This window comes from Pseudoduganella sp. GW821-FHT05F09 (genome assembly GCF_059419605.1).
Genome location: NZ_JBWKSD010000010.1, coordinates 174,803 through 231,015 on the forward strand (window position 1 = coordinate 174,803; position 56,213 = coordinate 231,015).

The following is a 56,213-nucleotide window of genomic DNA, read 5'->3' on the forward strand; positions in this document are numbered from 1 at the left end:
GTGGCTGTAGCTCAGCTGGATAGAGTACTTGGCTACGAACCAAGGGGTCGTGGGTTCGATTCCTGCCAGCCGCACCAGTTTTACCGTAGTACAGATGTGAGAAGCATAGCAATACCAAGCGGCTGTAGCTCAGCTGGATAGAGTACTTGGCTACGAACCAAGGGGTCGTGGGTTCGATTCCTGCCAGCCGCACCAGTTTTACCGTAGTACAGATGTGAGAAGCATAGCAATACCAAGCGGCTGTAGCTCAGCTGGATAGAGTACTTGGCTACGAACCAAGGGGTCGTGGGTTCGATTCCTGCCAGCCGCACCAGAATACGAGGGCCAGATCGGAAGATCTGGCCCTTTTCGTTTTGGGCTCCTGTTATGATTTGCTGGAATAGCAATCCCGGGAGCCTGCATGACCATCATCACCTGCATCGAAGACCTGCGCGTGCTGGCGCAAAAGCGCGTGCCGCGCATGTTTTACGACTACGCCGACGCCGGTTCGTGGACCGAGTCCACCTACCGCGCCAATTCGAGCGACTTCGCCGCCATCAAATTCCGGCAGCGCGTGGCTGTCAATCTTGAAAACCGCACCCTGGCCAGCAGCATGGCGGGGCAGGCCGTGTCCATGCCGGTGGCGCTGGCGCCGACCGGGCTGACCGGCATGCAGCACGCCGACGGCGAAATCCTGGCCGCGCGCGCGGCCGAAGCGTTCGGCGTACCGTTCACCTTGTCCACCATGAGCATCTGTTCCATCGAGGACGTGGCGGCGCACACCACCAAGCCGTTCTGGTTCCAGCTCTACGTGATGAAGGACCGCGAGTTCATCAACCGCCTGATCGACCGAGCCAAGGCGGCGCGCTGCTCGGCGCTGGTGCTGACGCTGGACTTGCAGGTGCTGGGACAGCGCCACAAGGACATCCGCAACGGCCTGTCCGCGCCGCCCAAACCCACCCTGGCCAATCTCATCAACCTGGCCACCAAGCCGCGCTGGTGCATGGGCATGCTGGGCACGAAGCGGCGCAGCTTCGGCAATATCGTCGGCCACGCCACGTCGGTGTCGGACATGTCCTCGCTGTCGTCGTGGACCAGCCAGCAGTTCGACCTCAGCCTGTCGTGGAAAGACGTGGAGTGGATCAAGCAGCGCTGGGGCGGCAAGCTCATCATCAAGGGAATCATGGACGCGGAGGACGCGCGCCATTGCGTGGAGGCGGGGGCGGATGCGCTCATCGTGTCCAACCACGGCGGCCGCCAGCTGGACGGCGCCGATTCCTCCATCGGCGCGCTGCCTGCGATAGTGGAGGCGGTCGGCAAGGAGATCGAAGTGCATATGGACGGCGGCATCCGCTCCGGGCAGGACGTGATCAAGGCGCTGGCGCTGGGCGCGAAGGGCGTGTATATCGGGCGGCCTTTCCTTTACGGGCTGGGCGCCATGGGCGAGCAGGGCGTGACGCGCTGCCTGGAAATCATCCGCAACGAGCTGGACCTGACGATGGCCTTCTGCGGCTTGCGCGACGTGGCGCAGGTGGGTAAGAACATCCTGCTGCCGGGCAGCTTTCCGGGACGGCCTTAACGATGCCTGCCGAACGACGGCGTCTAGCGCCGCACGTTGCGCGCGCCTTTGCACGCCAGCCCGTACTGGGTGGCGGTGCAGTCGAGCTGGACGCACTTGGCCGCGTGATAGCCGGCGGCGCGACATAGCCTGAGCGTTTCCGCCAGCGGGGCGGTGCGGCCGGGTTTGCCGCTGCCGGACCTGGCTTTGGCCTGCGTCGGCGCTGCCGCTGCAGCCCTGGGTGGTGGCGCCGATGTGCGCTTGCGTATCGTCTCGGGCGCCGCTGCGATGGCTGGCGCCGCTTCCTGGTTGTCGGCCTGCGGCGGCGGGAGGTCCGCAACGCGCGGCGGGAGGTCCGCTTCCGGCGGCGGCTGTGTTGCGTGCGCGGCGGGGGCGGGAAGGGGGCGGCGCGCAGGAATGGGCGCCTTGGCCAGCACGGACAGCGACTGGTCCACTTTGCTCTCCTTGTACAGCCAGAGTCCGGCGCCGCTCACGGCGAGCGTGGCCAGCAAAATAGCCGTGCCTGCCGCAGCGCGGCGTCCCCAGCGGCCGAACCAGGCGGGCGCATCCTCCGGCGGCGCATAAGCAGGCGCGGCCGCTGCGCTCCAGCTGGGGGCGGCGTCGCTTGGCCACGGATCGGATAGTGGCGGGGCCGTCGTCCATACCTCGGTGTCCGGCGGAGTGGTCGCCTGCGCCGGTCGCGGCGGTGCAGGCGGAAGGCTATCGCCTATGTCTTCCAACAGCTGGGCTTTCATTCCTCAAACCTGCCAATCTGATATCGATCAAAGATACTAGCGGATCTGCGCCGGCGGTGGTGCGCGCTTGCGGCGGTGTGTTAGTGTGCTGAAATATTCTTATAAGAAGGAGCAAAACCATGTGGAAGCAAAGCTTGGCGGTACTGTGCGGATTGCTGGCCTTCTCCTCCTTGCCGGCCGCAGCGCAGAGCGATCCCGAACTGGCCAAATCGCTGGGCGGCAACGAGATGGGGATGAAAAAATATGTGCTGGTCATCCTGAAAACCGGCCCCAATAAAATGCCGGCCGGCGCCGAGCGCGACAATATGTTCAAAGGCCATTTCGCCAATATGCAGCGGCTCGCCGACGAGAAGAAGCTGGCGCTGGCCGGCCCGCTGGATGGCGTCGACGGCTGGCGCGGCGTGTTCGTGATCGCCACCGACAATATCGACGAGGCGAAGAAAATCGTCGCCACCGACCCCGTCATCATCAATGGCGAAATGGTGGGCGAATTCCACGCCTTCTTTGCCTCCGCCGGCCTGATGGCGGTGGGCGACATACACAAGAAGATATCCAAGCAAAAATAAGCGCTTAGGTGCTGGCCGCCGCGCGGAGCTTGCTTGACAAGAAGAAGGGCATGTCGGATGCTGAAATGCCTACGACCGCGCGCGATCTGGAGAAACGCATGTACTCCGCCGAGACCGAACTGGCCCTGATACGCGCCACCATGGCGACGAAGCAGGACATTGCCGAGTTGCGCGGCGAAATGAACGCGCGTTTTGCCAGCATCGAGGCCCAACTGCCGCACTTCGCCACCAAGGCTGAATTGAAAGACGAAATCGACAAGCTGCGGACCTGGATGATAGGCGTCGCGATCGGCCTGTTCTTCTCACAAGCCGGCATGAGCATCACCTTGTTTTTCCTGCTGAAAGAAGCAATTCTCCGCCATTAGCCAAGCTTTGATGCTGCGCAAACAGGTTTGCAGTATTCGGGCGCATAGTAGCTGGAGCTTGCTTGACAAGGAGGAGCCCATGTCCGATGCTGAAATTCCAGATGAACGCGCGCGCGACTTGGAGAAACGCATGTATTCTGCCGAAACAGAGCTGGCCCTGATACGCGCCACCATGGCGACCAAGCAGGATGTGGCCGAGTTGAATGCGCGGCTGACTGCGATCGAGGTGCAGTTGCCTTATCTGGCCACCAAAGCTGACCTCAAATACGAAATCGACAAGCTGCGGACATGGATGATAGGCGTGGCCATCGGCCTGTTTTTCTCGCAGGCCGGCATGAGCATCACGCTGTTCTTCCTGCTGAAGCAAAGCTTGGGCTGAACCCTATCCCACCACGTTGACCGGCTTGCCCGCCGCGTAGGCTTCGATATTGTCGATCAGCTGGTCGGCCAGGATCTGCATGGCTTGCGTGCTGGCCCAGGCGATGTGCGGGGTGAGGATGAAGTTGGGCAGATGCAGATGGAGCAGCACATTGTCTTCCGGCGGCGGCTCCTTCACCAGCACGTCGAAACCGGCGCCGGCGATCACGCCGGTGGTCAGCGCCTCGGCCAGGGCGGCCTCGTCCACCAGCCCGCCGCGCGCGGTGTTGATCAGCAGGGCTGAGCGCTTCATGCGCGCCAGTTCGGCCGCCCCGATGAGGTTGCGGGTCTGGTCGTTCAGCGGCGCGTGCAGGCTGAGCACGTCCGACGTCTCCAGCAGCTCGTCCCACGACACATTCCGCACGCCGTCCTCTTCCACCGGCGTGCGCTTGTGCACGATGATTTCCATGCCGAAGGCCCGCCCCAGCCTGGCCACCGCCTGGCCCAGCGCGCCATAGCCCAGCAGGCCGAGCTTGCTTCCCGCCAGGTCGGCGATGGGGTGGTCGAACAGGCAGAATTTGTCGGACTTTTGCCATTTTCCGGCCAGCACGTCGGCGCGGTAGGCCAGCAGGTTGCGACGCAGCGCCAGAATCATGGCGAAGGTGTGCTCCGGCAGCGTGGCGTAGGCGTAGTTGCGGATGTTGGCGACCACGATGCCGCGCTCCTTGCAGGCGGCCAGGTCGATGATGTCGGTGCCGGTGGCGGCCACGGCGATCATCTTCAGCTCCGGCAGCTGCGCCAGCGTGTCGGCGCGCAGCGGCACCTTGTTGGTGATGGCGATGGTGGCGCCGGCCAGGCGCGCCGCCGCGTCGGCAGCAGCCGTGGCGGCATACTCGGTCCAGCTGTGGCTGAATACCGGCCGGCGCACATTGGCGATCAGGCTTTCACGGTCGAGGAAAACGATATTGTGCGGATTGTTCATCAGGCGGCCTGCTGGCTGGATAAAAGGGTGGGCGTGGTGCGGATGCGCATGCCGGGATGGGCGGCGAAGTGCTCGGCCACCCATTCGACGAACACGCGCACCTTGGCCGACAGGTGGCGGTTCTGCGGATAGACTACATGAATCGGGATCGGGTCGGTAATCCACTCGTCCAGCACCTGGACCAGGGTGCCCTGGCGCAGGTGTTCCTCCAGCGCGAAATCGGTCATCTGCACGATGCCCAGCCCGGCCACGCCGGCCGCCACGTAGGCGTTGCTGTCGTTGAGGGCGATGACGCCCGGCAGCGGCATCTGGATGCGTTCGCCGTTCAGCGTGAAGTCCCAGTCGTAGATCTTGCCGGTCTTGGCGGAAAAATAATTGACGCAGCGGTGGCGCTCCAGCTCGCGCGGGTGGCGCGGCACGCCGTAGCGCGCCAGGTAGGAGGGGGCGGCGCAGGTAACAAAGCTGAGCACGCCGATCCGGCGCGCGATCAGCGCCGAGTCGCCCAGCAGGCCGCCGCGCACGGCGCAGTCCACGCCTTCTTCAATCAGGTCCACCGGGCGGTCGCTGCAGCCCAGTTCCAGCGTGATGTCCGGATAGCGCTCGAAAAAGTCGGGCAGGGCGGGGATCAGGATTTCGCTGGCCAGGCCGGTGGGAGCGTCCACCCGCAGCCGGCCGCTGGGGCTGAGCTTGGTGCGCGACAGCGACTCTTCGGCCTCGCGCACGTCCGACAGGATGCGCAGGCAGCGCTCATAATAAGCGGCCCCGTCGGCGGTGACGCTGATCTGGCGCGTGGTGCGGTGCAGCAGCTTGACCGCCAGCGCCGTTTCCAGGCCTTGCACCAGCGTGGACACGCTGGCCTTGGGCAATTGCATGTTCTCGGCTGCGCGCGTAAAGCCGCCGGCGTCCACCACCTGCACGAACACTTCCATTGCTAGCAGTTTGTTCATCTATTTCCTTATTGTTCGGGATTCTGAACAATCAATTCGACTTCATCGTATTTATCGGATTGTAGATCAAGTTTATAGTTCATGCATGCGGAAATGTTACGCACAGCTACCAGGAGTTTTACCATGAAACATCGGGATGGAATCTTTGCAACGATCGCTTTGACGCTGAGTTCGTTCGCCTTGGCCGGAATGATGTACACCGACGCCTACTCGGCAGCGACCGGTACGGAAGTCCGTGGCGTCAACGCCTTGACCCACGAGGTCATCGGCGGTGGCATGGTAGCCTCCGCAGACAGCGTGGACGGCACTGCTTCTGCGGCGGTGCAGCAATGATGGAGCAGGGCCCAGTGGCGTTGAAGACGCGCGATATCCAAGTGACCGGCGCGCACGGCCCGCTGGCGGCGCGCTTGTATAGCGGCGCCTGGTCGGGCGCCGGCAAGCGCGATACGCTGATCGTCTTCTTCCCCGGCGGCGGTTTCGTCAGCGGCGACCTGGAAGAGGCCGACGAGTTCCTGCGCGGCTTGGTGAGCTGCGACACCGGCTACCTCGTGCTGGCCAGTAATTACACCCTCGCCACCACCAGCCCTTTCCCGGCTGCGGTGGAGGACGCCCACGCGGTATTGCTGTGGGCAAAAAAGAATAAAACCAAGCTGGGCTGGAATGGCAAGCGCCTGGTGGTGGCCGGCATCGAAGCCGGCGCCAACCTGGCCGCCGTCAGCACGCTGATGTCGCGCGACCGCGGCGGCCCTGCGCTGTCCGGCCAGATCCTCATTATGCCCATGCTGGACCCGGGCCTGTCGAGCAGCTCCATGCGGGAGCTGCCGACATGCACCGACAAGGCCAAGGCGGCCGACGTGTGCGCCGCCGGCTACCGCGGCTACCTGCCCAACGCGGCGGACCGCACCCATCCCTATGCCTCGCCGCTGCAGTCGAGCCGGCTGAAGAATCTGCCGCCCGCGCTGATCCTGTCGGGCGAAGACGACCCATTACGCGATGAAGCTGAACAATACGGCAGCAAACTGATCTCCTGCGGGATCAAGACCACGGTGCGGCGCCTGCCTGCCGCCCCCGTTTCCGACGTCGAAGCGCGCAATGAATGCGCGTGCAAGGTGTTTGCGCTGAGCGAGATTGCCGGCTTTATCGCCGGACTGGACGGTGCGGAGTCCTGATCATGAATAACTAAACAAATAAGTTTACATATTAGCTGCCTGCCAGTATATTTGTAAACCAGAGACATTCCATGCAGTAACAATTTTTCCGTGCCTCGTGCGCGGTAGGGTCGTCTTGTCCCTACGTTTTTGCAGTGGCGAGCGGTATCGCCGCATCTATTAAAATTTTTCATACAAAAAGGGGTAAATATGAAAACCGAGAAAAACATCACTGCCATGCTGCGTCCGCTGGCCGCCGCACTGGTCGTAGCCGGGCTGGCAGCGGTCAGCCTTGCTGGATGCGATACCGCCAATGGCAAGACCGCCGAAGCCCCAGCGGCCGGCGGCCCGCCGATCTCCGCCGCCGCCGTGGTGGAAAAAAGCGTGACCGAAACCCAGGAATTCTCCGGCCGCCTGGAAGCCATCGAGCGCGTGGAGATCCGTTCGCGCGTCAGCGGCTTCATCACCGCCGTCAACTTCAAGCCGGGCAGCCTGGTGAAAAAGGGCGACGTGCTGTTCCAGATCGACGCCCGTCCATACCAGGCTGAACTGAGCCGCGCCGAAGCCGCCGCCAACTCGGCTCGCGCCAAGGCCGACCTGGCCAAGCTGGAACTGGCCCGCGCCGAGAAGCTGCTGGCCGACAAAGCCATCGCGCAGCGCGAATACGACGAGAAATCCTCCAGCCTGAAAGAGCTGGACGCCAACGCCCGCGCGGCCTCCGCGCAAGCCGAAGCGGCCCGCCTGAACGTGGCTTACACCCAGGTGGTGTCGCCGATTAACGGCCGCGCCTCGAAAGCGGAAATCACGCTGGGCAACCTGGTGGACGCGTCCGCCGTGCTGACCTCCGTGGTGTCGCTCGACAAGATCTACGCCAGCTTCGACGGCGACGAGGACACCTATCTGCGCGTGGGCTCGTCCGCCGCCAAGGGCCAGCCTGTGACCGTGAAAGTGGGCCTGGCCAACGAGACCGGCTTCCCGCACGAAGGCAAGCTGGAATTCGTGGACAACCAGCTCGACCCGCGCAGCGGCTCGGTGCGCATGCGCGCCACCTTCGCCAACGCCGACAACGTGCTGGTGCCCGGCCTGTTCGCCCGCGTGCAGCTGGAAGGCGCCGGCAGCGGCAAGCCTGCGCTGCTGATCAACGACCGCGCCGTGGGCACGGACCAGAACCGCAAGTTCGTGTTCGTGGTCGGCGCCGACAGCAAGGCCGAATACCGTCCCGTCACGCTGGGTCCGCAAATCGACGGCCTGCGCGTGGTGCGCGACGGCCTGAAGCCGGGCGAGAAGATCGTGGTCAACGGCCTGCAGCGCGTGCGCCCGGGCTCCCCGGTGACGGCGGAAATCGTGAAGATGGACTTCGATCCGCTCGCGCCGGCGCCCGCCAAGCCAGAAGCTAAAAAAGACGAAAAAGTCGCTGCCGCCAGCACCAAGGCCGGCACTGCTCAGAAGTAATAAGAAGGAATAATCCATGAACTTTTCACGCTTCTTTGTCGATAAACCGATCTTCGCGGCGGTTCTATCGATCATCATTTTTGTCGGTGGACTGATCTCCATCTTCAAGCTGCCCATCTCCGAGTATCCGGACGTGGTGCCGCCGTCCGTGGTGGTGCGCGCGCAGTACCCCGGCGCCAACCCCAAGATCATTGCCGAAACCGTGGCCGCGCCGCTGGAAGAGCAGATCAACGGCGTTGAGAACATGCTCTACATGACGTCGCAGAACACCTCGGACGGCGCGCTGGCGCTGACCGTGACGTTCAAGATCGGCACCAATGTCGAGCAGGCCGAAACCCAGGTGCAGAACCGCGTGCAGCGCGCGCTGCCGCGCCTGCCGGAAGAGGTGCGCCAGATCGGTGTGACCACCGTGAAGTCCTCGCCCAACCTGACCATGGTGGTGCACTTGCAGTCGCCGGACGGCCGTTACGACGACCTGTACCTGCGCAACTACGCCGTGCTGAACGTGAAGGACCAGCTGGCCCGCATCCAGGGCATGGGCGAAGTCCAGCTGTTCGGCTCGGGCGACTACGCCATGCGCGTCTGGCTCGATCCGCAGAAAGTGGCGGCGCGCAACCTGACCGCCGGCGACGTGGTTGCCTCCATCCGCGAGCAGAACGTGCAGGTGGCGGCCGGCGTGATCGGCCAGGGCCCGTCGAAAGACGCGGACTTCCAGCTGACCGTCAACACCCAGGGCCGCCTGCAGACCGTTGAGGAATTCGGCAACATCATCGTCAAGACCAACGCCGACGGCGCCGTGACCTTGCTGAAGGATGTGGCGCGCCTGGAAATGGGCTCGAACTCCTACGCGCTGCGCTCCCTGCTGAACAACAAGTCGGCGGTGGCCATCCCCATTTTCGAAGCCCCGAACGCCAACGCGCTGCAGCTGTCATCGGACGTGCGCGCCAAGATGGCCGAGCTGAAGAAAGATTTCCCGGAAGGCGTCGAATACAGCATTGTGTACGACCCGACCCAATTCGTGCGCGAGTCCATCGACTCCGTAATCCACACGCTGATTGAAGCGATTGTGCTGGTGGCGCTGGTCGTCATCATCTTCCTGCAAACCTGGCGCGCCTCCGTCATTCCGCTGCTGGCGGTGCCGGTGTCGGTGGTCGGTACCTTCGCGGTGATGATAGGCTTCGGCTTCTCCATCAACACGCTGTCGCTGTTCGGCCTCGTGCTGGCCATCGGTATCGTGGTCGATGACGCCATCGTGGTGGTGGAAAACGTGGAGCGCAACATCGCCAACGGCCTGACCCCGCGCGACGCCACCATCCAGGCCATGAAAGAGGTGAGCGGGCCGATTATCGCCATCGCCCTGGTGCTGTGCGCCGTGTTCGTGCCGATCGCCTTCGTGGCGGGCCTGACCGGCCAGTTCTACCGCCAGTTCGCGCTGACCATCGCCATCTCGACCGTGATCTCGGCATTCAGCTCGCTGACCCTGGCCCCGGCCCTGTCGGCAGCCCTGCTGAAACCGCACGACGCGCCGAAAGACGCGCTGACCCGCGGCATGGACAAGATCTTCGGCCGCTTCTTCGCCTGGTTCAACCGCTTCTTCGGCCGCAAGTCGGACCAGTACGAAGTGGGCGTGAAGGGCGTGCTGCGCCGCAAATCGGCCGCCGTGGGCGTGTACGTGCTGCTGGCCATCGCCGCCGTGTTCATGTTCAAGGCCGTGCCGTCGGGCTTCGTGCCGGCGCAGGACAAGCAGTACCTGGTGGGCTTCGCCCAGCTGCCGGACGCCGCTTCGCTGGACCGTACCGACGCCGTCATCAAGAAGATGTCCGCCATCGCCCAGGAAATCCCCGGCGTGGAAGCCAGCGTGGCTTTCCCCGGCCTGTCGATCAACGGCTTCACCAATGCGCCTAACTCGGGCATCGTGTTCACCACGCTCAAGCCTTTCCATGAGCGCAAGGACAAGAGCCAGTCGGCCGAAGCCATCGCCGCTGAAATCAACAAGCGCATGGGCGCCGTGAAGGACGCCTTCGTGATGGTGTTCCCGCCGCCGCCGGTCAACGGCCTGGGCACCATCGGCGGTTTCAAGATGATGCTGGAAGACCGCGGCAACGTGGGCTACGACGAGCTGTATAAAGCCAGCCAGGCGATGCAGATGAAAGCATGGGGCAATCCGCAGCTGCAAGGCGTGTTCTCCAGCTTCCAGATCAACGTGCCGCAGCTGTTCGCGGACGTGGACCGCACCAAGGCCAAGCAGCTGGGCGTGCCGCTGGCGACCATCTACCAGACCTTGCAGATCAACCTGGGTTCGCTGTACGTGAACGACTTCAACCAGTTCGGCCGCACCTACCAGGTGCGCGTGCAGGCTGACGCCCCGTTCCGTTCGCAGGCCGAGCAGATCGCCCAGCTGAAAGTGCGCAACGACAAAGGCGAAATGATACCGCTGTCGTCGCTGATGCGCGTGAAGGACAGCTATGGCCCGGACCGCGTGCAGCGCTACAACGCCTACGTGTCGGCCGACATGAACGGCGGCCCTGCGCCTGGCGTTTCGTCCGGCACCGCGCAAGCCATCTTCGAGCAGATCGCCAAAGAGACTCTGCCAAAAGGGATAGCCTACGAGTGGACCGATTTGACTTACCAGGAGATCCTGTCCGGTAATACCATGATCTTCGTGTTCCCGCTGTGCGTGCTGCTGGTGTTCCTGGTGCTCGCTGCCCAGTACGAAAGCTGGACCCTGCCGCTGGCGGTGATCCTGATCGTGCCGATGTCCATCCTGTGCGCCCTGATCGGCGTGAAGGTGACCGGCGGCGACAACAACATCTTTACCCAGATCGCCCTGTTCGTGCTGGTGGGCCTGGCCTCGAAGAATGCTATTCTGATTGTGGAATTCGCCCGCGAACTGGAAGACCATGGCCGCACCGTGCTGCAAGCCGCCCTGGAAGCCTGCCGCCTGCGTCTGCGTCCGATCCTGATGACGTCCATCGCCTTCATCATGGGTGTCGTGCCCCTGGTGTTCTCGAGCGGCGCAGGTTCGGAAATGCGCCACGCCATGGGTGTGGCGGTGTTTGCCGGCATGCTGGGCGTGACCTTCTTCGGCCTGTTCCTCACGCCTGTGTTCTACGTCCTGCTGCGCACCCTGGCCCAGCGCCTTGAGAAGAAATCCCCGGCCGACGCCATCGCGCCTGCCAAACTGGAAGGGACTCACTAATGAATATGATCGCTAAAGGCGTCGCCCCCCTGGTCGCGGCATTGCTGCTGACCGCGTGCGCCGCGCCCACTTTCAAACAGCCGGAGATCGCCGTGCCGGCCGCCTTCAAGGAAGGCCAGGCCCCGGTGCAAACCGCCGCCGACGGCACCCGCTGGAAGCAGGCGCAGCCCGCCGAGCAGCAGCCGCGCGGCGAATGGTGGCTGGCCTTCAACGATCCGGCCCTGAACCAGCTGATCGCCGAAGCCACCAAGGCCAACGCCAACCTGGCCGTGGCGGCCGCCCGCGTGAAGCAGGCGCGCGCCATCGCCGGCATCGCCGAAGCGGACCGCATTCCGCAAATCGGCGTGGGTGTGGGCGCCCAGCGCGCCCGCGCTTCGGCGCAGTCGCTGGGCCTGCCGCAAGGCAGCCCGGTGGCGCCGCAGACCAGCTACACCGCCAGCCTGACGGCCAGCTATGAAGTGGACCTGTTCGGCCGCGTTTCCTCCGGCGTGGACGCCGCCCGCAGCGACGCCGCCTCGGTGGAAGCGACCTACCGCTCGGTGCTGCTGTCCGTGCAGGCCGACGTGGCGCAGACCTATTTCCGTCTGCGCGCCACCGACGCCGAACTGGCCACGCTGGAGCAGACCGTGCGCCTGCGCCAGGAAAACGTGAAGGTCAACCAGCGCCGCTTCGACCTGGGCGACATCGGCGAATTCGACCTGTCGCGCGCCAAGACCGAACTGGCCACCTCGCGCGCCGAAGCCATCGGCCTGCAGCGCACCCGGGTGACCACCGAGCACGCGCTGGCTGTATTGCTGGGCAAGCCGGCGGCCGACTTCACCGCCGGCGTGAGCCCGCTGCTGGATTCGTCGCTGCTGCCGGCCATTCCTGGCGGCCTGCCGTCCACGCTGCTGGAGCGCCGTCCGGACATCGCCTCCGCGCAGCGCGCCATGGAAGCGTCCAACGCCCGCATCGGCGTGGCCCGCGCGGCCATGTTCCCGGCGCTGAATATCAGCGCCAGCGGCGGCGGCGCGGCGGGCACGTTCTCGGACGTGTTCAAGTGGAGCAGCCGTTCGTGGGTGCTGGGCGCGCTGATGTCCATGCCGCTGATCGACGGCGGCCGCAACAAGAACAACGTGGTGCGCAGCGAAGCGGCGCTGGAAGAATCCGTCGCCAGCTACCGCCAGAGCGTGCTGACCGCGTTCGCCGAGGTGGAAGACAACCTGGCCGGCCTGCGCATCCTGTCCGGCCAGACCCAGGAAATCGACGACGCGGTGGTATCGGCGCGCCGCTCGGCGGACCTGGCGCAGAAGCTGTACGACGCCGGCCGCTCCAGCTATCTGGACCTGCTGGACGCGCAGCGCAACCTGGCCAGCGTGGAACGCAGCGCGGTCCAGCTGCGCGGCAGCCGCGCCGTCACCACCGTGGCGCTGATACGCGCGCTCGGCGGCGGCTGGGATGCGGCGCCGTTGACTGTTGCCTCTAAGTAAGACGATTAAATACCTTTACCGGTAGTATTGCCCTTTGACGGCGCCAGAGATGGCGCCGTTTTTTTTGTGCCCCGTCATTACCATCTTTTAACATTGATTTACTCGCCTCCGGCCGGCAAGCCCGTTAAACTCGTCGCAGGATACCCGTACCCTGCGAAGGAAAGCCATGCGCCAGCCTGCTCTGCCGTTCGTCTTGTCCGTGACCGTCTCCTTATATTTGCTTGCCGGCTGCGGCGAGAAGCCGAAAGAGGCGCCGCCACAGGGCGGGGCGCCGGTGTCGGCCGCCGTGGTGGTGGAAAAGGACGTCACCGAAACCCAGGAGTTCTCCGGCCGGCTCGAAGCCATCGAGCGCGTCGAAGTGCGGCCCCGCGTGGGCGGCTACATCACCGCCGTCAACTTCACGCCGGGCAGCATCGTGCGCAAGGGCGACGTGCTGTTCGTGATCGACCCGCGCCCCTACCAGGCGGCCCTGAACGGCGCCGAGGCGGGCGCCGCCTCCAGCCGCGCCAAGGCGGACCTGGCCAAACTAGAGCTGACCCGCGCCGAACGCCTGTACGCGGACCGCGCCATCGCCCAGCGCGAACTGGACGAGCGCGCGGCGGGCCTGAAGCAGCTGGACGCGGACTTGCGCGCCGCCCAGGCCGCGCTGGAAACGGCGCGCCTGAACATGGCTTACACGCGCGTGCAGTCGCCCATTGCGGGCCGCGTCAGCAAGGCCGAAATCACCATCGGCAACCTGGTCGACACCACCGCCATGCTGACCTCCGTGGTCTCGGTGGACAAGATCTACGCCAGCTTCGACGGCGACGAGGAAACCTATCTGCGCGTGGGACCGCTGGCGCACAAGGGCACGCCGGTGCCCGTGCGCGTGGGACTGGCCAATGAACAGGGCTTCCCGCACGAGGGCAAGCTGGAATTCGTGGACAACCGGCTCGATCCGCAGTCCGGCAGCGTGCGCATGCGCGCCACCTTCGCCAACGCGGACAAGGTGCTGGTGCCCGGCCTGTTCGCGCGGGTGCAGGTCAGCGGCGGCAAGGACGGCAAGGCCTCGCAGGCCTTGCTGATCAATGAGCGCGCCGTGGGCACGGACCAGAACCGCAAGTTCGTCTTCGTGGTGGGCAAGGACAGCAAGGCCGAGTACCGGCCGGTTGAACTGGGACCGTCCATCGACGGCTTGCGCGTAGTGCGTTCCGGGCTGGCGAAGGGCGAGAAGATCGTGGTCGGCGGCCTGCAGCGCGTGCGGCCCGGCGCGCCCATCACGCCGCAGATGGTCAGCATGGATTACGACCCGGCGGCCCCGCCCAAGCCTGAGAAGTCCGCCAAGGCCGGGGACAAGTCATGAACTTCTCCCGCTTCTTCGTCGACAAACCCATTTTCGCCGCGGTCCTGTCCATCATCATTTTCGTGGCGGGGCTGATATCCATTATCGAGCTGCCCATCTCCGAATACCCGGACGTGGTGCCGCCGTCGGTGGTGGTGCGCGCGCAGTATCCCGGCGCGAATCCCAAGATCATTGCCGAAACCGTGGCCGCGCCGCTGGAGGAGCAGATCAACGGCGTCGAGAACATGCTCTACATGGACTCGAAAAACACCTCGGACGGCTCGCTGGCGCTGACGGTGACGTTCAAGATCGGCACCAACGTCGAACAGGCGGAAACCCAGGTGCAGAACCGCGTGCAGCGCGCCTTGCCGCGCTTACCGGAGGAGGTGCGCCAGATCGGCGTGACCACCGTGAAGTCCTCGCCCAACCTGACCATGGTGGCCCACCTGGTGTCGCCCAACGGCCGCTACGACGACGTCTACCTGCGCAACTACGCGGTGCTGAACGTGAAGGACCAGCTGGCGCGCATTCCCGGCATGGGCGAGGTGCAGCTGTTCGGCGCCGGCGACTACGCCATGCGCGTCTGGCTCGATCCGCAGAAGGTCGCCGCGCGCAACCTCACCGCCAACGACGTGGTGCAGGCCATCCGCGAGCAGAATGTGCAGGTGGCGGCGGGCGTGATAGGCGCTGCGCCCTCGCGCGGCTCGGAGTTCCAGCTCACCGTCAACACGCAGGGCAGGCTGAAGTCGCTGGAGGACTTCGGCGCCATCGTCATCAAGACCAGCGCCGACGGCGCCACCACGCTGCTGCGCGACGTGGCGCGCGTGGAGCTGGGCTCCAATTCCTACTCCCTGCGCTCTCTGCTGAACAACAAGTCGGCCGCCGCCATCGGTATTTTCGAGGCGCCGGGGGCGAATGCGCTGCAACTGTCGACCGACGTGCGCAAGACGCTGAGCGAACTGAAAAAGGACTTCCCCGAGGGCGTGGACTTCGACGTGGTGTACGACCCCACCCAGTTCGTGCGCGAGTCCATCAAGGCCGTCATCCATACGCTGCTGGAGGCGGTGGCGCTGGTGGTGCTGGTGGTGATCGTGTTCCTGCAGACCTGGCGCGCGTCTATCATTCCGCTGCTGGCGGTGCCGGTGTCCATCGTCGGCACCTTCGCGGTGATGCTGATGTTCGGCTTTTCCATCAACACCTTGTCGCTGTTCGGGCTGGTGCTCGCCATCGGCATCGTGGTGGACGACGCCATCGTGGTGGTGGAGAACGTGGAGCGCAATATCGCCAACGGGCTTTCCCCGCGCGACGCCACCATCCAGGCCATGAAGGAGGTGAGCGGGCCGATCATCGCCATCGCGCTGGTGCTGTGCGCCGTGTTCGTGCCGATTGCTTTCGTATCCGGCCTGTCCGGCCAGTTCTACCGCCAGTTCGCGCTCACCATCGCCATCTCGACCGTGATCTCGGCATTCAGCTCGCTCACGCTGGCGCCCGCGCTGGCCGCTTCGCTGCTGCAGCCGCACGACGCGCCCAAGGACCCTCTCACGAAACTGATGGACACGCTGTTCGGCCGCTTCTTCGGCTGGTTCAACCGGGTTTTCGGCCGCGCCTCCGCGCGCTACGAGGATGGCGTGGGCGGCGTGCTGAAGCGGAAGGCTGGCGCGGTCGGCGTCTACCTGCTGCTGGTGGTGGCGGCCGGCTTCATGTTCCGCGCCGTGCCCGAGGGCTTTGTGCCGGGGCAGGACAAGCAGTACCTGGTGGGCTTTGCGCAGCTGCCGGACGCCGCCTCGCTGGACCGCACCGACTCGGTGATACGCCGCATGTCCGACATCGCCACCGCCGTGCCGGGCGTGCAGGATTCGATCGCCTTCCCGGGCCTGTCCATCAACGGCTTTACCAACGCGCCCAATGCCGGCATAGTCTTTGTCGGGCTCAAGCCCTTCCACGAGCGGCATGGCGACGCCGAGTCCGGGCTGGGCATCGCGGCGGAAGTGAACAAGCGCATGGGGGCGATACAGGACGCCTTCATCATGGTCTTCCCGCCGCCGCCGGTCAACGGCCTGGGCACCATAGGCGGCTTCAAGATGATGATAGAGGACAGGGGCAACCTGGGCTACGACGAGTTGTACAAGGCGGTGCAGGCCCTGCAGATGAAGGCCTGGCAGGAGCCCAAGCTGGCGGGCGTGTTCTCCAGCTACCAGATCAACGTGCCGCAGCTGTTCGCCGACATCGACCGCACGCGCGCCAAGCAGCTGGGCGTGGCGCTGCCCACCATCTACCAGACCTTGCAGATCAATCTGGGTTCGCTGTACGTGAACGATTTCAACCAGTTCGGCCGCACCTACCAGGTGCGCGTGCAGGCGGACGCGCAGTTCCGCTCGCGCGTGGAGCAGATGGCGCAGCTCAAGGTGCGTAGCGACAAGGGCGAGATGATACCGCTGTCGTCGCTGATGCGCGTGAGCGACACCTACGGGCCGGACATGGTGCAGCGCTATAACGCCTACGTGGCTGCGGACCTGAACGGCGGCCCGGCGCCGGGCGTGTCGTCCGGGCAGGCGCAGGAGGCGCTGGAGAAGCTGGCGCGCGAAGTGCTGCCCAAGGGGATCAGCTATGAATGGACCGAGCTGACCTACCAGGACATCCTGTCCGGGAACACCATGATCTACGTGTTCCCGCTGTGCGTGCTGCTGGTGTTCCTGGTGCTGGCGGCGCAATACGAAAGCTGGACGCTGCCGCTGGCGGTGATTTTGATCGTGCCCATGTCCATCCTGTGCGCGCTGCTGGGCGTGAAGCTCACGCATGGCGACAACAACGTGTTCACGCAGATTGCGCTGTTCGTGCTGGTGGGGCTGGCGTCCAAGAACGCCATCCTGATCGTGGAATTCGCGCGCGAGCTGGAGGACCACGGCCGCACCATCTTGCAGGCCGCGCTGGAGGCCTGCCGTTTGCGTCTGCGTCCTATCCTGATGACGTCCATCGCCTTCATCATGGGCGTGCTGCCGCTGGTATTTTCCAGCGGCGCAGGTTCGGAAATGCGCCATGCGATGGGGGTGGCGGTGTTTGCCGGCATGCTGGGCGTGACCTTCTTCGGCCTGTTCCTCACGCCGGTGTTCTACGTCATCCTGCGCACCTTCGCCCACCGCTTCGAGCGCGTGCCGCACAAGGACAGGGCGAAGAACCAGCCCCACTGAACCATGGTCACTGCGCCGGCGCCGCCTTCACGTCGAATTTCTGCGCGATGGCGTTGATAGTGCCGTCGCGCAGCAACTGGCGCAGCGCCTGGTTGAAGCGCTCCGCCAGTTCCGGCGGCATGCGCGTGCGCGACAGGCCGATGTAGTACTCGGTCTTCTTCAGCTCCCCGATCTGGCGCAGGCCCGCATCGCCATCCTGCTTCAGCAAAAAGCGCCCCAGCTCCTTGTTGATGACAACCACGGCCTTGCCGCCGTAGCGCCCCTGGCGCAGTTTGCGCAGCGCGGTCTGGTTGTCGACCTCGATCTCCACCCGGCTGTTGGGCGCCAGCCGGCCCAGCTCTTCGGCGGCGACGGACGTGCCTGAAGGGCCGTAGCCGGCCACCGTGTAGCCCGCCAGGTCGGCCGGACTGGTGTAGCGCACCGTGGTGCCCGGCGCCGTGTACAGCACATAGGCCGACTGTAGGACAGGCGGCCCCATATTGAAGGCCACCGTGCGCTCCGGCGTTTTCAGTAGCATCAGCATGCCGTCCGCTGTGCCGCCGCTCATCATGGCGAAGGCGCGGCGCCAGGGGTAGACCTCGGCCTTGCACTCGATCTTGATGGAAGCGCAAACGGCCTGCAGCACTTCGGGGAAAAAACCGTCCGGCTTGTTGGTGCCGTTGGTGGTCAGCGGGGGAAAGGGCTGCATGACAAAGGTAAGGACCTGCGGCTGCGCAGCGCCTGCGGAAAGCGGCAACAGTAGCGACAACATTCGCAGCTGATGCGGCAGTTTCATGGCGGCTCTCGGTTGAATGCGATGCCCGACTATAAGCCGATTTTCGGTATGAATCAACCTGCAACCGGCACGTTGCTGACTGGTTGCGGCGGTTCGATTATCATGCTGCTTTGGCGTGTAAAAAAGATGGGGCGGTTTTGATTACGAGTGCGTTGCTGGCGTCGGTGCCAGGGGTGGAACATGGGTTTGGCACGGCGGCGGGCCTGGTGCCGGAAGTGCTGCAGGCAGCGTGGGAGCTGCGTCCGGACAAGCGCCAGGTGCACGGAACGCGGTCGGTGCACATCACCGGGCCACGCCAGGCCGCCGGCGAGGCCGATGCTTTTTACACCTCGGCAGCAGGCATTCCAGTCAGCGTCATCACGGCCGATTGCGTGCCGCTGCTCATGGCGCGGCGCGACGGCGGCATGGCCGCTGCGCTGCACGCCGGCTGGCGCGGCCTGTACTCCGGCATCATCGGCCGGTTCTGGCAGGAGATGCGCGAACGCGGCGAGCGGCCGTCCGAATGGGTGGCCGCCATCGGCCCCACCATTTGCGCACCGTGCTATGAGGTGAGCGAGGAGCTCGCGCAGGACTTTACGCGCCACTACGCAGCGCTGCCGCCCGCCACGGTGGTGCCCACGCACCGCCACCTGGACCTGCGCGCGGTGGCGCAGTATGAGCTTGAGCGCGCCGGGCTGGGCGCGTTTGAGCATGTGGGCGGCTGCACCTGCTGTACGCGCGGCGCGGACGGCGAATTGGCTTTCCGCAGCTACCGGCGCGGCGACCGCAATTCGCAGCAGCATGCGGGCTTGCTGATCCGTAGCTGAAAACTTTGTTAGCTGGCTAACCGTGCCGCGCAGCCGGCGGGTGTAGAGTTGACGCCATGAGCGATTCACTCAAAACCTACAAGGCCAAGCGCAACTTCGACGTGACGCCCGAACCTGCCGAGGGCGGCGAGGAGGGCGGCGAGAATCTGTCGTTCGTCATCCAGAAGCACTGGGCCTCGCGCCTGCACTACGACTTCCGCCTGGAACTGGACGGCGCCATGAAAAGCTGGGCGGTGCCGAAAGGCCCCAGCTACGACACGCACGACAAGCGCATGGCCGTGCACGTGGAAGACCATCCCATTTCCTACAACAGCTTCGAGGGCACCATACCGGAGAAGCAATACGGCGCGGGCAAGGTCATCATCTGGGACAAGGGCACCTGGCATCCGCTTGGCGACGCGCGCAAGGGTTACAAGGCGGGCAGCCTGAAATTCGAACTGCGCGGCCACAAGATGCACGGGCGCTGGGCGCTGGTGCGGATGAAGGGGCGCGGCGAAAAGCAGGAGGCCTGGCTGCTCATCAAGGAGAAGGACGAGTACGCGCGGCCCGCCACTGAGTTCAGCGTGGTGGACGAAATGCCGGACAGCGTGAAGAAACTGGGTATGCCCAAGGCTGCGCGCCGGCCGGCCGCCGACGCCTCGGCCGCCAAAGCCGCGCCGGCCAGCGAACTGCCCGCCACGCTGGCGCCTGAATTGGCCACGCTGGTGGACAAACCGCCATCCAGCCCGCAGGACTGGCTGTTCGAGATCAAGTTCGACGGCTACCGCATCCTGGCGCGGGTGGACGGCAAGGACGTGCAGCTGTTCACGCGAAACGGCAACGACTGGACCCACAAGCTCAAGCCCCTGCACGCCGCGCTGGTGAAAATGAAGCTGCCGTCCGGCTGGTACGACGGCGAAATCGTCGCGCATGACGAGACGGGGCGGCCGGACTTTGGTCTCTTGCAGCAATCCTTCGACAACGAAAAAACAGACGATATCGTTTACTTCGTTTTCGACGTCCCCTACCTGGACGGCCATGACCTGCGCAGCGTGCCACTGGAACAGCGGCGCGAGCTGCTGTCCGCCGTCATGGAGAAGCACGGCACGGACAAGGTGCGCCTGAGCGCGCAGCTCGACGCGCTGCCGGACGAGATGGTGGCCGCCGCCTGCAAAATGGGCCTGGAGGGCATCATCGGAAAGCGGCGCGATTCGGTCTACACTTCCCGCCGTTCGGGCGACTGGATCAAGCTCAAATGCGGCCAGCGGCAGGAGTTCGTCATCGGCGGCTATACCGACCCGCAAGGCTCGCGCACCGGCATCGGCTCGCTGCTGCTCGGTACGCACGGTAAAGACGGCAAGCTGCACTACGCGGGCAATGTCGGCAGCGGCTTCAATCAAGCCAGCCTGGCGGCGCTCAAGACCAGCCTGGAAAAGCTGGCGGCAGACGAAAGCCCGTTCGCGAACACGCGCGCCATTGCAAAGAAGGCACACTGGGTCAAGCCCACGCTGGTGGCGGAAGTCAGTTTCGGCGAATGGACGCGCAGCGGCTCGGTGCGCCACGCCGTGTTCCAGGGACTGCGCAAGGACAAGCCGCCCCGCATGATCACGCGCGAGCAGCCGGCGCATGTTGAAGACCTGGCGCACGCGGACGACGGCGGGCGAGGCAAGCCCCGCACCCGCACTGCGGCTGCGGCGGCTGCGGTGGCCGCGCGCGCGCTGCATGGCACGTTGCCCGAGACCCTGAAAATCACCAACCCGGACCGCGTGATCGACGCGGAAAGCGGCACCACCAAGATCGCGCTTGTGCGCTACTACGCGCTGGTGGGCGAGCTGATGATGGAGCATCTGAAGGCGCGGCCCGTGTCGCTGGTGCGCGCGCCTGCGGGCGTGGGCGGGGAGCTGTTCTTCCAGAAGCACGCCGACGTGGCGAAAATGCCGGGCCTGAAGCATCTGGACCAGGCGCTGGACCCGGACCATCCGCCCATGCTGGCGGTTGGCAGCGTGGAAGGCCTGCTGTCCGCCGCGCAGTGGAACGTGGTGGAGATCCACACCCAGAACGCCGTCGCGCGCAGTTACGAAAAGCCGAACCGCATGATCTTCGACCTGGACCCCGGCAAAGGCGTGGAATGGCCCGCCATCCAGGAAGCGGCGGAGCTGGTGCACGCCTTCCTTACTGAATTGGGGCTGGCTGCGTTTCTCAAGACCAGCGGCGGCAAGGGCCTGCACGTGGTGGTGCCGATCAAGCCGGCGTATGGCTGGGACACGGTGAAGGCATTCTCGCAAGCCATTGTCGAGCATGTGGCGGGCACGCTGCCGGACCGCTTCTCGTTCAAGAGCGGGCCGAAAAACCGGGTCGGCAAGATCTATATCGACTACCTGCGCAATGGCCGTGGCGCCACCACGGTGTGCGCATGGTCGGCGCGCACGCGGCCGGGACTGGGAATTTCGGTGCCCGTTCGCTGGGACGAGCTGCCCAAGCTGAAAGGCGGCGACCACTGGACGGTGGCCACCGTGCACCAGCGGCTGGACGAGGGCAACTCGCCGTGGGAAGACTACGCCGCCAGTGCGAAGAGCATCACTGCCGCGATGAAGCAGCTGGGATTCAAGCCGGAGGATTAGCGGCAGCGGCGGCAGCGGCGGCAGCAGAGCTCAGGCTGCGCGGCTGCGCGCGGGCGCCGCCGTGGAGCGGGTGCTGGACGTCTTCTTGGCCGTCTTTTTGGCCGCAGGTTTGGCTGCGGTCTTCGCCGGCGCCTTTGCCGCGGCGGTTTTCGCCGCAGGCTTGGCGGCAGTTTTGGACGCGGACCGGGCCGGCGCGCTGGCGGCTGTGGGCTTTTCCTTGCCGCCCAGGCTCTGCTTGAGCAGCGCCACCAGGTCCACCACGTTGCTGCTGGCGGGCCTTTCCTTCTCCGGCGCGGCGACGGTGATCGACTTGGTCTGCTTCGCCTTCACCTTTTTCTCCACCAGTGCCAGCACGTCGTTCTTGTAGGTGTCGTGGTACTGGGCGGGGTTCCATTCCTCCGTCATGCCCTCCACCAAGGATAGGGCCATCTGCAATTCCTTGTCCGTGATGCCGGCCGACTTGAGCGTCTTGGGCGGCAGCTTCAGCTCTTCGGTGCTGCGGATCTCCTCCGCGAAGCGCAGGGTGTTGAGCACGATGCCGTCGTCCACGCACACCAGCGCGCACAGGTGCTGGCGCACGCGTATCACCACCGTGGCGATGGCGATGCGCCCGGCCTTGCGCAAGGTCTCGCGCAGCAGCGCGTAGACCTTGGCGCCGCCGCGCCCCGGCGCCAGGTAGTAGGGTGTTTCGAAGTAGGTCAGCGGCACGTCGGCGGCGTCCACAAAGGCCAGGATGTCGATGGTCTGCGTGGCCTCCACGTTGGCCTGGCGCAGGTCCTCGTCGGACAGCACCACGTACTCGTCCTGCTTGTACTCGTAGCCCTTGACGATGTTGTCCCACACGACTTCCTTGCCGGTGTTCTTGTTGTAGCGCTTGAACCCGATGGGCGAAAAGTCGCGCCGGTCCAGCATGGTCAGGTCCAGGTCATGCGACTGCACCGCCGTGTGCATTTCGACCGGAATGTGCACCAGTCCGAAACTGATGGCGCCTTTCCACAATGAGCGTGCCATGGGACCGTCCTCCTAGTTGCCCACGCTGCCGGTCACCGGCAGCACGATGCCGGTGATGTAGCTGGAGCAGCAGGGCGCCGCCAGGAACACGTAGGACGGCGCCAGTTCCTCGGGCTGCGCCGGACGCTTCATGTCGGTGGTGGCGCCGAACTGCGCGATTTTCTCGGGCGGCTGGTCGGCCGGATTGAGCGGCGTCCACACCGGCCCGGGCGCCACCGCGTTCACGCGTATGCCCTTGTCCAGCAGATTGGACGCGAGCGACATGGTGAACGCGTGGATGGCGCCCTTGGTGGTGGAATAGTCCAGCAGGTGGGCCGAGCCTTGCAGCCCGGTCACCGAACCGGTGTTGATGATGGACGCGCCGCGCTGCAGGTGCGGCTCCACCGCCTTGGCCATGTGGAAGTAGCCGTACACATTGGTTTTCATGGTGAGGTTGAAGCGCTCCTCGGACAGCTCGGCCAGCGAACCGGCATGCGCCTGGAAGGCCGCGTTGTTGACCAGGATGTCGATATGGCCGAATTCCGCCAGCACCTGGTCCACCGCGCGGCGGCAGAAAGCAGGGGCGCTCACATCGCCGGGCAGCAGCAAGCAACTCTGGCCCTCGGCCTCCACGTAGCGCCGGGTTTCGGCGGCGTCCTCGTGCTCGTCCAGGTAGATGATGGCGACGTCAGCCCCTTCGCGCGCGTACAGCACCGCCACCGAGCGGCCTATGCCGGAATCGCCGCCGGTGATGACGGCCGTCATGCCGGCCAGCTTGCCGCTGCCGCAATAGTCCGGCGCCAGGAAGCGCGGGCGCAGTTCCATCTCCGCCTCGCTGCCGGGCTTTTGCAGGTGCTGATTGGGTAATGGCGGGCTGGGCTGGTCATGGTGGCCGGTCTGCACGGCGTCCTGGCTGGCCTTCTGCTGGCCCTGGGACTGGTCGCGCTGGTCCTGCTCTTGCTGCACAGCACGCTGCATGCTGGCGGCCGACTGCGCCGCCTTGTTTTCCGAATGTGCCATGTTGCTCTCCTTCGTCTGCAAGCTGCCAGTATTGGGAAGGATGGCGTGGACAACCGTGCGGTTTCACACATAAATCTGGTTTTTTAACCTACATACGTTGCTAATTATGAACTTTATGGCAAACTGTAGAGACCATACTTATAAGAATGCTTTGGGGATATGTCATGACAGCAGAAATCGACAGCCATGCCCGGCGCGTGGGGCTCTTTCTCAACCTGGCCGGCGAGCGGCGCGGCGAGTTTCAAGCCAGTTGCGGCGAGCTGTTCAACCGTCTGCTGCTGACGGAAACGTTTGACGGCACCACCGCCATGCTGGCGCGCCAGCCGGTGGACCTGCTGGTACTGGACCTGGACGGTTTCGACGACAGCGGCGACCTGTCCGCCGCCAGTGCGCTGGTGCGCGCCCGGCATGGCGCCCCGGTGCTGGTTTTGTGTCCCTATGGAAATACCGCCTGGCTGCCAGAACTGATGGCGGCCGGGCCGCTGACTTACCGCATCAGTCCGCTGCTCAGCGAAGACCTGCAGCAGTCGGTCAGCCAGGCGCTGACGGCGCCGCTGGACGCGGCGGCCGCGCAGCAGCAGGCGCTGCTGGACAAGGAAAAAGAGCTGCGCGACCTGCTTGCCATCCAGCGCGGCGTGCAGCGCGCGCTGACCGGCATGGACGAGTTGAGCACGATGGCCGCGCGCATCTGCACCGCGCTGTGCAGCTTCCCCGGCGTGCGGCACGCCGCGCTGTTCCACATGCAGGAGCGCGGCAACCTGGTGCTGGCGGCGCAGGAAGCGCGCAACCACCTGGACATGGCGCGGCTGCTGCAGCGCAGCGAGCGGCTGCTGCAGTCGCCGCTGTCCGACACTTTCCCGCCGCTGATGGCGGTGGGCAGCGGCGACATGGTGCTGCTGGACGCGCCGGAAAAAGCGGGCGACCCCGAACTGGCCATGCAGCTGCACGACAAGGGCGTGCGCATGGTGCTGGCGCTGCCGCTGCGCAGCGAGGCGGGCGGGCCGGTGCAGGGCGCGGTCAGCCTGATGTTCGACCGCCACATCGCCTTTTCGCGCGAGCAGTTTTCCGGACTGGGCAGCCTGGCGCAGTTCATCAGTTTCGGACTGGCGATGAGCGAGCTCAAGCACCAGAACGACGCGCTGGCCGGCAAGCTGACGCAGATCACCACGGTGGACGCGCTCACCGGCGCGGTGAACCGGCGCCACGGCGAGGCCGAGCTGGACAACGAAATCCGGCGCGCGCGGCGCTACGGCATGCCGCTGGGCGTGATCGCCTTCGACATCGACAACTTCCGTTCCGTCAACGATATTTACGGCTACCCCTGCGGCGACCAGGCCTTGCGCACGGTGGCCCAGACGGTGCTGAGCCGGCTGCGCACGTCGGACCAGCTGGTGCGGATGCGAGGCGAGGAATTCCTCATCATCGCCACCCACACCGCCGCGATCGACGCGCTGAAGCTGGCCGAAAAGCTGCGGGAAACCATCGCCACCACCGAGCTGCCTGGCTGCGAGACGGTGACCATCAGCCTGGGCGTGGCGCAAGCCGGCCCGGAGGAGGGCGCCAGCACCCTGCTGGAGCGCCTGGACGCGGCCCTGCACCGCGCCAAGCGCGCCGGCCGCAACTGCGTCGAACTCGCCATGGCCTCCTGACAAGCCGCGCCGGGGCCTACAGCGCCTCGAGGATGGTGGCGACGCCCTGGCCGCCGCCGACGCACTGGGTGGCCAGTGCGTAGCGGCCTTGCTTGCGCGCCAGCAGCGCGGCGGCTTTGCCGGTGATGCGCGCGCCGGTGGCGCCCAGCGGGTGGCCGATGGCCATGCCGCCGCCGTCGATGTTCACGATAGCCGGATCGATGCCCAGCTCGCGCACGCTGGCCAGCGCCTGGGAGGCGAAGGCTTCGTTAATTTCCGCCACGTCCAGCTGGTCCGCCGTGATGCCGGCCTGCGCCAGCGCCTTGCGCGTGGCCGGGACCGGGCCTATGCCCATCACCGCCGGGTCCACGCCCGCCGACGCCATGCCGATGATGCGTGCGCTGGGCCTGAGGCCGTGCTTGCGCGCGAACGCCTCGCTGGTCACCAGCACGGCGGAGGCGCCGTCGGTCAGCGGCGAGGACGTGCCCGCCGTCACCACGCCGTCGTCGCGGAACACCGGCTTCAGCCCGGCCAGCGCTTCCAGCGAGGTGCCGGGACGGATGCAGCCGTCTTCGCTCACCAGCTCGCCAGCGGCCGTGCGCACCGGCACGATCTCGTCCGCCAGCAGGCCGGATTCGCGCGCCGTGGCCGCCTTGCGGTGCGATTCAAAGGCCATCCTTTCCTGGTCGGCGCGCGCTACGTCGTAGCGGCTGGCGACGTTTTCGGCGGTGTCGCCCATGCTGATGTAGGTGTCGCTGTGCTCGTACAGCTGCGGATTCGGCGAGAAGTTGAAGCCGCCCTGCGGCACCATGGTCATCGATTCCACGCCCACGCACAGATAGGCTTCGCCCAGCCCGGCCTCGATCTGCGCGGCGGCAATGTGGATGGCGGACATGGACGAGCCGCAGAAGCGGTTCACCGTCATGCCCGGCACGTCGAACGGGAACCCGGCCAGCAGCGACACCACGCGCGCCAGATTGTTGCCCTGCGACGATTCCGGATAGGCGCAGCCCAGGATCACGTCGTCCAGCAGCGCCGGATCCAGGCCGGTGCGCTGCATCAGGCCCTGCACCACTTGGGCGGCGAGGTCGTCGGGACGGGTTTCGGCCAGCTTGCCTTTGCGGGCAAAGTGGAAGGGGGAGCGCGCGTAGGCGCTGATCACGGCTTTCATAGTGGATCCTTTAAATTACGATCATCATCAATGCTTCATATATTACGTCCATAATGTATAATGTCAAGCAGAACTTGGCGAAACGAGGAGGGGCATCATGAAGGTGAGCAGGGAGCAGGCGGCGTTGAACCGCGAACGGATTGTGGAGACGGCGGCCAGGCTGTTCCGCGAAAAGGGATTTGACGGCATAGGCGTGGCCGATCTGATGAAGGGCGCTGGCCTGACGCACGGCGGCTTCTACGGACATTTCGCTTCCAAGGAAGTGCTGCTGGCCGAAGCCACCGCGAAGGCGCTGGAAAAGTCGGTAATGAAGTGGCGCAAGCTGGCCGACGGCGCGCCGGCGCGGCCGGTGGCGGCCATCGCCGAGTCTTATCTGTCGGTGGCGCACCGGGATTGCCCGGGCCGGGGCTGCGCGGTCAGCACCCTGGGCACGGACGCGGCGCGCGCCGGGCCGGAAGTACGGCAGGCCATGTCGGCCGGGGTGCAGGCCCAACTCAAGCTGCTGGCGGAACTGGAACCTGGTACGGACGCCGCCGCCAAACGCCAGCGCGCCATCGCCGACTACGCCAGCATGGTGGGCGGCCTGGTGCTGTCGCGCGTGATGGCGGACCCGATGCTGTCGGAGGAGGTGCTGGCGGCGGTGGTGGCTGAGCTGGAGCAGCGCCGCTGAGTTCAGGGACGGCGCTGTAGTCGGCTGTCAAGGCAACCGGGGTGGTAGCGCCGGTGCGGCCGGCGTGGTGGCCGACACCGGCGCAGGCTGGTTGTATGGCGGGTTGTAGCGTGAGATAAACCAGACGGCGCTCGTCAGCAGCGTCATTGCTCCAATGATGCGCCAAGTCATGCCGTGCAGCGCTTTCTGCAGGTATTCCTTGGTGGCGAAGGTGTTCTCGATAATCCCAAGCCGGATCTCGATCTTGTTAAGCTGCGCCGCCAATGCGGCCACGGTTTGCGTAAGCGCTGCTATTCCTTGACCGTGTGCGGCGGCAGTTTGAGCGAGCAATGCGACGTCCTGTGATAACTTCCCCATCTCCTGCGTCAACTTGCTCACGGCTTGCGACAGCTCGCCGACGATTCGCGACAACTCGTCAACGGTTCGTGACAACTCGTCAACCGTCCGCGACAACTCGTCAACCGTTCGCGACAACTCGTCAACGGTTGGCGACAGCCCGGCCACCGTTTGCGTCAAGACAGCCAGGTCATGCGCAAGTCCGTCCACCTTGCGCTCCAGCGAGCCCAGGCGGATTGCGGTCTCTTCCGCAATTTTTTCCAGATTGGCGACGCGTTCATTCATGTGGCCATCCTCATCCCGCAAGTTTTTCGTGTCAATCGAATTCATTTCGACCTCCGGTGAGCACATTGGTTCCTCACTGTGACCCCGTTCCTGGCAACGCATCCTGAGAAGGATCAAAAGACTCCCATATCTGTTTTCCTTATATCCATATGCGTTGTCCGTATGGTAGGCTTCGCATATTTCCAGGCTGGACGGGTTAGAGCATGCTGCATTGGTTGAGGCAATACCGGCGTGCCATGCTGCCGGGCGACATTAGCGCCGGTATCGTGGTGGCAATGATGATGATCCCGCAGGGCATGGCGTATGCGCTGGTGGCGGGCCTGCCGCCGGTGGCGGGGATATACGCCAGCATTTTGCCGCCGCTGGTCTACGCGCTGTTCGGCAGCAGCATGACCCAGTCGGTCGGCCCCATGGCCATCGTGTCGCTGATGACGGCGGCGGTGATCGCGCCGCTGGCGCCGGCCGGCTCGGCGCTGTACGGTGTGCTGGCCGCGCAGCTGGCGCTGGTTGCGGGCGTGGTGCTGCTGGTGTGCGGCGCGCTGCGCATGGGTTTCCTGGCCAATTTCTTCTCGCGTCCCGTGATGAGCGGCTTCACCGTCGGCTCGGCCATCGTCATTGCCGGCGGACAGCTCAAGCCCCTGCTGGGCGCCAACTTCCCGCAATTCCACACTCCCAGCGCTGTGCTGGGCGGCGTGTCCCTGCTGCTGCTTTTGCTGGGCAAGCGCTACCTGGCGCGCCTGCTGCAGCGCTGCGGCCTGTCCGCCGCGCAAGCGGATCTGGGCGGGCGCCTGGCGCCCATGCTGGTGGTGCTGGCCGCCACCGCCGCCATGCCCTTGCTGGGTTTGCAGGCGCTGGGCATCCACGCTACTGGCGCCGTGCCGTCCGGCCTGCCGGACCTGAACCTGGCCACCTCCAGCAGCCACTGGCGCGCGCTGCTGCAGCCGGGCCTGCTGATCGGCTTTATCGTGTTCCTGATGAGTATGTCCGCCGCGCAGACCCTGGCGCTCAAGCGCAACGAGAAGCTGGTGAGCAACCAGGAACTGTTCGGCCTGGGCGCGGCCAATGTGGCCAGCATGGTGTCCGGCGGTTTTCCGGTCACCGGCAGCATTTCGCGCTCGGCGGTGAATTTTTCGGCCGGGGCCAACACGCCGCTGGCCAGCGTGATCACCGCCGTGCTGCTGGCGGCGGCGCTGGTGGCGCCCACCGGCTGGCTGGCGCTGCTGCCGCTGCCCACGCTGGCCGCCACCATTATCGTGGCCGTGCTGGGCATGCTGGAATTCGATACGCTGCGCCTGGCCTGGCGCTATGACAGGGGCGACGCCGCCGCCTGGGCCGCCACCGCCGCCGGCGTGCTGGCGCTGGGCGTGGAGGCGGGCGTGGTGGTCGGCGTATTATTATCGATGGGCACGCTGATCTGGCGCGCCAGCCGGCCGCATATCGCCGTGCTGGGCCGCATCGCGGGCAGCGAGCACTTCCGCAATATCGAGCGCTACGCGGCCCAGACGCAGTCGGACATCCTGGTGCTGCGCATCGACGCCAACCTGTTCTTCGGCAACGTGGAGGCGGTGAGTGAACGCATCGAGGAGGAACTGCGCACGCATCCGTCCGCGCGCCATGTGGTGCTGGTGATGACGGCCGTCAGTTCGATCGACACCACGGCGCTGTTTGCGCTGACGGAATGGAACGCCAGCATGCGCCGGCGCGGCGTGAGCATGCACCTGGCCGAAGTGAAGGGGCCGGTGATGGACCGTTTGCGCGAGAGCGACCTGCCGGCGCAGCTGAGCGGCCCCATCTTCCTGAGCACGGCCATGGCCTGCAACGCCCTGCAGGAAAGCCGCGAGGGCGGCGTGGCGGAATACATTTAGGAGCAGGTATGCAGGATCAGGTTTACCGTCCGGGCGATTCGCCCGGCAGCGTCGAGCGCCGCGCAGCCAAGCTGCTGTGCGCCGCCTTCAACCGCGAGGACGACGTCGCCAGGCGCGCGGAAATCCTTGAGCAGCTGCTGCGCAAGCCGAACAACGCCCACTTCGAGGCGCCGTTCTTTTGCGACTACGGCTACAACATCACCGTGGGCGAGCATTGCTTCGCCAACCACAACCTGGTGATACTGGACTGCGCGCCGGTCACGCTGGGCAACCACGTGCTGATCGGCCCGAACACGGTGATTTCCGCCGCCAGCCATCCGGTGGACCCGGTGGCGCGCGCGGCGGGCGTGTTCGAGGCGCTGCCCATCACCATAGGCAACCATGTGTGGATAGGCGCCAACGTCACCATCCTGCACGGCGTGACCATAGGCGACAACTGCACCATAGGCGCGGGCAGCGTGGTGAGCAAGTCCATCCCGGCCAACAGCCTGGCGGTGGGCAACCCTTGCCGTGTGGTGCGCGCGATCCCTTAGGGAAAAGCTATCGGGACGGTAAAAACAATTGTCTGTCAAAGGTAAATGAGAATCGTTATTATTCAGTGACTGATCCAGACATTGAAACGAGGCTCACCATGATTACCGCAGCGAAAAAAATCAGCCAGGTTGCCGCCCACACAGGCATTGCGTTCGGCCTGATGTACGTCTTGACCGGGTCCGTCGTGTTCGGCGGGCTGGCGGCGGTGCTGGAGCCTGTGGTCAATGTGCTGCTGCTGCCTTTCCACGAGCGCGCCTGGCACAAGCTGCGCGCCCGCGCCGTGCAGGCCCGCGAGCGCTACGCCGCGCTGGCCGGCGAGAAGGTCAGCCAGACCATCATGCACGCGGCGGTGGCCTTCCTGATGCTGTGGTGGGCAACCGGCTCGATGGCGGTGGGCGGCCTGGCGGCGGTGCTGGAGCCGGTGCTGAACGTGGTCGCCTTGCCTTACCATGACCGCCTGTGGGACAAGCTGGAACTGCGGCTGGCGGCCCAGCCTGCCGCCGTGTTGGCGTAACCTCTTGGCCCTGGCCTTCGGCGTGACCGGGCGGCGGTTTGGTACACTGCGTCCTTTTCCTCGCTCCAAGGTAGTCCCATGCCGCACCCAACAGAGCTGCGCGCCTACGCGCTGCAATGCCTGCTCGAAACCGATCCCGCCGTGAAAGCCGCCGCCGTGGCGTCCATGGCGCAAGCCTGGGCCGAGGGCTGCCTTGCGCTGGCCCCCGAACTGAACGCGTCCGCCGCGCCGGCGTCCGGGCTGGCCATCCCCGGCCGTCCCGAACGCCCGGAGCTGGTGCCGCCGCGCCTGGTGGGCCGCCGCTCGATGGCGACGCTGGAGGGCAGGGCGATGCTGGTGCATGCGCTGTCCCATATCGAATTCAACGCGGTGAACCTCGCGCTGGACGCGCTGTGGCGCTTCCCCGGCATGCCGGCCGAGTATTACACCGACTGGCTGCGCGTGGCCAAGGAGGAGGCCTACCACTATTCCATGCTGGCGGCGCACCTGCAAACCCTGGGCTACCAGTACGGCGATTTCACCGCCCACGACAGCCTGTGGGAGATGGTGGAGCGCACCCGCGAGGACATCACTGCGCGCATGGCGCTGGTGCCGCGCACGCTGGAGGCGCGCGGGCTGGACGCCATTCCGCCGCTGCGCGCCAAGATCGCGCAGGCGGGCGACATGGCGGCCGCCGCCATCCTGGACATCATCCTGCATGACGAGATCGGCCATGTGGAGATCGGCAACCGCTGGTATGGCTACCTGTGCGAGCAGCGCGGACTGGAGCCGCGCGCCACCTACGACGAGCTGGCCGCGCGCTACCGGGCGCCCACGCCCAAGGGGCCGTTCAACCTGGAGGCGCGCCGCAAGGCCGGCTTCAGCGAGGCGGAACTGGACCGCTTGCAGTCGACGTAGGCATCCGCCCGCGCCGGCCGCCCTGTTGCCTTGGCGAGACAAAATAGGCCGCCGGACGGCGCGGCGGCGGCGGTTTTGTTGCAAACCTGTCTGCCGTGGGCTGCTTACAGCCACTCTGGCTTGCAATATACTTGCGTGGCCGATATCGTCTGGCGGGGCGCAAATAGCGTCCATGACTATCGGTGCACATGGGAGCGGGAATGGAAGCAGAAGGGCGGCGGGAGCAGGCAGGGGCGCAGGCAAGTGCGCACATCCAGGCGCAGCAGGCGCCGGAGCAGGTGCGCGGCGATATCCTGGTGGTCGAGGACACGCCGGCATCGCTGCAATTGCTGTCCAAGCTGCTGACGGACGCCGGCTACCGCGTGCGCGAGGCGCCCAATGGCGAGCTGGCGCTGTGGAGCGCGCAGGCCCAGGCCCCCGAGCTGGTGCTGCTGGACATCCGCATGCCGGGCATAGACGGCTATGAAGTGTGCAGCCGCCTCAAGCGGATGCCCGGCCTCGAAGAAGTGCCGGTGATCTTCCTGTCCGCCCACAGCGACACGGACGACAAGCTGCGCGGCTTCCAGGTGGGCGGTGTGGACTTTATCTCCAAGCCTTTCCATTTCGAGGAAGTCAACGCGCGCGTGATGGCGCACCTGAAGATACGCCGCCTGCAGCAGCAGCTGGCCGCGCACAACGACCAGCTGCAGCGCGAGTCGCGCCAGCGCCTGGCCGAGATCGCGCACATGAACCGCAACGCCAGCGCGTCGGTGTATTGCGCCGCCCTGGTGCACGAGCTGAACCAGCCGCTGGCGGCCATCATGAGCAACGCCGAGGCGGCCGAACTGTTCCTGCAGATGACGCCGCCGGCGCTGGACGACGTGGAAGAGATCCTGGGCGACATCCGGCGCGACGACCGCCGCGCCAGCGAACTGATACAGCGCATGCGCGAGCTGCTGAAAAAATCCGACCCGGTGGCGCAGCGGCTGGACCTGAACGAGGCGGTGGCGCAGGTCATCGCGCTGCTGGGCAGCGAGGCGCGCATGCGGCGCGTGCTGCTGCAGGCCGAACCGGCCCCGGCGCCGCTGATGGTGTCGGCCGATCCGGTGCAGCTGCAGCAAATCCTGATCAACCTGGTGCTGAACGGCATGGACGCGATGGGCGCCGCGCCGCAAGGCATAGGCGCGGCGGATGCCGGCTGCGGCAAGCCGCGCCAGGTGGTGCTGCGCGCCGGAATGCGCGGCGACGGCATGGCCGAAGTGCTGGTGCGCGACTACGGCTGCGGCTTCAGCGCCAACCAGGAGCGCCTGTTCGAGAGCTTCTTCACCACCAAGGCGCACGGCATGGGGCTGGGCCTGTCCATTGCGGCGGCCATCGTGCAGGCGCACGGCGGGCGCATCTGGGCCGACAACAACCCGGACGGCGGCGCCACGGTGGGCTTTGCCCTGCCTTCCGCATCCGCAGCGGCCGGAGAGCAGCCATGAAAATCCATATCATCGACGACGACGAAGCGCTGCGCACCGCGCTGTCGCGCCTGCTGGGCGCGTGCGGCTACCGCGTCACCGTGTACGAGTCCGGCGACGCCTTCGTGCGCGCCGAAACCGGCGACGAGGCCGGCTGCATCCTGCTGGACGTGGACATGCCCGGCCTGAGCGGCCTGCAATTGCAGGATCTTTTGCGCTCCCGCAACAGCATCTTGCCCATCGTCTTCCTGACCGGCAACGGCGACATCGCCATGAGCGTGCGCGCCATCAAGGCCGGGGCCGAGGACTTCCTGTCCAAGCCCATCGCCAAGGAGGACCTGCTGGACGCCATCGGCCGCGCCATGCTGCGCTACGAGGCGGCGGCCGCGCACAACAGCGAGCTGAGCGGCCTGCGCAAGCGCGCCGCCACGCTCACCGCGCGCGAGCGCGAAGTGTTCGTGCTGGTGGTGCAGGGCATGCTGAACAAGCAGATCGCCTATGAGCTGGGCAACACCGAGCGCACCGTCAAGGCGCACCGCCACAGCCTGATGGAAAAGCTGGAGGCCGGTTCGCTGGCCGAGCTGGTGCAGATGGCGAACCGCCTGGGGCTGGCCCGAAAATAAAGTTGCATCATCGCCCCACCTGTACCAAAGGACACGTTACAGCCGTGTGAATTCTCCCTACAGTCATACCTATCGGTGCTTGCACCCAGAGGGATGGCGTCATGGAAACAGGAAAAATCGTCGTTGCCGTCGTCGAAAACGATGCGGGCATGCTCAAGGCGCTGGGCCGGCTGCTGCGCGCGGCCGGCTATATGGCGCAGCTGTACGCGTCGGCCGAGCTGTACCTGCAGCGCGACGACCACAGCGATATCACCTGTCTCATCCTCGACATCGACCTCGGCGGGCTGTCCGGCATCGAGCTGCAGCAGATGCTGGTCGGCGCCGGCAAGGCGCCGCCCATCGTCTTCGTTACCAGCCAGATAGACGGCGGCATGCAGGCCGCAGCCCAGCGCCTGGGCTGCCTGGCCTATCTGCGCAAGCCTTTCGACTCGCACGAACTGCTGGCGGCCTTGCAGCTGGCCGCGCACAACCACTGACCGGGGATGCACTATGAAAAACATCACGATTAAAGCGCGCCTGATCGCCGCCATGGCGTTTCTGTCGCTGCTGCTGGCGGCCATCGGGCTGGCCGGCCTGAACAGCCTGAGCCGGACCAACGCCGCCTTGCAAACCGTGTATGACGACCGCCTGGTGGCGATGGGCATGCTGAACCAGATCGGCACCGGCCTGCTGTACCAGCAGATCGGGCTGGGCAACGCGGTGGACGCCGCCGACGGCGCCCACACCGGCCTGCTGGAGCATGTGCGCAAGCGCGGCGCCGAGATCGACAAGGTGTGGGCGGCTTATATGGCCACCTATCTGACGCCGGAAGAAGCGGCGCTGGCCAAGACCTTCGCGGCGGCCAACGCGGCCATGCGCGAACAGGCCATGCAGCCGCTGGCGGCGGCGGTGGCGGCGGGCGAACGCGAACAGGCGGCGGTGCTGCAGCACCAGAAGCTGGACCCGGCCATGTCGGCGGCGGACAAGGCGCTCGACGCGCTGGTGGAGCTGCAACTGGTGGTGGCCAAGCAGGAATACGACGCCTCGCAGGCGCGCTACAGCACCTTCCGCGCCATCTCCATCGCGTCCATCGTGCTGGGCGTGGCGGTGGGTGCGGTGATGGGCTTCTGGCTGCTGCGCGCCATCCTCACGCCGCTGCGCAGCGCCATCGAGGTGGCCGAGGCGGTGGCGGCGGGCGACCTGACCCAGCGCATCGAAGTGCGCTCGAACGATGAGATGGGCCAGCTGACGGCCGCGCTGAAACGCATGAACGACAGCCTGGTGAGCATCGTGGCCGAGGTGCGGCAGGGCACGGAGACCATCACGGTGGCCTCGGGCGAGATCGCCAGCGGCAATGCCGACCTGTCCTCGCGCACCGAAACCCAGGCTTCCAGCCTGGAAGAAACCGCCAGCTCGATGGAGGAACTCACGTCCACCGTGCAGCACAACACCGAAAGCGCGCGCTCGGCCGACGCGCTGGCCCACGAGGCGGCTGCGGTGGCGCAGCGCGGCGGCGCGGTGGTGGCGCAGGTGGTGAGCACCATGGGCGCCATCAACCAGTCGTCCAACAAGATCGCCGACATTATCGGCACCATCGACGGCATCGCCTTCCAGACCAACATCCTGGCGCTGAACGCGGCGGTGGAGGCGGCACGGGCCGGCGAGCAGGGGCGCGGTTTCGCGGTGGTGGCGTCCGAGGTGCGCAACCTGGCGCAGCGTTCGGCGGCGGCGGCCAAGGAAATCAAGGAGCTGATAGGCCATTCGGTGGCCCAGGTGGGCGAGGGCAGCAAGCTGGTGGACCAGGCCGGCGCCACCATGCAGGAAGTGGTGCACAGCGTGGAACGCATGACGGGCATGATGTCGGCCATCCTGACGGCCAGTGTGGAGCAGTCCTCCGGCATCGAACAGATCAACCAGGCCGTGGCCGAGATGGACACGGTAACCCAGCAGAACGCGGCGCTGGTGGAGCAGGCGGCGGCCGCCGCCGAGTCGCTGCAGGACCAGGCGCGCGCGCTGGAGCAGGCGGTCAGCGTGTTCAGGCTGGACGGCGCCGCGGTGTCCCGCCAGGCCGCGTCGCGTCCCGCAGCCCGCCCGGCGCCGCGCGCCGTGCCTGCGGCCAAGCGCCCTGCGGCGCCGGCGATTGCGCGGTCCGCATCGGCCCCCGCATCGGCCCCCGCATCGGCCCCCGCATCGGCTGCGCGCCGCCTCGCTGCGGCCCCGGCTGCGGCGGACGGCGACTGGGAAGAGTTCTGATGCGGGTTCTGATGCGGCGGCCGGCGCGGCGCGCTACGGCCTGAAAGGAATGCCATGGGCACATTGAAATATCGGACGGGCTGCGCGGCCAAGCTGCGGGCCAGGGGCGAGATTTCGATTGCCCTGCTGGTGAGCGTGGCCGTGACGGCGGTGGTGACGCTGGTGCTGGCCGCCTTCGCCGTCTATTTCTACCAGAGCGAGAAAGCGCAGCGCTGGACCCGGCTGCGCGCCGAGCTGGCCGCCAGCGCCGGCGAAATGGCCGACGCGGCCGCGCTGCCGGTGTGGAATTACGACCACGCGCAGCTGGTCACCATCATGAAAAGCGGCTTGAGCAACCGGGGCCTGCACGCCAGCATGGTGGCGCCGGTGGGCGTGCCGCCCTACATCCTGGTGCGCGGCGAGGACGGCCGCCTGCACAGCGAAACCCAGCCGCCACAAGATCCGGAACTGCTGCAGGAGCGGCGCGACGTGCGCGCCCAGGGCCAGACCATCGCCAGCATCACCCTGTACGCCTCGCCGGCCGCGCTGCTGGCTGAACTGCGCAGCCGCAGCTACGCCATCGCCGGCATGATACTGGCGCTGGACCTGGCCCTGGTGGCCGGGCTGTACCTGGTGCTGTGGCATATGATGCTCAAGCCGGTGCAGGCCATCGGACGCTACGCTGCCGACGTCAAGGCCGGCCTGAACCCGGCCGCGCCGGCGCCGCGCGCCTGGCTGTTCGGCGAACTGAAAGTGCTGATGGCTTCGCTGCGCGAAATGATCGCGCTGCTCGACAGCCGCTACCGTGCCATGCACGCCAGCGAGCAGCGCCTGCAGATCGCCACCCGCGCGGCGGCCATCGGCATCTGGGACTGGGATATCCAGAGCGGCGCGGTGGAATGGGACGACCAGATGTACCGCCTGTTCGGCGTCGAGCGCGCGCAGGTGGAGTCGCCCATGCAGTTGTGGCTGGACATGCTGCATCCCGACGACAAGGACCGCACCCCCGCCGCGCTGCAGCGCACGCTGGAGTGCGGCGAAGAGTTCGACCGCGAATTCCGCCTGGTCTGGCCGGACGGCACGGTGCGTCATATCCAGGCCGATTCCATGGTGTTCCGCGACGCCGGCGGCAAGGCGCTGCGCATGGTGGGCGTGAACTACGACATCAGCGCGCACAAGGCGGCGCAGGAGGAACTGCGCCAGCACCGCCACCACCTGGAGGAGCTGGTGGTGGAGCGCACGCGCGCGCTGTCGGTGGCGGTGGCGCAGGCGCAGGCGGCCAGCCAGGCCAAGAGCGTGTTCCTGGCCAATATGAGCCACGAGCTGCGCACGCCGCTCAACGCGGTGATCGGTTTTTCGCGCCTGATGGCCGGCTCGCCCAGCATGCAGCCGGAGGAGAAGCGCAACCTGGGCATTATCCACCGCTCCGGCCAGCACCTGCTCACGCTGATCAACGACATCCTGGAGCTGTCCAAGATCGAGGCCGGGCGCATAGCGCTGCAAAGCGAACCGGTGCTGCTGTCGGAGATGCTGCAGGAGGTGATGGACATGGTGAGCATGCGCGCCGGGCCGGACGTGGCGCTGCGGCTCGACAGCCAGCAACTGCCGCTGCGCGCCCAGCTGGACGGCACCAAGCTGCGCCAGGTGCTGCTCAATCTGATGTCCAACGCCGTCAAGTTCACCCGCGCCGGGCGCATCACGCTGCAGGCGCGCGCCAGCTGGATAGACGCGGATGGCGGCGGCTATGGCCACTGGCTGCTGGCGTTCGCCGTGAGCGACACCGGCCCCGGCATCGCGCCGCAGGACCAGGAGCGCATCTTCGAGCCCTTCGTGCAAGCCGCGCAGGACGGCGCGGCCGAGGGCACCGGCCTGGGCTTGCCGATTTCGCGCGAATTCGTGCAGCTGATGGGCGGCTCGCTCACGGTGCAGTCTGCGCTGGGCGAGGGCGCGGAGTTCCGCTTTGCGGTGCCGGCCGGACTGGCGCAAGGCGGGGCGGCCGGCCACGACGGCCAAGAGTATGATGGGGATTGCGCCGAGCTGCAGAGCATCGATGGCGGCGCGGCGCCGCCGACGGCGGCGGACCTGGCGGCGCTGCCGGGCGAAACCGCCGGTGCGCTGCGCGACGCGGTGCTGCAGCTGAACCTGGCGCGCGCGGCGCAGTTGCTGGCGGAGCTGCCGCCCGCCTGCGCCGGCACGGTGGCGGCCATCGAGGCCATGTTGGCGCGCCACCAGTACCCCGAGCTGTGCGCCATGCTGGCGCCGGCTCTGACTGAACATTAGAGAGGGCGGCACAATGATGCAGCGCGCGGACCATAGCTCCAGCGGCGAAATCCTGGTGGTGGAAGACACCCCGGCCTCGCTCAAGCTGCTCAGTGAATTGCTGGGTAATGCCGGCTACCTGGTGCGGCAGGCGCCGGACGGCGAGCTGGCGCTGTGGAGCGCGCAGGCCCGTCCGCCCGAGCTGATACTGCTCGACATCCGCATGCCCGGCATCGACGGTTTCGAGGTGTGCCGCCGCCTGAAGGCCGATCCCGCGCTGAGCGATATTCCCGTCATTTTTCTGTCCGCCCAGTACGACACCGACGACAAGGTGCGCGGCTTCCAGGCCGGCGCGGTGGACTTCATCGCCAAGCCCTACCAGTCGGAGGAGGTGCTGGCGCGCACCCGCGCCCACATCCACCTGGCGCGCGCGCAGCAGGCGCTGGCCGCCAGCAATGCGCAGCTGACGCGCACACTGGAGGAGCTGGGCACGGCGCGCGCCGAGATCGTGCGCTCGGAGCGGCTGGCGGCGCTGGGCGCGCTGGTGGCGGGCGTGGCGCATGAGCTGAACACGCCCATAGGCAACAGCGTGCTGGCCGCGAGCGCGCTGCAGGACCGCAGCAGCGCCTTTTTCGGCGGCATTGAACACGGCGTGAAACGTTCCGAGCTGGAGCGTTTCGGTGCGGACACCGAGCACGCCACCACCCTGTTGCTGCGTAACCTGCACAAGGCGGCCGACCTGATCGAGTGCTTCAAGCAGGTGGCGGTGGACCAGACCAGTTCGCAGCGCCGCAGCTTCGAGCTGGCCACGCTGGTGGACGGCATGGCCAAGACGCTGGCGCCGTCCTTGCGCGCGGCCGGCGCCGAGCTGCGGGTGGAAGCGGCCGGGGGACTTGCCATGGACAGCTATCCCGGCGCGCTGTGCCAGGTGCTGACCCAGCTCACCAGCAATGCGGTGCTGCACGCGTTTGCGCAGCCCGATTCTGCTTCCCGGCCCGCGCCGGGCGCCATCACCATACGCATGGCGGCCGACGGCGGCGCGGTGCGGCTGGAGTTCGAGGACAACGGCGCCGGCTTCCCGGCCGGCGGCCTGGCGCGCGCTTTCGAGCCTTTCAACACGGGCAGCATGGGCCGCAGCAGCGGCCTGGGGCTGCATATCGTGCACAACCTGGTGACCAATGTACTGGGCGGCGCCATCGAACTGGCCAGCGCGCCCGGCCGCACCCGCTTCGCCATGCGGCTGCCGCTGGACGCGCCGGCCCTTGGGCGGGCGTCCAATCTATGGTAGGGTGGCGAGCGAAGCCATATAGGAGGGGACGCGGGTGATGCATCGGGATTTGTCGGAACAGTCCAGCAAGGGGGAAGTGCTGATCGTGGAAGACACGCCAGCCTCGCTCAAGCTGCTCAGCGACCTGCTGACGGAGGCCGGCTACTACGTGCGCCAGGCGCCGAACGGTGAACTGGCGCTGTGGACTGTGCAGTCGCGCCCGCCCGAACTGATACTGCTGGACGTGCGTATGCCCGGCATAGACGGCTTTGAGGTGTGCCGCCGGCTGAAGGCCGCGCCGGCCACGGCCCATGTGCCCGTGATCTTCCTGTCGGCCCAGCACGACACCGACGACAAGGTGCGCGGCTTCGCCCTGGGCGGCGCGGACTTCGTGGCCAAGCCCTTCCAGGCCGAGGAAATCCTGGCCCGCACCGACGCCCAGGTGCGCCTGGGCCGCGCCCAGCTGGCGCTGGCGGCGCAGCGCGCGCTGCTGGAACAGCGGGTGCGCGAGCGCACCGCCGAACTGGCCGAACTGGCCGCCTCGCTGGAACGGGAAGTGGAGCGCCGCCGCGCCAGCGAGGACAGCATGCGCCTGGCCTCGCGCGTGTTCGCCGCCACCCAGGACGCCATCGTCATCGCCGACGCGCAAGGCGTGATCGTGGCCACCAACCCGGCGTTCTCCACCATCTCCGGCTACGCCAGCGGCGAAATGGTGGGGCGCCACGTCACCACGCTGCACACGGTGCAGCAGAACACCGCCGCCTACGAGGCCATGCAGGCCACGCTGGCCGGGCACGGCCACTGGTCCGGCGAGATGCTGGCGCGGCGCAAGAACGGCGCCACCTTCCCCGGCCTGCTCAGCGTGTCGACCGTGATGGGCGAGAACGGCGCGGTGGAGAATTACATCGTGGTGTTCATGGACATCACCGAGCGCAAGGCCGAGCAGCACCTGATCGACTTCCTGTCCTATCACGACGCGCTGACCGGGCTGCCCAACCGCATGCTGGCGCGCCAGTGTTTCGACGAGGCGCAGGCGGCCGCGCAGCGCAACGGCCATTGCGTGGCGGTGCTGTGCCTGGACCTGGACCGCTTCAAGAGCATGAACGATTCCTACGGTGCGCAGGTGGGCGACCAGGCCTTGCAGGCGGTGGCGCGCCTGCTGCGCGGCTGCGTGCCGGAGGGGGCCACCGTGTCGCGCCAGGGCGGCGACGAGTTCCAGATCATCATGGCCGACGACGCCCAGCTGAGTGCGACGATGGCGTCCGCCCAGGCCATCCTGGCGCGGCTACGGGCCGGCGTGCAGCTCGACGTGCAGGCCGGCACGCAAGCGCAGCCGGGCCAGCACGCCTCGCTGACCACCAGCATCGGCATCGCCGTGTGGCCGGCCGACGGCGCCACGCTGGACGAGCTGCTGCGCAACGCGGACACCGCGCTGTACCGCGCCAAGGAAGTGGGGCGCGACAACTACGCCTTCTTCACCGAGCGCATGGACGCCGACATCCGCGCCAAGCTGGCGATCCAGACGCAGCTGCGCGGCGCCATCGGGCGCGGCGAATTCGAAGTGCACTACCAGCCGCAGATGTGCTTGCGCACCGGCGCCATGCTGGGCGCCGAGGCGCTGCTGCGCTGGCACAACCCGGTGCTGGGCCAGGTGCCGCCCAACCGCTTCATTCCGCTGGCCGAGGAATACGGCCTGATCGCGCCCATCGGCCTGTGGGTGGTCGACACCGTATGCGCGCAGATCGCGGCCTGGCAGGCGGCCGGGCTGGGCACGGTGAAGGTGGCGGTCAACCTGTCCGGCAGCCAGTTCGCGCACGACGGCACGGTGGCCAGCGTGGAGCAGGCGCTGCGCCGCCACGGCGTGCAGCCCGCCTCACTGGGGCTGGAGATCACCGAAGGCACGGTGATGGGCGACCCGGACAAGGCCGTGGCCGCGCTGGCCCGCCTGAAGGACATCGGCGTGGCCATTTCGCTGGACGATTTCGGCACCGGCTATTCCTCGCTGGCCTATCTGAAGCGCTTCCCCATCGACGTGCTGAAAATCGACAAGTCCTTCGTCGACGACGTCACCAGCAAGGCCAGCGACGCGGCCATTGCGCTGTCGGTGATCTCGCTGGCGCACAACCTGAACATGCGCGTGATCGCCGAGGGCGTGGAAACGCGCGAGCAGGTCGAGTTCCTGGCCGCGCACGGCTGCGACGAAATGCAGGGCTACTACTTCAGCCGGCCGCTGGCGGCCGGCGCCTACACCACGCTGCTGCGCGAGAAGCGCATGCTGCAGCTTTGACCTAAAGGATAGTCATGAAGAAAACCGGTGCCGCCCTGGCAGGCCCGCTGGCCGCCGCATGCATGCTGCTGGCCGCTTCCGCGTTTACCTCCGCCTCCGCCCGCGCCGACGACGGCGCCGCCTTCAAGGCGCTGTACACCGAGGAATGGCAATGGCGCATGGGCCAGCGCCTGGAGGACGACGAGGACGACGTCAACGGCATCCGCCCCGACCTGCCGCGCATCGACGCCGCCACCCAGCAGGCGCGCCTGGCCTACTGGCAGCGCGTGCTGGCCAGGCTGGACGCCATGTCGCCCGCCACGCTGCCGCCCGCGCAGCGCATCGACTACGCCGTCTACCGCGCCCAGATCGCGGCGCTGATCGAGAACCAGCGCTTCCGCGAATACGAGAAGCCGCTCAATTCCGATTCGGCGTTCTGGTCCAACATCGCCGGCGAAGCCGATAAACCCTTCCGCACCGACGCCGAATACGCGGCCTATGTGCGCCAGCTGAACGACATGCCGCGCTACTTCGCCGAGGCCACCGCCAATATGCGCGCCGGCCTGGCGCGCGGCTTCACGCCGCCGCGCGTGACCCTGCAGGGGCGAGACAAATCCGTGGCCGCCGTGGCCGAGGAAACCGTGCTGGAGAAGCTGGCTTACTACCGCCCGTTCAAGGACATGCCGGCCACCATACCGGTGGCGCGCCAGGCCGAACTGCGCGCCGCCGCGCTGAAGGCGCTGCGCGAGTCCGTGGTGCCGGCCCACCAGCGCTTGCTGGCCTTCCTGCGCACCGAGTATGTGCCCAATGCGGCCGAAGCGCTGGCCGCCGAGCGCCTGCCGGACGGCAAAGCCTATTACCAGTCCAAGATCACCGAATACACCACCACCACGCTGAGCGCCGAGCAGATCCACCAGACCGGCCTGGCCGAAATGGCCAAGATCCGCGCCGAGATGCTGGAGGTGATCAAGCAGGTGGGCTTCCAGGGCGGCCTGCCGGAATTCCTGCAGTTCCTGCGCAGCGATCCGCGTTTCTACGCGCGCACGCCGGAAGAGCTGCTGATGCGCGCGGCCTACATTGCCAAACGCTTCGACGGCAAGGTGGCCAATTATTTCGGCTACCTGCCGCGCAGCCGCTTCGCCATCACGCCGGTGGCGCCGGAAATTGCGCCGTACTACACCTCGGGCCGTGGCGGCCCCGGCGTGTACATGGTGAACACCTATAATCTGCCGGCCCGTCCGCTGTATAGCCTGCCCGCGCTGACGCTGCACGAATCGGCTCCCGGCCACGCTTTCCAGATGCCGATCGCGCTGGAGCAGAAGGGCCGTCCGGCCTTCCGCAACGCCTATATTTCGGCCTACGGCGAGGGCTGGGCGCTGTACACCGAGCGCCTGGGCGTGGAGATGGGCATCTACGAAACGCCGTATGAAATCTTCGGCATGCTGAGCTACCAGGCCTGGCGCGCGTCGCGCCTGGTGGTGGACACCGGCGTGCACGCCAAGGGCTGGACCCGCGAGCAGGCGCAAGCCTATCTGCGCGAGAACACGGCGCTGTCCGAGCACGAAGTGGCGACCGAGATCGACCGCTATATCTCTTGGCCGGGGCAGGCGCTGTCCTACTACCTGGGGCAGATGGCCATCATGGAGGCGCGCAAGAAGGCGGAAACGGCGCTGGGCGCCAAATTCGACATCCGCGCCTTCCACGACACGGTGCTCAACCTGGGTTCAGTGCCGCTGCCGGTGCTGCACGCGCGCATCGACGCTTTCATCGCGGAAGGCGGCAAGAGCCCGTATCCCAAGGAGGACTGAGCGTGTAAGCTCACTTCGTACGCGCATTTTTGCGGCCGGGCCCGCAACGTACTACACTAGGTACAGGAGGGCTCCCATGGCCAGCAAAATCACGCATCGCGGCGTTGCCATCGTCACCCTGGACGAGGGCGAAGCCGTGTTGCAGCACTGCACGCAGAATTGTATTGCCATCCGGCACGACGATGCTGGCTGGTGGACCTGCTTTGTCGGCCCGAACGGCGAAGTGGACGATTACGACCAGCCATTCCCCAGCCGGGACGAGGCGGTATGGGCCGCCAAGGCCGCCGCCGAGTTCGGCATCTGACCTGTTGCAACTGCCCAGCTGCTACGCGGCTTCCGCCTCCAGCGCCTTGCCGATCACGATGGCGAAGCCGACGAACATCAAACTCAGGTTGCGCAGTTCGCCCACGGCGGCAAACAGCACAAACAGCGGCAGGTTGACGGCCGCCGCCAGCAGCATGTGCTGGCGCACCTCCCGGGGGCTGGCGCGCCAGCCGCGCGCAAACACCGTGGCAATCAGCAGCAGCGTCAGCACAAAGGCCTGGCGCGGCCCCATGATGCCGTAGGTCAGCTCCATCTGGCTGTAGGTGCGCACGGACAGGTAGGCGGCCAGGTTGTCGCCCAGGTGGAGTTCGACCGGGGCGCCGCCCGCGCCCGCAAAATGCAGCTTGACGGCGGCGTTCACCAGCCCGGACACCAGCAGCGCCGCCGCCGCAATGGCCAGCGCCTTCCTGCGCGGGCAGGCGGCCAGCAGCAGCGGCAGCAGCGTGAGGATATAGAAGAAAAACGATTCCTTGTTCAGCGTTGCGGGGGCAATGATGGCGAAAAACCAGCCCATGCGCCGGCGCGACACCAGCAGATAGGCCAGGCTGAAAAACAGCAGTTCGGCCGTATCGTAGAAATAGCCGCCTATGGTTTGCAGATAGGGAAATCCCAGCGCCAGCACCGTGGGGGCGATGATGGCCGCCAGCCTGCCCACGCCGGCGTCCAGCGCGATGCAGTGCAGCAGGAGCAGGCTGGCCAGCAGCGACAGGAAGGACAGGTAGTACACCACCACGTAGCGGAAGCCGAACGCGGGGTTGGCGGCGCCGCTGGTCTTGGTGTAGACCTTGCCGGGATTGAGCTTGTCCGCCAGGCGCGCCTGGATGCTTTCGGGCACGACGCGCGCCGCGCCGTTGGCCAGCATGGGCAGCAGCTGGCGGTAGACGAAGGGGCGGTCCGCGCTGGCGTCCAGCATGGCTTGCAGCGAGAAGCGCGCGGTGTTGTCGCGCATGCCCCATTTGCCGATGTAGCCGGAAAAGCTGGCCGCCGCCACCATCCAGAAAAAAGTGCAGTGCAGCAGCAGCGACAAACAGCTGGACCAGGCCAGCTTTTGCCAGGTCAGTTTCAATGTGGATAGCATGGCGGACTCCCGGCGGGGACGGTCCGGCCAATATTCCACGCCGCCCGGCAGGCGGACTACGAATGCGTCAACAGTGCTGCAGATTGCGCTTTATTGCACACCGAGCGCGGACAGCAGCTTGCCGATGTCGGCGCGGTAGAACTGCTGCCGCATGCGGTAGGGCTCTGCGCACGGCACGGCCAGCGTGCCGCCGTCCTTCAGGCCCAGCACCAGCTGATGGCGCGCGGTGCAGGCGGCCGCCATGGTGTCGCCGGTGGCCGGGTGGCCGAATACGGGCAGGCTTTCTATCGACGTGACGTAGATATCCTGGCGGAAGGTCTTGCAGGCAGCCATGCCGTCCAGTATCACGCCGTCCGAGGTTTCGGTCGTGCCGCTGCGGCCGCCGCAATCGTCGTTCATCAGCTTGACGACGGCGCGCAGCACCATGGCGTCGCGCACGGCTTGCGACGGGGGCTGCGGCGCGGCCAGGCCGGTGCCGGCGAACATGGCTTGCCATTGCTGCTCCATGGGGCCGCCCGCGCCCAGGAGCAGCGGCAGCCAGCGCGGCTGGCAGGACGGGCTGCCCGCGCCGCATTCCATCGCTTGCGCAAAGTCCGGCTGTCCGCCTTGCCGCAGGCTGCGGTAGAAGGCGTTGATGCGCGCCACCGGCGCTTCGCCGCCCTGGCGCGCCGCCAGCGCGTACACGTAGGCGGGCAGGCCGCATTTGTATTCCAGCCGGTTCACGCCAATCTGGCGCGGCGTGAGCTGGCGCCAGCTTTTCGTGTCGCTGTACAGGATGCAGGCGGCCAGGGCTTCGTCCAGTTCTTCCGCAGCCTGCGCGGGCGTGAGCCAGCCGTTGTGCAGCGACGCCATCCAGCGCAGGAACTCGCCGCCGCCCTCGTGGATCAGGCGCGCGTCAGGGTAGTTGTCGACCGCGTCGCGCAGCTGGAAGCGGTGGCTGAATTCGTGGGCCACCAGCAGCGTGGCCTTGGCCTGCACGCTGGGGGAGGGATCGCGGGGCCAGTTGTACAGGGCCAGGCGCAGCACGTCGCTGGCGTCGCCGCCGACGTAGGGCGTGCCGGGCGCGGCGACGAAGGCTGCCGCCACGACGGGGCGCCGGAAGACGGCGTCCGGCATGGCGCGGCGCAGGTAGGCCACGGTGCCGTCGGCGACGGTCTTGATATTGGCCACGGTGGCCGGGGACAGGCGCGGGTCGAAGTAGCTGGGCGTTTCGCGGTCCTGCTGCGGCAGCGGGGCGGCCAGCAGCAGGGCGGGCGTGTCCGCGCCGGATTCCGCCGGAGCTGTGTCGCGGTAGGCGCGGCCGTTGGCGGCGATGCCGGGCGCGGCGAAGCGGTAGCTCACCTTGCCGCAGCCGTCGCCCACCGCGTAGTTGGACAGGTGGGTGTACACGCCCTGGCCCATGGGGAAGGCGGCGGAATAGCCCGCCTGGCGGATGGCGGCGGGGACGCGGAAGCGCAGCACCGGGCAGGACTCGCCGCTGCGGGCGAGCTGGCTGGCGTCCGCCGTGCCGCACTGGTCCAGCGCCTGCCAGCCGGCCCGCGTTACGCGGCCGGCCTCGCCGTTTTTGTCGAAGGGCAGCGCGCGGCAGGCGGCGGGCAGCGTGTAGCTGACCTCGAGCGCGTCGTTGGACAGCAGTTTTACTTGTACATCAACCTCTGCTTGCGCCGCTGGCGCCAGCAGGAACAGCGCAATACGCAAAAACCGCATGTATGGTCCCGAATGAAATAATCGCAGGCGCGAACGATATCATATAAGCAAGCATCAATCACGCCAAAAACGGTCGAACAGCGGCTTGACGCTGATGCCGTGCACCGCGATGGAAAGCATGATGACCACCAGCGTAATGTCGATCAGATCCCTGGCCAGCCCCTGCGGCAGCCCGTGGTTGATGGCGTACATGAGGTAGTACACCGAGCCGATGCCGCGCACCCCGAACCAGGCGCTGATGCCGCGCACCCGGCCGCGCGCGCTGGAGCGCCACAGGCCGATATAGACGCTCAGCGGCCGCGCCACCGCAAACAAGAACAGCGCCGTGCTCCACGCGCGCCAGTCCCAGGCCTGGGCCGTGACGGCGCCGCCCAGCAGCAGCACCAGCGTGAGCTCGGACAGGCGCTCCAGGTGTTCCTTGAAGATCAGCGACTCGCCGCTGACGGTGAGTGTGGTCTCGGCCGCCCCTTCGGCGGCGGACGGCGGGCCCGCATGCGCGGTGCTGGCCGGCGGCGCCTTGAGCAGGCCGTGCCTGTCCTTGGGCGCCCCGGCCAGAACTAGCTCGGTCTGCCGCAGCGCCACGCCGGCGAAGAACACGGCCAGGAAACCCCAGGCGTGCAGCCACAGGCTGGCGCCGTACACCACCGCGATCAGCCCCAGGCCCACCAGGTCGTCCAGCACCTCGTGCCGGGGATCCTTGCCGCGCAGCTCCCAGCCCAGGCGCGCCAGCGCCGCGCCGCCCGCAATGCCGATCAGCACCGCGCCCGCCGTGCCCCACAGCACGTCCAGCAGCGCCCAGCGCCAGCCGGACTCGCCCAGGTCGTGCAGGCCCAGCAGGCCCAGGCCCAGCATCACAAAAGGGAAGGCGCTGCCGTCGTTCATGCCGGCCTCGCAGGTGAGGGCGAAACGCAGCTGGTCCTTGTCGCCCGCGTGGCGCACCTGCACGTCGGTGGCCAGCACCGGGTCGGTGGGCGCAAGGATGGCGCCCAGCAGCACCGCCGCGCCGAGCGGCAGGCCCAGCACCAGGGTGCCGAAGGCGGCCATCAGGCCCACGGAGATGCTCATGGACAGCCACGCCAGCCGCAGCGACGGGGCCCAGCGGGCCAGCGAAAACGGCACCGGCATTTTCACGCCGGCCGAGAACAGCGAAACCAGCACGGCCAACTCGGTCAGCACATCCAGCATGCCGGCCTGGGCGTAGGGATCGACCGCGAACACGCCCAAAAACGCCGGCCCCAGCGCCAGCCCGACGCCGAGATAGACGATGGCCGACGTGACCGGCAGGCGCGACAGCGTGGTGGCCGCCAGGCCGCGCGCCAGCATCAGGCAGCCGATCAGGATAAACCAGAGAGTGGTACTCATGCTTGAGCAATATACGCGATGCCTGCTTGCAATGGCGCGGCATTGCTTCGTGCGCCATTTTGGTGCGTTTGGGCCGTATTGGTGCGGCTGGCGCGGCGTCTTGCGGGGGAATAGCACGCCAGTGCTGGCACGCTACTTGCGTAATGAATGTCCAGTACAACACGAGACACGACAACCGCTACATGCCAGACACCGCCGACCGCGCAAACGCGCTTTATAGCGCTAACAGCAGCGCTACCAGCCAGCCCCCAGGCTCCTGCCTGCCGGGGACGGGCGGCGCTGCGCCGGAGCAAGGGCACGCGCCCTGGCAGGCCAGCCTGTCGCTGCGCTTCGCGGACGACCACGGCACCACGCGCCTGGTCGAGCGGCGCCACAGCGGTCCGCTGCGCGTGCAGAAGGCGCTGTATCCGGAGGGCGGCGCGGTGTGCCACGCCATCGTCGTGCATCCGCCGGGCGGCGTGGTGGGCGGCGACCAGCTGGCGCTCAACGCGGCGGTAGGCGAGGGCGCGCGCGCTTTCCTCACCACGCCGGGCGCGGCCAAGTGGTACAAGGCCAACGGCAAGGTGTCGCGCCAGAGCGTGCGCCTGCAGGCCGGCGCCGGCGCCAGCATCGAGTGGATGCCGCAGGAGACCATCTTCTTCGACGACGCCCACGTGGAGCTGGAGCAGGACATCACGCTGGCGGCGGACGCCAGCTTCATCGGCTGCGAAATCCTCTGCATGGGCCGGCGCGCTTCCGGCGAATCGTTCCGCAGCGGCCGCGTGGTGCAGCGCACCCGCATCCGCCATGGCGCCAGGCTGCTGTGGTGGGAGCAGGGCGCGCTGACGCCGGACGGCGTGGCCAGCCCGCTGGGCATGGACGGCTACAGCGTCTGCGCCACCATGCTGGCCGTGGGCGCGCCGCTGCCGGCCGGCGTGCTGGCGCAACTGCGCAGCGACGGCGCCGAAGCGGTGGCTGCCTCCGGCGCCGGCGGCGCCAGTTTTGGCGCAACCCAGATGAAAGGCCTGCTGTGCGTGCGCCATCTCGGCCACGACAGCGAGGCTGCACGCGAAATCATGCTGGCCGCGTGGCGCACGCTGCGGCCGCACCTGCTGGGCCGCGCGGCCTTCGATCCGCGCAGCTGGCGCACTTAGGAAAATCATGGACCTGACCCCACGCGAAAAAGACAAGCTGCTGATCTTCACCGCCGCCCTGCTGGCCGAGCGCCGTCGCGCACGCGGCCTGAAGCTGAACTATCCGGAGGCGGTGGCGCTGATCTCCGCCGCCATCATGGAAGGCGCGCGCGACGGCCGCACCGTGGCCGAACTCATGTCCGAAGGCGCCACCATCCTGACGCGCGCCGACGTCATGGAGGGCGTGCCCGAAATGATCCCCGACATCCAGGTTGAAGCCACCTTTCCGGACGGTTCCAAGCTGGTCACCGTCCACCACCCCATCCCCTGATCCCTGAAGGAGCACATCATGATCCCTGGTGAATTCATGCTCGAAGAAGGCGAGATCGGCCTTAACCAAGGCCGCGAAACCGTCACCGTCGTTGTCGCCAACCGGGGCGACCGCCCCATCCAGGTCGGCTCGCATTTCCACTTTTTCGAGGTCAATCCCGCGCTGGCGTTCGAGCGCTGGAAAGCCTACGGCATGCGGCTGAACATCGCCGCCGGCACCGCCGTGCGTTTTGAACCGGGCCAGACCCGCACCATAGAACTGGTGAAGCTGGCCGGCGACCGCGTGGTGCACGGCTTTAACGGCGCCGTCAACGGCAAGCTGTCCGACACTCCGCCCAAGGCCTGACGATGGCGACTATCCCGCGCGCAGCCTATGCTGAAATGTACGGCCCCACGACCGGAGACCGCATCCGCCTGGCCGACACGGAACTGTTCATCCAGATCGAGCATGACTACGCCATCCACGGCGAGGAAGTGAAGTTCGGCGGCGGCAAGGTGATACGCGACGGCATGGGCCAGTCGCAGCGTCCGCATGCGGACGTGATGGACACCGTCATCACCAACGCCGTCATCCTGGACCACTGGGGCATCGTCAAGGCCGACATCGGCCTGAAGAACGGCTTGATCGCCGCCATCGGCAAGGCCGGCAACCCGGACATCCAGCCGGGCGTGACGATGGCCATAGGCGCGGCCACCGAGATCATCGCCGGCGAGGGCCTGATCGTCACCGCCGGCGGCATCGACTCCCACATCCACTTCATCTGCCCGCAGCAGATCGAGGAAGCGCTGATGAGCGGCGTGACCACCATGCTGGGCGGCGGCACCGGCCCGGCCGTGGGCACGGCCGCCACCACCTGCACGCCGGGGCCGTGGCATCTGCACGCCATGCTGAGCGCGGCGGACGCTTTCCCCATGAACCTGGGTTTCCTCGGCAAGGGCAACGTGAGCCAGCCCTTGCCGCTGGAGGAACAGGTGCGCGCCGGCGCCATCGGCCTGAAGCTGCACGAGGACTGGGGCTCCACCCCGGCCGCCATCGACAACTGCCTGACCGTGGCCGACCGCATGGACGTGCAGGTGGCCATCCACAGCGACACGCTGAACGAGGGCGGCTTCCTGGAGCACACGCTGGCCGCGTTCAAGGACCGCACCATCCACACCTTCCACACCGAAGGCGCGGGCGGCGGGCATGCGCCCGACATTATCGCGGCGGTGGGGCAGGGCAATGTGCTGCCTTCGTCCACCAATCCCACGCGGCCCTACACCGTCAACACGCTGGACGAGCACCTGGACATGCTGATGGTGTGCCACCACCTGGACCCGGCCATCGCCGAGGACGTGGCCTTCGCCGAGTCGCGCATCCGGCGCGAGACCATCGCCGCCGAGGACATCCTGCACGACATCGGCGCCATCTCCATGATGTCGTCCGATTCGCAGGCCATGGGACGGGTGGGCGAAGTGATCATGCGCACCTGGCAGACCGCGCACAAGATGAAGGTGCAGCGCGGCTCGCTGGCCGAAGACGGCGCGCGGCACGACAACTTCCGCGCCAAGCGCTACATCGCCAAGTACACCATCAACCCGGCCATCACGCACGGCATTTCGCACGTGGTGGGCTCGCTGGAAGTGGGCAAGATCGCCGACATCGTACTGTGGAAGCCGGCCTTCTTCGGCGTCAAGCCGTCCATGATCTTAAAGGGCGGCATGATCGCCGCCGCGCAGATGGGCGACCCGAACGCCTCCATCCCCACGCCGCAGCCGGTGCATTACCGCATGATGTTCGGCGCCTTCGGCGGCGGCCTGCGCAAGTCCTTCACCTTTGTATCGCAGGCCGCGTTCGACGCCGGCATAGGCGAGCAGCTGCGGCTGCAGAAGCAGACCATCGCGGTGAAGAATATGCGCACGCTGCGCAAGAGCGACATGATCCACAACGGCGCCACGCCGCATATGGAGGTCGATCCCGAAACCTATGAAGTGCGCGCCGACGGCCAGCTGCTGGTCTGCGAGGCGGCCGCCGTGCTGCCGATGGCGCAGCGCTATTTCCTGTTCTGACGAGGTTCACCATGCTTACCCTGCACACCAAGATTGCCCCGGCCGACATTGCCGATATTGCCGATGCCGCCGGCGCGGCGGCGCTGCTTGTGCTGCCTTACGAGCTGCGCGAAAAATGCCGTCTGCGCGCGGTGCTCAGCACCGGCGAGGAAGCGGCCGTGTTCACCGTGCGCGGCACCGTGCTGCGCGACGGCGACCTGCTGACCGGCGAGGACCGCAGCCGCGTGGTGAAGGTGGTGGCCGCGCGCGAGCCGACCTACAAGGTGACCTGCGCGGACGCCCACACGCTGCTGCGCTGCGCCTTCCACCTGGGGAACCGCCACACGCAGGCGCAAGTGGGCGACGGCTTCCTGCGCATCCGCGCGGACGCCGTGCTGAAGGACATGCTGGCCGGGCTGGGCGCGAACGTGGTGGCGGAAGACGCGCCCTTCGAGCCGGAGTCGGGCGCTTACGGCGGCGGCCATGGCCACAGCCACGACGGCCACGGCGCGCATCCGCTGGCGCCCATCCCGCTGCGCCAGAAAATCCACCGCCCCGGAGACAGCGCGCGATGATGCACGCCACGGCCCTGCTGCATCTGCTGCAATTCGCCAGCCCCGCGCTGCCGATAGGTGCATACAGCTATTCGCAGGGACTTGAGGCCGCGCTGGAGGCGGGCACGGTGCACAACGCCGACACTGCGCGCGCCTGGATCGCGCGCCAGTTGCGCGAGGTGATGGCGCAGTGGGAGGCGCCGGTGTGCTGGCGCTTGATGCAGGCCTTCCAGCAGCGCGACGCGCAGGCCGTGGCGTTGTGGAGCGAGCGTTTCCTGGCCTCGCGCGACACCGCCGAATTCCGCGCCGAGACGCTGCAAATGGGCTTCTCGCTTTCACGCCTGACGGCAGAACTGGGCATCGCCGACGCGGCCGTCATCGCCATGCTGCCGCCGGAAAGCGAGCTGGCGCTGCCGGTCGCCTACGCCTGCGCCGTCGCCGCGCTCGATATCCCGCACCAGGAGGCGCTGCTGGCCATGCTGTTCGCCTGGGCCGAAAACCAGGTGCTGGTGTGCGTCAAGTCCGTGCCGCTGGGGCAGGTGGCGGGGCAGCGCATGCTGCTGTCGCTGCGGCCCGACCTGGAAGCGGCCGCGCAGCGCGCGCAGCAGCTGGCAGACGACGATTTGAGCAACTGGGCGCCGGGCTTGTCGCTGTTGTCGATGCGGCACGAGGTCCAGTACAGCCGCTTATACCGATCTTAAAAAGGAATCATCATGACCCAATCGAAACCGCCATCCAATCCGCTGCGCGTCGGCATCGGCGGCCCGGTCGGCTCCGGCAAGACCGCGCTGTGCGAAATGCTGTGCAAAGGCATGCGCGACCACTATGACATGGCCGTCATCACCAACGACATCTACACCAAGGAGGACATGGAGATCCTGCTGCGCGCGGACGCCTTGCCCGCCGAACGGCTGATGGGCGTGGAGACCGGCGGCTGCCCGCACACCGCCATCCGCGAGGACGCCTCGATCAACCTGGAAGCCATCGCCCGCATGCAGGCGGACTTTCCGGACCTGGACCTGATCCTGGTGGAGTCCGGCGGCGACAACCTGGCCGCGACCTTCAGCCCCGAGCTGTCCGACCTCACCATCTACGTGATCGACGTGGCCGGCGGCGAGAAGATTCCGCGCAAAGGCGGGCCGGGCATCACGCGTTCGGATCTGCTCATCATCAACAAGACCGACCTCGCGCCGCACGTCGGCGCGGACCTGGGCGTGATGGCGCGCGACGCCCGCCAGCAGCGCGGCACCCGGCCTTTCCTGTTCACCAATCTGCGCAGCGGCGAGGGCGTGGAGTCCGTGATTGACTTTATTCGAGAGCAAGGCCTGCTGGAGCAGGCATACAAGGAGCAAGCATGACATTACGACTGAATTCCCGCAAAGCGCTGCTGGCGCTGCTGGCCGCCGGCCTGTGCCTGCCGGCGCTGGCCCATCCGGAGGCGTCGCACGGCGCCGCGCATGTGCACGCCGCAGCCCAGGCTGGCTGGGAGGGTTGGGCGCAGGCCTTCCAGGACGGTTTCCTGCACCCCTTCACCGGCTTCGACCATTTGCTGGCCATGCTGTCGGTGGGCATCTGGAGCGCGCACCAGGCGCAGGGCAAGGCGTTGCCGCTGGTCTTCCTGGCGGCCATGCTGCTGGGCGCGCTGAGCGGTGTTGCGGGCGCCACCATCCCCGGGCTGGAAACCGGCATCGCCGCCACCGTGGTGCTGGCGGGCGTGCTGATCGCCATGGCCACGCGTTTGCCGCTGGCGGCCGGCGCGGCGCTGATCGCGGCCTTCGCCGTCCTGCACGGCAATGCGCACGGCCACGAACTGCCGCTGGCGGGCAGCGCCTTCGGTTTCCTGGCCGCGAGCGGCGTGCTGATGCTGGTGGGACGCTGGTTCGGCCGGGCGGCCGAGCTGGGCATGGTGCGCATCACCGGCGCGGGCATCGCCGCGACCGGTGTGCTCTTGATGGCGGCTTAAGTCCGGGCGGCCTAGTTCGGCTTGCGCTCGGACAACACGATGGGCGCCGCGTTTTCCGGATGCAGGCCCTGGTGGCCTGCGTAGGCGGCGCGGATGGCGGCCATGTCGGCCTCCTGGTCGCCGGTCAGCACCAGATGGTTGACCAGGCCCAGCGTCTTGTTCGGGTAGTCGATATACACCAGGCACAGCGGCACATTGGCCGCCAGCGCCAGGTGGTAGAAACCGCTTTTCCAGCTGTCGCGGTAGCCGCGCGTGGCTTCCGGGGTAATGCCCACCCAGTACCAGTCGGCCGCGTTCATGCGCTCGGCCTGGCGCTGTATCATGCCGGTCTTGGCGCTGCGGTCCACCGGCTCGCCGCCCATGGCGCGGAACCACTTGCCGAGCAGCGGAATCTTGAACAGCGAGTCCTTGGCCAGCCAGCGGAACGGCAGGTCCAGCGTCCACTTGCCGAAGATGCCGACCATGAAATCCCAGTTCGAGGTGTGCGGGTAGACCACCGCAATGCCGCGCGGGCCGGGCAGCGGCCGGTACAGGATGCGCCAGCCGAACGCCATCAACATGCGCAGCGCAATACGCTGGCCCAGCTTGGGCAGGTCTGCCGGATTTAGTTGATCTTTGTTCATGGTTGGTCTGCTTGCCTGTCGGAAAAAGTGCGCCGGTATTCTATCCGGGTGGCCCGCCTGCGGCAAGCACGGCCGCGCCGCTGCACGCCAGACGCGCTGAAAACAACGCTCAGCAATATCGCCTCTGGTACAGTCTTCATTGCCGTTTTGTCACTATTGCAGCTCAGACCGGCACCGGAGACAATAAATGACAACAAAAACCTTGCTTTGCCTGAGCTTGGGCGCGCCCGCGTCCGCCATGCCACGCCAGCTGGACGGCTTGCTGCCCGGCTGGGAATTGTGTCTCGCCGCCAGCCTGCGCGATGCCGCCCGGCAGCTGCGCCTGCGTCCTCTCAGTGTAGGACTGTTGCTGCTGGAATACGAGCCGGCCGGGCCGGGCGCGGCGGTGGCCGCGCTTGCCGCAGCGACCGCCGCCGCGCTGGCCGAGCTGGACGCTTTTCTGCGCCAGCATCACTGGCTGCACTGGATCGCCGTGTGCCACCGGCCGCTGCTCCAGCACGAGGCGGGCCGCCAACTGGTGGGCGAGCATTGCTGCGATTTCCACACCTGGCCGCTGGACAGCGCGCGCTTGCGCCATACGCTGGGCCACGCGCTCGGCCTGGCGGCCTTGCGCGCCGTGCCGTTTCCGCCCTTGCCGCAGCGCGGCGCCGCTGGAATCAACGGCGCAGCGGTGGGCAGGGAGGCCGCCGCCGGGCAGACAACGGGACAACTGGTGGGCCATACGCCCGCCATGCGGCGCTTGCACGGCCAGATTGCGCGCGTGGCCCCGGCCGACGCGGCGGTGCTGATCTGGGGCGAGAGCGGCACCGGCAAGGAGCTGGTGGCGCACGCCATCCACGCGCGCTCGGCCGCCGCCGCCGGACCGTTCGTGGCCGTCAACTGCGCCGCCATCGCGCCCAGCCTGGCGCAGTCCGAGCTGTTCGGCCATATGCGCGGCGCCTTCACCGGCGCCGCGCAGGACAGGCGCGGCCTGCTCGAGTCGGCCGACGGCGGCACCATCTTCCTCGACGAGATCGGCGATTTGCCGCTGGAGCTGCAAGCCAATCTGCTGCGCTTCCTGCAGGAGAAGTCCGTGCTGCGGGTGGGCGCCAACCGCAGCGTGCCGGTGAACGCGCGCGTGATCGCCGCTTCCCATGTGGATCTGGAGGCGGCGGTGGCGCGCGGCGCGTTCCGCCAGGATTTGTATTACCGCCTCAACGTGCTGTCGCTGGCGGTGCCCGCGCTGCGCGAACGCAAGGACGACCTGCCGCTGCTGGCGGACCATTTCTTCGAACGCTACGCGGCGGAGCGCGCGCCGCGCATACGGGGCTATAGCGGCGCCGCGCTGGCTGCGCTGCGGCGGCACGACTGGCCCGGCAATGTGCGCGAGCTGATCAACCGCATCCGGCGCGCGCTGATCATGGCCGAGGGCAGGCTGATCCAGCCGGAGGACCTGGGCCTGGCCGGGGCGGCGGCGCCGGACGGCTGCGAGCCGCTGGGCGGCGCCCGCGTGCGCGCCGAGCGGCAGGCGATAGAGGGCGGGCTGGTGCAGGGCAAGAGCATGACCCAGGTGGCCGAGGAGCTGGGCGTGTCGCGCATGACCTTGTACCGTCTGATGGCCAAGCACGGCATTTCCAACCCGGCCCGCGTGCGCGGCAAGTAGCGCCGCGCCCGCCACAGCCGCGTTACAGCCCCGGCGCCGGCGCCGCCCAGTTAAATCAAGCGTTTGCCTCCGGAGGCGTTGCCCGGGCTCGTCACAGAAGTGTGACGCGGCCACCCGGACCGGTCCGCTCGGAACCTGTTACTTTATAAAAAATTCAATAATATCAATGGCTTGCGGCGGTTATCGCTGCTGGCACCAAGCTTGCAATCCATGCTCTGACCGGGCATATCCCGGCGA

49 protein-coding genes and 3 tRNA genes are annotated in these 56,213 nt (G+C 66.8%); 40 read left to right on the forward strand and 12 right to left on the reverse strand.

Annotated features, from left to right (window positions below; translation table 11 throughout):
• The 4 genes from AC07S4_RS27130 to AC07S4_RS27145 all read left to right on the forward strand — a co-directional run bounded on the left by AC07S4_RS27130 (position 1) and on the right by AC07S4_RS27145 (position 1,558).
• Positions 1–77, forward strand: a tRNA-Arg gene (locus tag AC07S4_RS27130).
• Positions 78–118: 41 nt separating this feature from the next.
• Positions 119–195, forward strand: a tRNA-Arg gene (locus AC07S4_RS27135).
• Positions 196–236: 41 nt separating this feature from the next.
• A tRNA-Arg gene (locus tag AC07S4_RS27140) sits at positions 237–313 on the forward strand.
• 87 nt (positions 314–400) lie between these two features.
• The gene (locus AC07S4_RS27145; RefSeq protein WP_494989566.1) at positions 401–1,558 is read left to right on the forward strand and encodes an alpha-hydroxy acid oxidase; all 1,158 of its coding nucleotides are present in this window, start codon (positions 401–403) and stop codon (positions 1,556–1,558) included.
• Between the two features lie 23 nt (positions 1,559–1,581).
• On the opposite strand, the gene AC07S4_RS27150 is transcribed toward AC07S4_RS27145, so the two are convergent.
• Positions 1,582–2,049 carry a hypothetical protein gene (locus AC07S4_RS27150; protein WP_494989567.1) on the reverse strand — a complete coding sequence of 156 codons (468 nt, stop codon included), beginning with the start codon at positions 2,047–2,049 and terminating at the stop codon, positions 1,582–1,584.
• A gap of 362 nt (positions 2,050–2,411) precedes the next feature.
• On the opposite strand from AC07S4_RS27150, the gene AC07S4_RS27155 reads away from it, so the two are divergent.
• From AC07S4_RS27155 to AC07S4_RS27165, 3 genes are all read left to right on the forward strand, one after another.
• Positions 2,412–2,858 (forward strand): YciI family protein, encoded by a 447-nt coding sequence (locus tag AC07S4_RS27155; protein ID WP_494989568.1) that lies wholly within the window; start codon positions 2,412–2,414, stop codon positions 2,856–2,858.
• An 8-nt stretch (positions 2,859–2,866) separates the two neighbouring features.
• Complete coding sequence (locus AC07S4_RS27160; protein ID WP_494989569.1) at positions 2,867–3,223, forward strand: hypothetical protein; 357 nt, start codon at positions 2,867–2,869, stop codon at positions 3,221–3,223.
• 79 nt (positions 3,224–3,302) lie between these two features.
• Entirely contained in the window at positions 3,303–3,602 is a 300-nt protein-coding gene (locus AC07S4_RS27165) for a hypothetical protein (protein WP_494989570.1), read from the forward strand.
• A 3-nt stretch (positions 3,603–3,605) separates the two neighbouring features.
• Here AC07S4_RS27165 and AC07S4_RS27170 read toward each other — a convergent pair whose 3' ends face one another.
• Both AC07S4_RS27170 and AC07S4_RS27175 read right to left on the reverse strand, forming a co-directional pair.
• On the reverse strand, positions 3,606–4,562 hold the full coding sequence (locus tag AC07S4_RS27170) for a D-2-hydroxyacid dehydrogenase (RefSeq protein WP_494989571.1): 957 nt from the start codon (positions 4,560–4,562) through the stop codon (positions 3,606–3,608).
• Positions 4,562–5,509 carry a LysR family transcriptional regulator gene (locus AC07S4_RS27175; protein WP_494989572.1) on the reverse strand — a complete coding sequence of 316 codons (948 nt, stop codon included), beginning with the start codon at positions 5,507–5,509 and terminating at the stop codon, positions 4,562–4,564. Before AC07S4_RS27175 ends, AC07S4_RS27170 begins: the two co-directional genes overlap by 1 nt.
• Positions 5,510–5,632: 123 nt before the next feature.
• Between AC07S4_RS27175 and AC07S4_RS27180 the strand changes: the two genes are divergently transcribed.
• The 7 genes from AC07S4_RS27180 (at position 5,633) to AC07S4_RS27210 (ending at position 17,286) form a co-directional block, all read left to right on the forward strand.
• The gene (locus AC07S4_RS27180; protein WP_494989573.1) at positions 5,633–5,842 is read left to right on the forward strand and encodes a hypothetical protein; all 210 of its coding nucleotides are present in this window, start codon (positions 5,633–5,635) and stop codon (positions 5,840–5,842) included.
• The gene (locus AC07S4_RS27185) at positions 5,839–6,678 is read left to right on the forward strand and encodes an alpha/beta hydrolase (protein WP_494989574.1); all 840 of its coding nucleotides are present in this window, start codon (positions 5,839–5,841) and stop codon (positions 6,676–6,678) included. Before AC07S4_RS27180 ends, AC07S4_RS27185 begins: the two co-directional genes overlap by 4 nt.
• Positions 6,679–6,867: 189 nt before the next feature.
• Positions 6,868–8,109: an efflux RND transporter periplasmic adaptor subunit gene (locus AC07S4_RS27190; protein ID WP_494989575.1), complete on the forward strand. Its 1,242-nt coding sequence runs from the start codon at positions 6,868–6,870 to the stop codon at positions 8,107–8,109.
• A 16-nt stretch (positions 8,110–8,125) separates the two neighbouring features.
• Positions 8,126–11,308: an efflux RND transporter permease subunit gene (locus AC07S4_RS27195; protein WP_494989576.1), complete on the forward strand. Its 3,183-nt coding sequence runs from the start codon at positions 8,126–8,128 to the stop codon at positions 11,306–11,308.
• The gene (locus AC07S4_RS27200) at positions 11,308–12,777 is read left to right on the forward strand and encodes an efflux transporter outer membrane subunit (RefSeq protein ID WP_494989577.1); all 1,470 of its coding nucleotides are present in this window, start codon (positions 11,308–11,310) and stop codon (positions 12,775–12,777) included. The genes AC07S4_RS27195 and AC07S4_RS27200 overlap by 1 nt, the downstream gene beginning before the upstream one ends.
• A gap of 166 nt (positions 12,778–12,943) precedes the next feature.
• Complete coding sequence (locus tag AC07S4_RS27205; RefSeq protein ID WP_494989578.1) at positions 12,944–14,119, forward strand: efflux RND transporter periplasmic adaptor subunit; 1,176 nt, start codon at positions 12,944–12,946, stop codon at positions 14,117–14,119.
• Positions 14,116–17,286: an efflux RND transporter permease subunit gene (locus AC07S4_RS27210; RefSeq protein WP_494989579.1), complete on the forward strand. Its 3,171-nt coding sequence runs from the start codon at positions 14,116–14,118 to the stop codon at positions 17,284–17,286. Before AC07S4_RS27205 ends, AC07S4_RS27210 begins: the two co-directional genes overlap by 4 nt.
• A gap of 7 nt (positions 17,287–17,293) precedes the next feature.
• Here AC07S4_RS27210 and AC07S4_RS27215 read toward each other — a convergent pair whose 3' ends face one another.
• Positions 17,294–17,974 carry a substrate-binding periplasmic protein gene (locus AC07S4_RS27215; RefSeq protein ID WP_494989580.1) on the reverse strand — a complete coding sequence of 227 codons (681 nt, stop codon included), beginning with the start codon at positions 17,972–17,974 and terminating at the stop codon, positions 17,294–17,296.
• Between the two features lie 260 nt (positions 17,975–18,234).
• Here AC07S4_RS27215 and AC07S4_RS27220 point away from each other — a divergent pair, with 260 nt between their 5' ends.
• Complete coding sequence (locus AC07S4_RS27220; RefSeq protein ID WP_494989581.1) at positions 18,235–18,867, forward strand: purine nucleoside phosphorylase YfiH/LACC1 family protein; 633 nt, start codon at positions 18,235–18,237, stop codon at positions 18,865–18,867.
• A 56-nt stretch (positions 18,868–18,923) separates the two neighbouring features.
• Positions 18,924–21,467, forward strand: coding sequence for a DNA ligase D (ligD, locus tag AC07S4_RS27225; RefSeq protein WP_494989582.1), 2,544 nt, complete (start codon positions 18,924–18,926; stop codon positions 21,465–21,467).
• Between the two features lie 30 nt (positions 21,468–21,497).
• On the opposite strand, the gene ku is transcribed toward ligD, so the two are convergent.
• Together ku and AC07S4_RS27235 are read right to left on the reverse strand one after the other, a co-directional pair.
• Entirely contained in the window at positions 21,498–22,478 is a 981-nt protein-coding gene (gene ku / locus AC07S4_RS27230; protein ID WP_494989583.1) for a non-homologous end joining protein Ku, read from the reverse strand.
• A 12-nt stretch (positions 22,479–22,490) separates the two neighbouring features.
• Entirely contained in the window at positions 22,491–23,477 is a 987-nt protein-coding gene (locus tag AC07S4_RS27235; RefSeq protein ID WP_494989584.1) for an SDR family oxidoreductase, read from the reverse strand.
• Between the two features lie 164 nt (positions 23,478–23,641).
• On the opposite strand from AC07S4_RS27235, the gene AC07S4_RS27240 reads away from it, so the two are divergent.
• On the forward strand, positions 23,642–25,126 hold the full coding sequence (locus AC07S4_RS27240; RefSeq protein ID WP_494989585.1) for a diguanylate cyclase: 1,485 nt from the start codon (positions 23,642–23,644) through the stop codon (positions 25,124–25,126).
• Between the two features lie 16 nt (positions 25,127–25,142).
• Here AC07S4_RS27240 and AC07S4_RS27245 read toward each other — a convergent pair whose 3' ends face one another.
• Entirely contained in the window at positions 25,143–26,276 is a 1,134-nt protein-coding gene (locus tag AC07S4_RS27245) for a thiolase family protein (RefSeq protein ID WP_494989586.1), read from the reverse strand.
• A gap of 97 nt (positions 26,277–26,373) precedes the next feature.
• On the opposite strand from AC07S4_RS27245, the gene AC07S4_RS27250 reads away from it, so the two are divergent.
• Positions 26,374–26,946, forward strand: a complete 573-nt coding sequence (locus AC07S4_RS27250) for a TetR/AcrR family transcriptional regulator (RefSeq protein WP_494989587.1) — start codon at positions 26,374–26,376, stop codon at positions 26,944–26,946.
• A gap of 27 nt (positions 26,947–26,973) precedes the next feature.
• On the opposite strand, the gene AC07S4_RS27255 is transcribed toward AC07S4_RS27250, so the two are convergent.
• Complete coding sequence (locus tag AC07S4_RS27255; protein ID WP_494989588.1) at positions 26,974–27,612, reverse strand: hypothetical protein; 639 nt, start codon at positions 27,610–27,612, stop codon at positions 26,974–26,976.
• 158 nt (positions 27,613–27,770) lie between these two features.
• Between AC07S4_RS27255 and AC07S4_RS27260 the strand changes: the two genes are divergently transcribed.
• From AC07S4_RS27260 to AC07S4_RS27320, 13 genes are all read left to right on the forward strand, one after another.
• Positions 27,771–29,432 (forward strand): SulP family inorganic anion transporter, encoded by a 1,662-nt coding sequence (locus tag AC07S4_RS27260; RefSeq protein ID WP_494989589.1) that lies wholly within the window; start codon positions 27,771–27,773, stop codon positions 29,430–29,432.
• An 8-nt stretch (positions 29,433–29,440) separates the two neighbouring features.
• Entirely contained in the window at positions 29,441–29,965 is a 525-nt protein-coding gene (locus AC07S4_RS27265; protein ID WP_494989590.1) for a sugar O-acetyltransferase, read from the forward strand.
• A gap of 98 nt (positions 29,966–30,063) precedes the next feature.
• Positions 30,064–30,480 carry a DUF2061 domain-containing protein gene (locus tag AC07S4_RS27270; RefSeq protein WP_494989591.1) on the forward strand — a complete coding sequence of 139 codons (417 nt, stop codon included), beginning with the start codon at positions 30,064–30,066 and terminating at the stop codon, positions 30,478–30,480.
• A 78-nt stretch (positions 30,481–30,558) separates the two neighbouring features.
• Positions 30,559–31,377 (forward strand): ferritin-like domain-containing protein, encoded by an 819-nt coding sequence (locus AC07S4_RS27275; protein ID WP_494989592.1) that lies wholly within the window; start codon positions 30,559–30,561, stop codon positions 31,375–31,377.
• Positions 31,378–31,577: 200 nt separating this feature from the next.
• A complete protein-coding gene (locus AC07S4_RS27280) occupies positions 31,578–32,840 on the forward strand; it encodes a sensor histidine kinase (RefSeq protein WP_494989593.1) in 1,263 nt (420 codons plus the stop codon).
• The gene (locus tag AC07S4_RS27285; protein ID WP_494989594.1) at positions 32,837–33,442 is read left to right on the forward strand and encodes a response regulator transcription factor; all 606 of its coding nucleotides are present in this window, start codon (positions 32,837–32,839) and stop codon (positions 33,440–33,442) included. Before AC07S4_RS27280 ends, AC07S4_RS27285 begins: the two co-directional genes overlap by 4 nt.
• Positions 33,443–33,543: 101 nt before the next feature.
• Positions 33,544–33,918 carry a response regulator transcription factor gene (locus AC07S4_RS27290; protein WP_161073580.1) on the forward strand — a complete coding sequence of 125 codons (375 nt, stop codon included), beginning with the start codon at positions 33,544–33,546 and terminating at the stop codon, positions 33,916–33,918.
• Between the two features lie 13 nt (positions 33,919–33,931).
• Complete coding sequence (locus tag AC07S4_RS27295; RefSeq protein WP_494989595.1) at positions 33,932–35,674, forward strand: methyl-accepting chemotaxis protein; 1,743 nt, start codon at positions 33,932–33,934, stop codon at positions 35,672–35,674.
• A gap of 54 nt (positions 35,675–35,728) precedes the next feature.
• Complete coding sequence (locus AC07S4_RS27300; RefSeq protein WP_494989596.1) at positions 35,729–37,933, forward strand: PAS domain-containing sensor histidine kinase; 2,205 nt, start codon at positions 35,729–35,731, stop codon at positions 37,931–37,933.
• A gap of 13 nt (positions 37,934–37,946) precedes the next feature.
• Positions 37,947–39,200 (forward strand): sensor histidine kinase, encoded by a 1,254-nt coding sequence (locus AC07S4_RS27305; RefSeq protein ID WP_494989597.1) that lies wholly within the window; start codon positions 37,947–37,949, stop codon positions 39,198–39,200.
• A 37-nt stretch (positions 39,201–39,237) separates the two neighbouring features.
• Positions 39,238–41,466 carry an EAL domain-containing response regulator gene (locus AC07S4_RS27310; protein ID WP_494989612.1) on the forward strand — a complete coding sequence of 743 codons (2,229 nt, stop codon included), beginning with the start codon at positions 39,238–39,240 and terminating at the stop codon, positions 41,464–41,466.
• A 14-nt stretch (positions 41,467–41,480) separates the two neighbouring features.
• Positions 41,481–43,253, forward strand: coding sequence for a DUF885 domain-containing protein (locus AC07S4_RS27315; protein ID WP_494989598.1), 1,773 nt, complete (start codon positions 41,481–41,483; stop codon positions 43,251–43,253).
• A gap of 76 nt (positions 43,254–43,329) precedes the next feature.
• Positions 43,330–43,557, forward strand: coding sequence for a hypothetical protein (locus AC07S4_RS27320; RefSeq protein WP_161073585.1), 228 nt, complete (start codon positions 43,330–43,332; stop codon positions 43,555–43,557).
• Positions 43,558–43,578: 21 nt separating this feature from the next.
• Here the strand turns inward: AC07S4_RS27320 and AC07S4_RS27325 are convergent, their stop codons facing one another.
• The 3 genes from AC07S4_RS27325 to AC07S4_RS27335 form a co-directional block, all read right to left on the reverse strand.
• Positions 43,579–44,655, reverse strand: a complete 1,077-nt coding sequence (locus AC07S4_RS27325) for a hypothetical protein (RefSeq protein WP_494989599.1) — start codon at positions 44,653–44,655, stop codon at positions 43,579–43,581.
• A gap of 90 nt (positions 44,656–44,745) precedes the next feature.
• Positions 44,746–46,362, reverse strand: a complete 1,617-nt coding sequence (locus AC07S4_RS27330) for a hypothetical protein (protein WP_494989600.1) — start codon at positions 46,360–46,362, stop codon at positions 44,746–44,748.
• Between the two features lie 54 nt (positions 46,363–46,416).
• A complete protein-coding gene (locus tag AC07S4_RS27335; protein WP_494989601.1) occupies positions 46,417–47,724 on the reverse strand; it encodes a cation:proton antiporter in 1,308 nt (435 codons plus the stop codon).
• A gap of 182 nt (positions 47,725–47,906) precedes the next feature.
• Between AC07S4_RS27335 and AC07S4_RS27340 the strand changes: the two genes are divergently transcribed.
• The 8 genes from AC07S4_RS27340 to AC07S4_RS27375 are packed head-to-tail and all read left to right on the forward strand — an operon-like array spanning position 47,907 to position 53,711.
• Positions 47,907–48,857, forward strand: coding sequence for an urease accessory protein UreD (locus AC07S4_RS27340; protein ID WP_494989602.1), 951 nt, complete (start codon positions 47,907–47,909; stop codon positions 48,855–48,857).
• 7 nt (positions 48,858–48,864) lie between these two features.
• Positions 48,865–49,167, forward strand: coding sequence for an urease subunit gamma (locus tag AC07S4_RS27345; protein WP_161073590.1), 303 nt, complete (start codon positions 48,865–48,867; stop codon positions 49,165–49,167).
• 18 nt (positions 49,168–49,185) lie between these two features.
• Positions 49,186–49,512: an urease subunit beta gene (locus tag AC07S4_RS27350; protein ID WP_161073591.1), complete on the forward strand. Its 327-nt coding sequence runs from the start codon at positions 49,186–49,188 to the stop codon at positions 49,510–49,512.
• 2 nt (positions 49,513–49,514) lie between these two features.
• Complete coding sequence (gene ureC, locus AC07S4_RS27355; RefSeq protein ID WP_494989603.1) at positions 49,515–51,215, forward strand: urease subunit alpha; 1,701 nt, start codon at positions 49,515–49,517, stop codon at positions 51,213–51,215.
• An 11-nt stretch (positions 51,216–51,226) separates the two neighbouring features.
• On the forward strand, positions 51,227–51,769 hold the full coding sequence (ureE, locus tag AC07S4_RS27360) for an urease accessory protein UreE (protein ID WP_494989604.1): 543 nt from the start codon (positions 51,227–51,229) through the stop codon (positions 51,767–51,769).
• On the forward strand, positions 51,769–52,449 hold the full coding sequence (locus tag AC07S4_RS27365; RefSeq protein WP_494989613.1) for an urease accessory protein UreF: 681 nt from the start codon (positions 51,769–51,771) through the stop codon (positions 52,447–52,449). Before ureE ends, AC07S4_RS27365 begins: the two co-directional genes overlap by 1 nt.
• Positions 52,450–52,461: 12 nt before the next feature.
• The gene (gene ureG / locus AC07S4_RS27370; protein ID WP_494989605.1) at positions 52,462–53,106 is read left to right on the forward strand and encodes an urease accessory protein UreG; all 645 of its coding nucleotides are present in this window, start codon (positions 52,462–52,464) and stop codon (positions 53,104–53,106) included.
• The gene (locus tag AC07S4_RS27375) at positions 53,103–53,711 is read left to right on the forward strand and encodes a HupE/UreJ family protein (RefSeq protein ID WP_494989606.1); all 609 of its coding nucleotides are present in this window, start codon (positions 53,103–53,105) and stop codon (positions 53,709–53,711) included. The genes ureG and AC07S4_RS27375 overlap by 4 nt, the downstream gene beginning before the upstream one ends.
• Positions 53,712–53,722: 11 nt before the next feature.
• On the opposite strand, the gene AC07S4_RS27380 is transcribed toward AC07S4_RS27375, so the two are convergent.
• On the reverse strand, positions 53,723–54,334 hold the full coding sequence (locus tag AC07S4_RS27380; protein ID WP_494989607.1) for a 1-acyl-sn-glycerol-3-phosphate acyltransferase: 612 nt from the start codon (positions 54,332–54,334) through the stop codon (positions 53,723–53,725).
• A gap of 187 nt (positions 54,335–54,521) precedes the next feature.
• Here AC07S4_RS27380 and AC07S4_RS27385 point away from each other — a divergent pair, with 187 nt between their 5' ends.
• The gene (locus AC07S4_RS27385) at positions 54,522–55,976 is read left to right on the forward strand and encodes a sigma-54 dependent transcriptional regulator (RefSeq protein WP_494989608.1); all 1,455 of its coding nucleotides are present in this window, start codon (positions 54,522–54,524) and stop codon (positions 55,974–55,976) included.
• Positions 55,977–56,213: the final 237 nt, after the last annotated feature.

What these genes read in the sequence shown, in the direction of transcription:
- AC07S4_RS27145 (WP_494989566.1), top strand. Translation starts at nt 401, where the DNA reads ATGACCATCATCACCTGCATCGAAGACCTGCGCGTGCTGGCGCAAAAG.
- AC07S4_RS27155 (WP_494989568.1), top strand. Translation starts at nt 2,412, where the DNA reads ATGTGGAAGCAAAGCTTGGCGGTACTGTGCGGATTGCTGGCCTTCTCC.
- AC07S4_RS27165 (WP_494989570.1), top strand. Translation starts at nt 3,303, where the DNA reads ATGTCCGATGCTGAAATTCCAGATGAACGCGCGCGCGACTTGGAGAAA.
- AC07S4_RS27170 (WP_494989571.1), bottom strand. Translation starts at nt 4,562, where the DNA reads ATGAACAATCCGCACAATATCGTTTTCCTCGACCGTGAAAGCCTGATC.
- AC07S4_RS27175 (WP_494989572.1), bottom strand. Translation starts at nt 5,509, where the DNA reads ATGAACAAACTGCTAGCAATGGAAGTGTTCGTGCAGGTGGTGGACGCC.
- AC07S4_RS27180 (WP_494989573.1), top strand. Translation starts at nt 5,633, where the DNA reads ATGAAACATCGGGATGGAATCTTTGCAACGATCGCTTTGACGCTGAGT.
- AC07S4_RS27185 (WP_494989574.1), top strand. Translation starts at nt 5,839, where the DNA reads ATGATGGAGCAGGGCCCAGTGGCGTTGAAGACGCGCGATATCCAAGTG.
- AC07S4_RS27190 (WP_494989575.1), top strand. Translation starts at nt 6,868, where the DNA reads ATGAAAACCGAGAAAAACATCACTGCCATGCTGCGTCCGCTGGCCGCC.
- AC07S4_RS27195 (WP_494989576.1), top strand. Translation starts at nt 8,126, where the DNA reads ATGAACTTTTCACGCTTCTTTGTCGATAAACCGATCTTCGCGGCGGTT.
- AC07S4_RS27200 (WP_494989577.1), top strand. Translation starts at nt 11,308, where the DNA reads ATGAATATGATCGCTAAAGGCGTCGCCCCCCTGGTCGCGGCATTGCTG.
- AC07S4_RS27205 (WP_494989578.1), top strand. Translation starts at nt 12,944, where the DNA reads ATGCGCCAGCCTGCTCTGCCGTTCGTCTTGTCCGTGACCGTCTCCTTA.
- AC07S4_RS27210 (WP_494989579.1), top strand. Translation starts at nt 14,116, where the DNA reads ATGAACTTCTCCCGCTTCTTCGTCGACAAACCCATTTTCGCCGCGGTC.
- AC07S4_RS27215 (WP_494989580.1), bottom strand. Translation starts at nt 17,974, where the DNA reads ATGCAGCCCTTTCCCCCGCTGACCACCAACGGCACCAACAAGCCGGAC.
- ligD (WP_494989582.1), top strand. Translation starts at nt 18,924, where the DNA reads ATGAGCGATTCACTCAAAACCTACAAGGCCAAGCGCAACTTCGACGTG.
- ku (WP_494989583.1), bottom strand. Translation starts at nt 22,478, where the DNA reads ATGGCACGCTCATTGTGGAAAGGCGCCATCAGTTTCGGACTGGTGCAC.
- AC07S4_RS27235 (WP_494989584.1), bottom strand. Translation starts at nt 23,477, where the DNA reads ATGGCACATTCGGAAAACAAGGCGGCGCAGTCGGCCGCCAGCATGCAG.
- AC07S4_RS27240 (WP_494989585.1), top strand. Translation starts at nt 23,642, where the DNA reads ATGACAGCAGAAATCGACAGCCATGCCCGGCGCGTGGGGCTCTTTCTC.
- AC07S4_RS27245 (WP_494989586.1), bottom strand. Translation starts at nt 26,276, where the DNA reads ATGAAAGCCGTGATCAGCGCCTACGCGCGCTCCCCCTTCCACTTTGCC.
- AC07S4_RS27250 (WP_494989587.1), top strand. Translation starts at nt 26,374, where the DNA reads ATGAAGGTGAGCAGGGAGCAGGCGGCGTTGAACCGCGAACGGATTGTG.
- AC07S4_RS27255 (WP_494989588.1), bottom strand. Translation starts at nt 27,612, where the DNA reads ATGAATTCGATTGACACGAAAAACTTGCGGGATGAGGATGGCCACATG.
- AC07S4_RS27260 (WP_494989589.1), top strand. Translation starts at nt 27,771, where the DNA reads ATGCTGCATTGGTTGAGGCAATACCGGCGTGCCATGCTGCCGGGCGAC.
- AC07S4_RS27265 (WP_494989590.1), top strand. Translation starts at nt 29,441, where the DNA reads ATGCAGGATCAGGTTTACCGTCCGGGCGATTCGCCCGGCAGCGTCGAG.
- AC07S4_RS27270 (WP_494989591.1), top strand. Translation starts at nt 30,064, where the DNA reads ATGATTACCGCAGCGAAAAAAATCAGCCAGGTTGCCGCCCACACAGGC.
- AC07S4_RS27275 (WP_494989592.1), top strand. Translation starts at nt 30,559, where the DNA reads ATGCCGCACCCAACAGAGCTGCGCGCCTACGCGCTGCAATGCCTGCTC.
- AC07S4_RS27280 (WP_494989593.1), top strand. Translation starts at nt 31,578, where the DNA reads ATGGAAGCAGAAGGGCGGCGGGAGCAGGCAGGGGCGCAGGCAAGTGCG.
- AC07S4_RS27285 (WP_494989594.1), top strand. Translation starts at nt 32,837, where the DNA reads ATGAAAATCCATATCATCGACGACGACGAAGCGCTGCGCACCGCGCTG.
- AC07S4_RS27290 (WP_161073580.1), top strand. Translation starts at nt 33,544, where the DNA reads ATGGAAACAGGAAAAATCGTCGTTGCCGTCGTCGAAAACGATGCGGGC.
- AC07S4_RS27295 (WP_494989595.1), top strand. Translation starts at nt 33,932, where the DNA reads ATGAAAAACATCACGATTAAAGCGCGCCTGATCGCCGCCATGGCGTTT.
- AC07S4_RS27300 (WP_494989596.1), top strand. Translation starts at nt 35,729, where the DNA reads ATGGGCACATTGAAATATCGGACGGGCTGCGCGGCCAAGCTGCGGGCC.
- AC07S4_RS27305 (WP_494989597.1), top strand. Translation starts at nt 37,947, where the DNA reads ATGATGCAGCGCGCGGACCATAGCTCCAGCGGCGAAATCCTGGTGGTG.
- AC07S4_RS27310 (WP_494989612.1), top strand. Translation starts at nt 39,238, where the DNA reads ATGCATCGGGATTTGTCGGAACAGTCCAGCAAGGGGGAAGTGCTGATC.
- AC07S4_RS27315 (WP_494989598.1), top strand. Translation starts at nt 41,481, where the DNA reads ATGAAGAAAACCGGTGCCGCCCTGGCAGGCCCGCTGGCCGCCGCATGC.
- AC07S4_RS27320 (WP_161073585.1), top strand. Translation starts at nt 43,330, where the DNA reads ATGGCCAGCAAAATCACGCATCGCGGCGTTGCCATCGTCACCCTGGAC.
- AC07S4_RS27325 (WP_494989599.1), bottom strand. Translation starts at nt 44,655, where the DNA reads ATGCTATCCACATTGAAACTGACCTGGCAAAAGCTGGCCTGGTCCAGC.
- AC07S4_RS27330 (WP_494989600.1), bottom strand. Translation starts at nt 46,362, where the DNA reads ATGCGGTTTTTGCGTATTGCGCTGTTCCTGCTGGCGCCAGCGGCGCAA.
- AC07S4_RS27335 (WP_494989601.1), bottom strand. Translation starts at nt 47,724, where the DNA reads ATGAGTACCACTCTCTGGTTTATCCTGATCGGCTGCCTGATGCTGGCG.
- AC07S4_RS27340 (WP_494989602.1), top strand. Translation starts at nt 47,907, where the DNA reads ATGCCAGACACCGCCGACCGCGCAAACGCGCTTTATAGCGCTAACAGC.
- AC07S4_RS27345 (WP_161073590.1), top strand. Translation starts at nt 48,865, where the DNA reads ATGGACCTGACCCCACGCGAAAAAGACAAGCTGCTGATCTTCACCGCC.
- AC07S4_RS27350 (WP_161073591.1), top strand. Translation starts at nt 49,186, where the DNA reads ATGATCCCTGGTGAATTCATGCTCGAAGAAGGCGAGATCGGCCTTAAC.
- ureC (WP_494989603.1), top strand. Translation starts at nt 49,515, where the DNA reads ATGGCGACTATCCCGCGCGCAGCCTATGCTGAAATGTACGGCCCCACG.
- ureE (WP_494989604.1), top strand. Translation starts at nt 51,227, where the DNA reads ATGCTTACCCTGCACACCAAGATTGCCCCGGCCGACATTGCCGATATT.
- AC07S4_RS27365 (WP_494989613.1), top strand. Translation starts at nt 51,769, where the DNA reads ATGCACGCCACGGCCCTGCTGCATCTGCTGCAATTCGCCAGCCCCGCG.
- ureG (WP_494989605.1), top strand. Translation starts at nt 52,462, where the DNA reads ATGACCCAATCGAAACCGCCATCCAATCCGCTGCGCGTCGGCATCGGC.
- AC07S4_RS27375 (WP_494989606.1), top strand. Translation starts at nt 53,103, where the DNA reads ATGACATTACGACTGAATTCCCGCAAAGCGCTGCTGGCGCTGCTGGCC.
- AC07S4_RS27380 (WP_494989607.1), bottom strand. Translation starts at nt 54,334, where the DNA reads ATGAACAAAGATCAACTAAATCCGGCAGACCTGCCCAAGCTGGGCCAG.
- AC07S4_RS27385 (WP_494989608.1), top strand. Translation starts at nt 54,522, where the DNA reads ATGACAACAAAAACCTTGCTTTGCCTGAGCTTGGGCGCGCCCGCGTCC.